This window comes from Kitasatospora sp. NPDC090091 (genome assembly GCF_044747365.1).
Lineage (GTDB): Bacteria > Actinomycetota > Actinomycetes > Streptomycetales > Streptomycetaceae > Kitasatospora.
Window position 1 is genome coordinate 57,672 of the sequence record NZ_JBIVDY010000018.1, and the last position, 57,671, is coordinate 115,342.

The 57,671-nt window shown below is 72.6% G+C and carries 41 protein-coding genes and 1 tRNA gene (2 of these 42 cut by a window edge); 22 read left to right on the plus strand and 20 right to left on the minus strand.

Annotated features, from left to right (window positions below; genetic code table 11):
* Together ACIPSC_RS28185 and ACIPSC_RS28190 are read left to right on the plus strand one after the other, a co-directional pair.
* Nucleotides 1-1,022: the 3' portion of a hypothetical protein gene (locus ACIPSC_RS28185; RefSeq protein ID WP_400829119.1), read on the plus strand. 562 nt of this gene lie to the left of the window's left edge; the window shows 1,022 of its 1,584 coding nt (coding positions 563-1,584); the start codon falls outside the window, past its left edge; its stop codon occupies nt 1,020-1,022.
* 210 nt (nt 1,023-1,232) lie between these two features.
* Nucleotides 1,233-1,562: a hypothetical protein gene (locus ACIPSC_RS28190; protein WP_400829121.1), complete on the plus strand. Its 330-nt coding sequence runs from the start codon at nt 1,233-1,235 to the stop codon at nt 1,560-1,562.
* Nucleotides 1,563-1,589: 27 nt separating this feature from the next.
* On the opposite strand, the gene ACIPSC_RS28195 is transcribed toward ACIPSC_RS28190, so the two are convergent.
* The 5 genes from ACIPSC_RS28195 to ACIPSC_RS28215 form a co-directional block, all read right to left on the minus strand.
* Nucleotides 1,590-2,915 (minus strand): Clp protease N-terminal domain-containing protein, encoded by a 1,326-nt coding sequence (locus ACIPSC_RS28195; protein ID WP_400829123.1) that lies wholly within the window; start codon nt 2,913-2,915, stop codon nt 1,590-1,592.
* Nucleotides 2,905-4,233: a tetratricopeptide repeat protein gene (locus ACIPSC_RS28200; RefSeq protein ID WP_400829125.1), complete on the minus strand. Its 1,329-nt coding sequence runs from the start codon at nt 4,231-4,233 to the stop codon at nt 2,905-2,907. Before ACIPSC_RS28200 ends, ACIPSC_RS28195 begins: the two co-directional genes overlap by 11 nt.
* A 1-nt stretch (nt 4,234) precedes the next feature.
* Complete coding sequence (locus tag ACIPSC_RS28205) at nt 4,235-4,597, minus strand: hypothetical protein (RefSeq protein WP_400829127.1); 363 nt, start codon at nt 4,595-4,597, stop codon at nt 4,235-4,237.
* Nucleotides 4,598-4,795: 198 nt separating this feature from the next.
* Nucleotides 4,796-5,722 carry a diacylglycerol kinase gene (locus ACIPSC_RS28210; RefSeq protein WP_400829129.1) on the minus strand — a complete coding sequence of 309 codons (927 nt, stop codon included), beginning with the start codon at nt 5,720-5,722 and terminating at the stop codon, nt 4,796-4,798.
* Nucleotides 5,719-7,341 (minus strand): FAD-binding oxidoreductase, encoded by a 1,623-nt coding sequence (locus ACIPSC_RS28215; protein ID WP_400829131.1) that lies wholly within the window; start codon nt 7,339-7,341, stop codon nt 5,719-5,721. Before ACIPSC_RS28215 ends, ACIPSC_RS28210 begins: the two co-directional genes overlap by 4 nt.
* Before the next feature lie 20 nt (nt 7,342-7,361).
* Here ACIPSC_RS28215 and ACIPSC_RS28220 point away from each other — a divergent pair, with 20 nt between their 5' ends.
* Nucleotides 7,362-8,006, plus strand: coding sequence for a TetR/AcrR family transcriptional regulator (locus ACIPSC_RS28220; protein ID WP_400829133.1), 645 nt, complete (start codon nt 7,362-7,364; stop codon nt 8,004-8,006).
* Nucleotides 8,007-8,192: 186 nt separating this feature from the next.
* Nucleotides 8,193-9,743, plus strand: a complete 1,551-nt coding sequence (locus tag ACIPSC_RS28225) for a glycerol-3-phosphate dehydrogenase/oxidase (protein WP_400829135.1) — start codon at nt 8,193-8,195, stop codon at nt 9,741-9,743.
* 268 nt (nt 9,744-10,011) lie between these two features.
* Here ACIPSC_RS28225 and ACIPSC_RS28230 read toward each other — a convergent pair whose 3' ends face one another.
* Complete coding sequence (locus ACIPSC_RS28230; protein WP_400829137.1) at nt 10,012-10,305, minus strand: hypothetical protein; 294 nt, start codon at nt 10,303-10,305, stop codon at nt 10,012-10,014.
* A 356-nt stretch (nt 10,306-10,661) separates the two neighbouring features.
* Between ACIPSC_RS28230 and ACIPSC_RS28235 the strand changes: the two genes are divergently transcribed.
* The 3 genes from ACIPSC_RS28235 (at nt 10,662) to ACIPSC_RS28245 (ending at nt 20,261) form a co-directional block, all read left to right on the plus strand.
* Nucleotides 10,662-19,163 carry a ricin-type beta-trefoil lectin domain protein gene (locus ACIPSC_RS28235; protein WP_400829139.1) on the plus strand — a complete coding sequence of 2,834 codons (8,502 nt, stop codon included), beginning with the start codon at nt 10,662-10,664 and terminating at the stop codon, nt 19,161-19,163.
* 3 nt (nt 19,164-19,166) lie between these two features.
* Nucleotides 19,167-19,637: a hypothetical protein gene (locus ACIPSC_RS28240; protein ID WP_400829141.1), complete on the plus strand. Its 471-nt coding sequence runs from the start codon at nt 19,167-19,169 to the stop codon at nt 19,635-19,637.
* Nucleotides 19,638-20,045: 408 nt separating this feature from the next.
* Nucleotides 20,046-20,261, plus strand: coding sequence for a DUF2283 domain-containing protein (locus tag ACIPSC_RS28245; protein ID WP_400829143.1), 216 nt, complete (start codon nt 20,046-20,048; stop codon nt 20,259-20,261).
* Between the two features lie 221 nt (nt 20,262-20,482).
* Here the strand turns inward: ACIPSC_RS28245 and ACIPSC_RS28250 are convergent, their stop codons facing one another.
* Nucleotides 20,483-21,250, minus strand: coding sequence for an SDR family oxidoreductase (locus ACIPSC_RS28250; protein ID WP_400829145.1), 768 nt, complete (start codon nt 21,248-21,250; stop codon nt 20,483-20,485).
* A 72-nt stretch (nt 21,251-21,322) separates the two neighbouring features.
* On the opposite strand from ACIPSC_RS28250, the gene ACIPSC_RS28255 reads away from it, so the two are divergent.
* Nucleotides 21,323-22,237, plus strand: coding sequence for a LysR family transcriptional regulator (locus ACIPSC_RS28255; protein ID WP_400829148.1), 915 nt, complete (start codon nt 21,323-21,325; stop codon nt 22,235-22,237).
* A gap of 149 nt (nt 22,238-22,386) precedes the next feature.
* On the plus strand, nt 22,387-22,962 hold the full coding sequence (locus ACIPSC_RS28260) for a TerD family protein (protein ID WP_313766180.1): 576 nt from the start codon (nt 22,387-22,389) through the stop codon (nt 22,960-22,962).
* Between the two features lie 13 nt (nt 22,963-22,975).
* Here the strand turns inward: ACIPSC_RS28260 and ACIPSC_RS28265 are convergent, their stop codons facing one another.
* The gene (locus ACIPSC_RS28265) at nt 22,976-24,274 is read right to left on the minus strand and encodes an FAD-dependent monooxygenase (RefSeq protein WP_400829151.1); all 1,299 of its coding nucleotides are present in this window, start codon (nt 24,272-24,274) and stop codon (nt 22,976-22,978) included.
* A 305-nt stretch (nt 24,275-24,579) separates the two neighbouring features.
* Here ACIPSC_RS28265 and ACIPSC_RS28270 point away from each other — a divergent pair, with 305 nt between their 5' ends.
* The 4 genes from ACIPSC_RS28270 to ACIPSC_RS28285 all read left to right on the plus strand — a co-directional run bounded on the left by ACIPSC_RS28270 (nt 24,580) and on the right by ACIPSC_RS28285 (nt 29,307).
* Nucleotides 24,580-26,619: an FAD-dependent oxidoreductase gene (locus ACIPSC_RS28270; protein WP_400829153.1), complete on the plus strand. Its 2,040-nt coding sequence runs from the start codon at nt 24,580-24,582 to the stop codon at nt 26,617-26,619.
* A gap of 160 nt (nt 26,620-26,779) precedes the next feature.
* Complete coding sequence (locus tag ACIPSC_RS28275) at nt 26,780-27,328, plus strand: PadR family transcriptional regulator (RefSeq protein WP_400829155.1); 549 nt, start codon at nt 26,780-26,782, stop codon at nt 27,326-27,328.
* A 90-nt stretch (nt 27,329-27,418) separates the two neighbouring features.
* A complete protein-coding gene (locus ACIPSC_RS28280; protein ID WP_400829157.1) occupies nt 27,419-28,186 on the plus strand; it encodes a hypothetical protein in 768 nt (255 codons plus the stop codon).
* Nucleotides 28,187-28,341: 155 nt separating this feature from the next.
* Nucleotides 28,342-29,307: a DUF4331 family protein gene (locus ACIPSC_RS28285; RefSeq protein WP_400829159.1), complete on the plus strand. Its 966-nt coding sequence runs from the start codon at nt 28,342-28,344 to the stop codon at nt 29,305-29,307.
* Between the two features lie 94 nt (nt 29,308-29,401).
* On the opposite strand, the gene ACIPSC_RS28290 is transcribed toward ACIPSC_RS28285, so the two are convergent.
* Nucleotides 29,402-30,625: an HNH endonuclease gene (locus tag ACIPSC_RS28290; RefSeq protein WP_400829161.1), complete on the minus strand. Its 1,224-nt coding sequence runs from the start codon at nt 30,623-30,625 to the stop codon at nt 29,402-29,404.
* 105 nt (nt 30,626-30,730) lie between these two features.
* Nucleotides 30,731-33,916 (minus strand): putative bifunctional diguanylate cyclase/phosphodiesterase, encoded by a 3,186-nt coding sequence (locus ACIPSC_RS28295; RefSeq protein WP_400829163.1) that lies wholly within the window; start codon nt 33,914-33,916, stop codon nt 30,731-30,733.
* 331 nt (nt 33,917-34,247) lie between these two features.
* On the opposite strand from ACIPSC_RS28295, the gene ACIPSC_RS28300 reads away from it, so the two are divergent.
* The 3 genes from ACIPSC_RS28300 to ACIPSC_RS28310 all read left to right on the plus strand — a co-directional run bounded on the left by ACIPSC_RS28300 (nt 34,248) and on the right by ACIPSC_RS28310 (nt 39,687).
* On the plus strand, nt 34,248-37,820 hold the full coding sequence (locus ACIPSC_RS28300; RefSeq protein ID WP_400829165.1) for an amino acid adenylation domain-containing protein: 3,573 nt from the start codon (nt 34,248-34,250) through the stop codon (nt 37,818-37,820).
* Nucleotides 37,817-38,722, plus strand: coding sequence for a leucyl/phenylalanyl-tRNA--protein transferase (locus ACIPSC_RS28305; protein WP_400829167.1), 906 nt, complete (start codon nt 37,817-37,819; stop codon nt 38,720-38,722). Before ACIPSC_RS28300 ends, ACIPSC_RS28305 begins: the two co-directional genes overlap by 4 nt.
* A gap of 167 nt (nt 38,723-38,889) precedes the next feature.
* The gene (locus ACIPSC_RS28310; RefSeq protein WP_400829169.1) at nt 38,890-39,687 is read left to right on the plus strand and encodes a serine hydrolase; all 798 of its coding nucleotides are present in this window, start codon (nt 38,890-38,892) and stop codon (nt 39,685-39,687) included.
* A 122-nt stretch (nt 39,688-39,809) separates the two neighbouring features.
* Here the strand turns inward: ACIPSC_RS28310 and ACIPSC_RS28315 are convergent, their stop codons facing one another.
* From ACIPSC_RS28315 to ACIPSC_RS28330, 4 genes are all read right to left on the minus strand, one after another.
* Nucleotides 39,810-40,457, minus strand: a complete 648-nt coding sequence (locus tag ACIPSC_RS28315; protein WP_400829171.1) for a GTP-binding protein — start codon at nt 40,455-40,457, stop codon at nt 39,810-39,812.
* A gap of 3 nt (nt 40,458-40,460) precedes the next feature.
* Nucleotides 40,461-40,826, minus strand: coding sequence for a DUF742 domain-containing protein (locus tag ACIPSC_RS28320; protein WP_400829332.1), 366 nt, complete (start codon nt 40,824-40,826; stop codon nt 40,461-40,463).
* A 64-nt stretch (nt 40,827-40,890) separates the two neighbouring features.
* Entirely contained in the window at nt 40,891-41,322 is a 432-nt protein-coding gene (locus ACIPSC_RS28325) for a roadblock/LC7 domain-containing protein (RefSeq protein WP_238862283.1), read from the minus strand.
* A complete protein-coding gene (locus ACIPSC_RS28330) occupies nt 41,319-44,411 on the minus strand; it encodes a nitrate- and nitrite sensing domain-containing protein (protein WP_400829174.1) in 3,093 nt (1,030 codons plus the stop codon). Before ACIPSC_RS28330 ends, ACIPSC_RS28325 begins: the two co-directional genes overlap by 4 nt.
* Before the next feature lie 675 nt (nt 44,412-45,086).
* Between ACIPSC_RS28330 and ACIPSC_RS28335 the strand changes: the two genes are divergently transcribed.
* Nucleotides 45,087-46,874, plus strand: coding sequence for a 2-isopropylmalate synthase (locus ACIPSC_RS28335; protein WP_400829176.1), 1,788 nt, complete (start codon nt 45,087-45,089; stop codon nt 46,872-46,874).
* A gap of 61 nt (nt 46,875-46,935) precedes the next feature.
* Here ACIPSC_RS28335 and ACIPSC_RS28340 read toward each other — a convergent pair whose 3' ends face one another.
* From ACIPSC_RS28340 to ACIPSC_RS28350, 3 genes are all read right to left on the minus strand, one after another.
* A complete protein-coding gene (locus ACIPSC_RS28340) occupies nt 46,936-49,953 on the minus strand; it encodes a hypothetical protein (protein ID WP_400829178.1) in 3,018 nt (1,005 codons plus the stop codon).
* Between the two features lie 207 nt (nt 49,954-50,160).
* A complete protein-coding gene (locus tag ACIPSC_RS28345) occupies nt 50,161-53,157 on the minus strand; it encodes a hypothetical protein (protein WP_400829180.1) in 2,997 nt (998 codons plus the stop codon).
* Between the two features lie 230 nt (nt 53,158-53,387).
* A complete protein-coding gene (locus tag ACIPSC_RS28350; protein WP_400829182.1) occupies nt 53,388-53,630 on the minus strand; it encodes a hypothetical protein in 243 nt (80 codons plus the stop codon).
* Nucleotides 53,631-53,706: 76 nt separating this feature from the next.
* On the opposite strand from ACIPSC_RS28350, the gene ACIPSC_RS28355 reads away from it, so the two are divergent.
* Nucleotides 53,707-53,778 (plus strand) — tRNA-Glu (locus ACIPSC_RS28355).
* 149 nt (nt 53,779-53,927) lie between these two features.
* Here ACIPSC_RS28355 and ACIPSC_RS28360 read toward each other — a convergent pair.
* The 3 genes from ACIPSC_RS28360 to ACIPSC_RS28370 form a co-directional block, all read right to left on the minus strand.
* The gene (locus ACIPSC_RS28360; RefSeq protein ID WP_400829184.1) at nt 53,928-54,224 is read right to left on the minus strand and encodes a DUF397 domain-containing protein; all 297 of its coding nucleotides are present in this window, start codon (nt 54,222-54,224) and stop codon (nt 53,928-53,930) included.
* A gap of 94 nt (nt 54,225-54,318) precedes the next feature.
* A complete protein-coding gene (locus ACIPSC_RS28365; RefSeq protein ID WP_400829185.1) occupies nt 54,319-54,561 on the minus strand; it encodes a DUF397 domain-containing protein in 243 nt (80 codons plus the stop codon).
* Nucleotides 54,558-55,439: a Scr1 family TA system antitoxin-like transcriptional regulator gene (locus ACIPSC_RS28370; RefSeq protein WP_400829187.1), complete on the minus strand. Its 882-nt coding sequence runs from the start codon at nt 55,437-55,439 to the stop codon at nt 54,558-54,560. The genes ACIPSC_RS28365 and ACIPSC_RS28370 overlap by 4 nt, the downstream gene beginning before the upstream one ends.
* A 127-nt stretch (nt 55,440-55,566) precedes the next feature.
* On the opposite strand from ACIPSC_RS28370, the gene ACIPSC_RS28375 reads away from it, so the two are divergent.
* From ACIPSC_RS28375 to ACIPSC_RS28390, 4 genes are all read left to right on the plus strand, one after another.
* On the plus strand, nt 55,567-56,052 hold the full coding sequence (locus ACIPSC_RS28375) for an ATP-binding protein (protein WP_400829189.1): 486 nt from the start codon (nt 55,567-55,569) through the stop codon (nt 56,050-56,052).
* Nucleotides 56,042-56,227 (plus strand): hypothetical protein, encoded by a 186-nt coding sequence (locus tag ACIPSC_RS28380; RefSeq protein ID WP_400829191.1) that lies wholly within the window; start codon nt 56,042-56,044, stop codon nt 56,225-56,227. The genes ACIPSC_RS28375 and ACIPSC_RS28380 overlap by 11 nt, the downstream gene beginning before the upstream one ends.
* A 141-nt stretch (nt 56,228-56,368) precedes the next feature.
* Nucleotides 56,369-56,797, plus strand: a complete 429-nt coding sequence (locus tag ACIPSC_RS28385; RefSeq protein WP_238862293.1) for a nuclear transport factor 2 family protein — start codon at nt 56,369-56,371, stop codon at nt 56,795-56,797.
* A gap of 85 nt (nt 56,798-56,882) precedes the next feature.
* Nucleotides 56,883-57,671, plus strand: partial view of a PhzF family phenazine biosynthesis protein gene (locus ACIPSC_RS28390; protein ID WP_400829193.1) — the 5' portion only. The gene runs 129 nt beyond the window's last position; the window shows 789 of its 918 coding nt (coding positions 1-789); it begins with the start codon at nt 56,883-56,885; its stop codon lies beyond the right edge, outside the window.

Below are 57,671 nucleotides of genomic sequence, written 5' to 3' on the forward strand. Positions count from 1 at the left end.
GCCCGCCGACCGAGGCCGCGCCGCAGGGCGCGCTGGTCGCGGTCACCGCGGTGAAGTCGGCGAGCGGCGGGGCCGTCACCCTGTCCACCCGCCCGGCGACCCTCTCCGAGCTGCTGGGCAAGGCCGAGGCCGACGGGCAGGTGCCGGTCGACCCGAACGGCATCAAGGTCACCCCGCTGGTCAAGGACCTCAAGGCGACCGTCGCCCGGGAGAACGGCACCACCACCGCCGACGCCTCCGGCACCCTGGAGGTCGACGTCAAGGCGCCGATCCCGCTGCCCGAGGGCCTGAGCGCCGACGCCTCCGCGTCCGTCCAGCTGCACCCCTCGCTGCACTTCGCGTACCACGGGGCGGGCGTCGGCACCCCGCGGACCGCGTCGATCGGCTTCGACCTGGGCGCCCACGCCCAGTGGAAGGTCAGCGGCGACCTCCGCCGCAGCACCGGCGCCGCCCCGATCCGCCTGCCCTTCGCCAAGCTCCAGGCCAGCCCGGTCGTGACCGTGGCCGGGCTGCCGGTAGTGGTCAACCTCGGGCTCACCTGCTACCTGGAGATCGGCGCCGACGGCCAGGTGCACGTCGAGGCCGAGCAGGAGATCACCGGCACCTGGTCGGTCCGCTCCGACTACACCGGCGGCCGCGGCTGGTCCCCGGTGACGGACGCCGCCGACACCAAGGTCTCCCCGGTCCACGTCCGCGTCACCGGCAAGGCCGCCGTCCGGGCCGCGCTCGGCGCCGAGGTCAGCGTCGGCCTCTACGACACGGTCGGCGTCGAGGCCACCGTCGCCCCCTACCTGCGCGCCCAGGCCGACGGTGAGCTGGCCGTCGACCTGCCCGGCGGCAAGCCCCAGGTCAAGGGCAGTTGGGCGCTCCTCGGCGGCGTCGACCTGAACGGCGCCCTCACCGCCCACCTCAAGATCTTCGGCACCCCGATCATCGAGGGCAAGCTCCCGCTGCCGCCGTTCCACCGCGAGTGGCCGATCCTCGGCGGCTCCCTGCCGAGCCCGGCCGCGTCGAAGTCCTGACCCACCGCGGTCCGTCCGTTCCACCCCCGTTCCACCCCTGTCCAGCGCCCCGGCTCGCCCGCACCGAGCCGGGGCGCTCCGCGTCCGTCGCCGTCGGGGCGGGCAGCCGCCGACCGGGGCGGGTGCAGCACCGTGGGGCCCCGCCCGGTTCACGCACCGTTGCGGAGAGGGCCCATGGACATCCGGACCACCGGCCGGGAGGATCACGGTATGGCATCTGACGGACCGTTGACCGAGTACGAACTCACCGCGATCGAACGGCGCGCGGCCGCGGCCGCGCCGGGCCCGTGGCTGGCCTCGCCGGAGGGGCCGGGGCGCGGCCAGGGCGGGGAGAGCTTCATCCGGATCCAGCCCGATGCGGACACCGACGACGAGCTGTACGTGCGCCGGTACGTCGACAACGAGGAGGTGGCGTCGCGGGATCCGCGGCTCCACGCCGACCTCGAATTCATCGCCGCCGCCCGTCAGGACGTGCCCCGGCTGGTCGCCGAGGTCCGCCGCCTCCAGGCCGTCCTCGACCGCCGCCGCGGCGGCTGGTGACGTCTGGGGCGACCGCCGTTCCCGAGCTCAGCTCATCGCCCAGACCGACGGGTCGTGGGGGGTGGGCGGCGCGAGCCGGGGGCGCTCGACGGGCGGCGCGGCCGGCGTCCAGGCGGCCAGGGCGTCCGCCAGGTCGGAGGCGGTGACCTCGTGCGGGGCCGCGTTCCGCAGCCGGGCCAGCGTGCCGGCCTCGTCGAGCAGGGCGATCGCGGCTCCGGGCAGCGCCCGGTCGGGCAGCAGCTCCCGGGCGAGGAGCAGGGCGTGTTGCAGCGTGAGGTCCGGGATTTCGACCCCGTGGTGCTCGGCCAGCGGTGGTCCGGCCTGCCGCAGGATCTCCACCACCTCGTTCGGGGCGGGCTCGTCCACCGGCAGTACCTGGAGCAGGCGGTCGAGGCCGGCGTCCGGGTCCCGCAGCCGGTACTCGGCGGTGGTGCAGGCGGCGACGACGCGGATGCCCGGGCGGCCGAGGACCGGACGGAAGAACGCCAGGGCCGGAGCCCGTCCCTCCTGGCTGCGCAGCACGGTGAACGCGTTGTCGAGGAAGAGGACGAGCCGCTGGTCGTGTTGGACCTCTTCCAGTAGTGCGGCCGTCAACTCGGCGAACCGGCCGTGGTGGTGCGGGTCGGTGAACAGCGCGCCGAGGTCGAGCGCGCGGACGGTCAGGCCGGCGAAGTCGCCCGGCACGTCCCCCGCGGCGACGGCCCGGGCCAGTGCCGACGCCACGCTCGACTTCCCGACCCCGGGTGCGCCGACGAGCAGCGGGACGTTCTGCTCCCGGCGGGAGAGGACCTGCACGATCCGCCGGACCTCGTGCTGCCGGCCGATCACGGGGGTCGCTCCGGGGGCCGTGGCCTCCCGGCCGAGGTCGCGGGAGAGCTGTTCCAGCAAGGTGGGTGCCGGGGCCTGGGGTGTATCGGAGCCGGCCAGGACCGCCAGGACCCGGGAACGCACACTGTCGAGCTCGAAACCCAGCTCGACCAGCGTCGTGGCCCCGACCCCCTGGCCCTCGCGGACGAGGGCGAGCAGGAGGTGTTCCGGGTCGACCCGGGTGTGGCCGAGCAGCCGACACTCCTGGGCGCTCAGCTCCAACACCTTCTTGCCCCGGGGCGTGAAGGGGATGTGACCGGTCGGGGTCTCCGTGCCCCGGCCGATCTCCGTCTCCACGGCCCTGCGGACGGCGTCGAGGGAGATCCCGAGACTGCCCAGGGCCCGGCCGGCGACGCTCTCGCCGTCGCGGATCAGGCCCAGCAGGACGTGCTCCGTCCCGATGTAGTGGTGGTCGAGCAGTCTGGCCTCCTCCTGGGCCAGGACGACGGTGCGCCGCGCGGAATTCGAGAGGAGCTCAACCACCATGTCCGTCGCCCCCCAGGGCCTCCAGGTCCGCCCTGGTCCGGCGGGTGTGCGGGTGGTCGGCGCCGAGCACCCGGTCCCGCTCGGCCGTCAACTGCCGCAACAGCGCCACCGCCTCCTCCACCGCCCCCGGCAGCCCGGAGTGCGCGAGGTTGCGGGCCAGCACGTGCCGGCTGGACAGCGTGTCCTCGTGCTCGGTGCCGAGGACGCGGCTGCGGTCCGCGAGCAGCACGCGCAGCAGGGCGATCGCCTCCTCCCGGCGGCCGGCCTCACCGAGGCCGACGGCGAGGTACTGGCGGCTGCGCAGGGTGTCCTCGTGGTCGGGGCCGAGCAGCCCGGTCTGCTCGGCCAGGACCGGGCCCAGCGCCTCCGCCGCCCCGGCCGGATCGCCGGCGCCACCGAGGCAGAGTGCGTGGGTCTGCCGGGTGCGCAGGGTGTCCTCGTGGCCGGCGCCGAGCAGCCCGGTCTGCGTGGCGAGGACGCTCTCCAGCTCCTCCACCGCGCCCCGCCAGTCGCCGGCCCGGCCCCGGAGCTCCGCCGCCGCCCGGCGCCGGCGCAGCTCGGGGGCGGCCGTCGCGGTGAAGGCGCGGTTGCCGCCGAGGGCGATCAGGCCGGCCGTCCGGGTGCCCCGGTTGAGGGGGACCGGCAGGCCCTCGGCGGTCATCGTCCTGGTGAGCCGGTGGTAGAGGTCGTCCACGGTGAGGAGCTCGGGCCCGCCCACGACGCCCTCCCGCAGCAGCCGGATCAGCCGTCCGGAGAACGCGGTGTGCGGCTCTCCGGGGATGGACAGCGCCACCTGGTCGCGCTGTGCCGAGGTGAGGACGTAGGTGCCCTCCACCTCCAGGCGGTCGATCCGGTCGCCGGCGCCGCCCGCCATCGAGTCGGTCACGGCGCGGCCGGAGAAGCAGCAGTCCAGCACGATGAGTTTGGCGGCGGCCCGGCTGTCGAGCACGGCGCTGCGCAGCTTGTCGTACTCCAGCGCGTTGAACGCCGGGGCGGCGAACTCGCTGTCCGTCAGGGCGAGGTAGAGGTCGTGGCGGCGGCCGCCGACCAGGCCGTGCCCGGCGAAGTAGACCAGCAGCAGGTCCTCGGCCTCCTGCGCGGCGGCGTGCAGCCGCCGGCCGACCGTGCGCAGGTCGCCGTCGTCCAGCAGGACGGTGCAGTGCTTCGCGGCCACCAGCCCGTGCTCGGCGTCGGTGAACAGGGCCGCGAGGTCGGTGATGGTCCGCGGCACCGTGTCGAGGTCCGGGAGGTGCGGATCGGTGTACGTTCCCGCGCCGATCAGGACGATCCGGGACCGCTCGGGATCCGGCAGGCGCATCTCACCCCTGCCCGGGCTCGTCGCGGTCGAGCACCCGGCGCAGCACGGTCTCCAGCTCGGCCGCGCCGACCCGCTTGGCGTCGATCTCGACCGACTCGCCGCCCGGGCGCCGGATCCGGAGCCGGACGTCGCTGCGCCGGGGCTGGGCGAACCAGGTGCGCAGCGAGGCGGCCAGCACCGAGACGGCGCCCCCGGCCCCGAGGGCGACCGTCAAGGTGTCCAGGACGGAGCCGAGTTCGCCGCGTGCGGGCGGCTGCCCGGTGAGGCCGACGCCCGCGAGCCCGGGCTCGCCGCGCAGCCAGTCCGCGAGCGACTCGGCCTCGGCGGCGGTCTCCTCGCCGGCCACCACGATCTGCACGTCCACGGAGCTCCCCCAGGTGCGGTCCGGAACCCAGCCTGGTCCCGGGGCCGGAAGTGGCCCGGGAGCGGACGGAGTTGAGGCCCGTCAGCATACTGTCACCGGGGGAGGCCCGTGGTGCCGTCGGCGGAATCCGCGGGGGCGTGCGCGCCGGTGCCCCTCGGGCGGGTCGCATCGGCGGGGTGAACTCGGGCCGGATGCCCCTCAGACCGGAGCACCGGCCGGGGTGAGCAGGTGCAGCGCGCCCGGCACGGCCGCCACGTCCACCGGCAGGGCCGCCATGAACTCGCCGTCCGCGTAGGCCGTGATGCCCGGCGACTCGATCCGCAGCGACGTGGTGCGGTGCGTGGTGACCTCCCGGTGTTCGACGTGGGTGCCCTTGAAGATGGTGGGGAAGAAGCGGGCGATCCGCCGCCGCGCCATGGAGTCGACCAGGGTGACGTCGAGCAGGCCGTCCGCCGGGTCGGCGGTCGGGCAGATCAGCATCCCGCCGCCGTAGCTGCTGGTGTTGCCGACCGCGGCGAGCGTGAGGTCGCGCTCGACGACCGTGCCGTCGGCGAGGGTGATCCGGAACGGCAGCGGGCGGAGGTTGGCGAACTCGACCAGGATGGCGAGGTTGTAGCGCATCCGGCCGCGCGGCCAGCGCAGCCGGTTGGTGCGGTCGCTGACCAGCGAGTCGAAGCCGCTGGCGAGCACCGAGCCGAACCAGTGCGCCGTGCCGTCGGGGCCGGTCACCCGCCCGAGGTCGACCGTCCGGGTGTGCCCGGCGGCGATCACCTCGGCCGCCGCCTCCGGCTCGTCGCGGGGCAGGCCGTACGCGCGGGCGTGGTCGTTGCCGGTGCCGGCCGGGACGACGCCGAGCGGCAGGTCCGTGCCGGCCGCCGCCTGGATGCCGAGGTTGATCATGCCGTCGCCGCCGACGACGACCAGCGCGTCGTACCCGCCCTGGGTGACCGCCGTGCGGGCGAGGTCCAGCGATTCCTCGGCCGAGCCGCCCGCCCGGGCGTCGACCTCGACGCCCAGGGCGCGCAGCCGGGCCTCGGCGCGGCGGGCCGCCGGCTCGGAGTGGCCGGCGGCCGCAGCCGGATTGGTGAGGAGAACGACGCGGGCGATGGTTCTCCGGCCGCTCACGGGATCAGCTTGCCCGGGTTGAGGATGCCCGCCGGGTCCAGCTCGGCCTTGACCGCGCGCAGGATCCGCACGCCCACCTCGCCCACCTCGTCGGTCATCCACGGCTTGTGGTCGGCGCCGACGGCGTGGTGGTGGGTGATGGTGCCGCCCTGGGCCGCGATCGCGTCGCACGCGGCGCGCTTGGCGCCGGCCCACTGGGCCAGCGGGTCCGACCCGAGTGCGGCGACCACGGTGAAGTAGAGCGAGGCGCCGGTCGGGTAGACGTGCGAGATGTGGCAGAGGACGAGCGCGCCGGGCAGCGCCTCGGTCAGCGCCGCCGTGACGGCGAACCGCAGGTCGGGGAGCCGGCGCCAGTCGGTGGCCGTCTCCAGCGTCTCGCACAGCGCGCCGGCGCTGAGCAGCGAGTCCCGCAGGTACGGCGCGTTGAACCGGCCGTGCTCCCAGGCCCGGGCCGGCGCCTCGCCGAGCGAGGTGCCGCTGGCGGCCAGCATCGCCGCCCGGGTCAGCTCGTGGCGGGTGGCCACCTGCTCGGCGGTGCCCTCGAACACGGTGACCGCGAGGCAGCCGGTGACGGCCGGCTCGCCGCCGATCTTCTCCGTCATGGCCAGGTTGACCATGGTCTCGGCCTCGTCGGAGAGCCGGATCACGGTCGGCCCGGTGCCCTGCTGCTCGACGGCGCGCAGGGCGGCGGTGCCGGTCGCGAAGTCCGGGAAGGACCAGGCCTCGTAGGCCTTCGTGGCCGGGACGGGGTGGATCCGCACCCGCACCGCGGTGATGATCCCCAGCGTGCCCTCGGAGCCGAGGAACAGCTCGCGCAGGTCGGGGCCGGCGGCGGAGGCGGGGGCGCGGCCGAGGTCCAGCACGCCCACCGGGGTGACGACGCGCAGGCCGCGCACCATCTCGTCGAACCGCCCGTACCCGGCGGAGTCCTGGCCGGAGGAGCGGGTGGCCGCGAAGCCGCCGATGGTGGCGAAGCGGAAGCTCTGCGGGTAGTGGCCGAGTTCGAAGCCGCGCCCGGCCAGCAGGGCCTCCGCCGCCGGGCCGGTGAGGCCGGCGCCCAGGACGGCCTCGCCGGAGGTCTCGTCCAGGTCGAGCAGGGCGTCGAAACGGCGCAGGTCGAGCGAGACGACGGCGGCGAGCCCGCCGCGCTCGGGGTCGAGGCCGCCGACCACGCTGGTGCCGCCGCCGAACGGCACGACGGCGATCCGGCGCTCGGCGCAGAGGGCGAGCAGGGCGGCGATCTCGTCCTCGCTGCCGGGCAGCACGACGGCGTCCGGCGCGTCCTGCGGCTCGCGGCTGCGGCGGCGCAGCAGGTCGGGGGTGGACTTGCCGCCGGCGCGGGGGAGGCGGTCGGCGTCGGCGGCGCTGACGTGCGCCTCGCCGACCACGGCGGCCAGGGCCTTGAGGTCCTCGGCGGTCAGCCGCGAGGGGTGCAGCAGGACCTCGTCGGCGCTCGGTCCGGGCGCGGCGTCTCCGGTGACGCCGAGGGCGGCGGCCAGCAGCGCCTTGACGTCGGCGGACAGCTCCTTGGCGAGGGCCGGGTCGCCCCAGGCGTCCCACTTCATCGGGGGGAGCGGCAACGCGGCGCCGGCCGGTCCCGCTTGCGTCTCGGATTCCATGCGTTACAGTTTCACACATCATGTCAAGTAGTAACGACGAACACGACGACCACGAGGGCTCGCCGCAGCCGCAGCCGCAGCCGCAGCCGCAGCCGCAGCCGCAGCCCCGCAGCACCGACGACGCGATCCTCGACGCCGCCGCCGAGCTGATCGTCCACCTCGGCGTGCGCCGGACCCAGCTCTCCGAGATCGCCCGCCGCGCCGGGGTCAGCCGTCCGACCGTCTACCGGCGCTGGCCCGACGTCCGGGCGGTGATCGGGGCCCTGCTGACCCGCGAGATCGGCGCCACCCAGGCCACCGTCCGGCTGGCCGGCGAGGACCGGGCCGCCTTCGTCGACGGCGTGGTCGAGGTGGCCGTCCGGCTGCGCGACCACCCGGTGCTCGGCGCGCTGCTGCGCTCGGCCGACTCCGACACGCTCTTCGAGTACGTGGTGGAGCGGCTCGGCGCCAGCCAGCGCGGGCTGCTGGAGGCGCTGCAGGCCGGGATCGAGCAGGGGCAGGCCCACGGCTCGATCAGGGGAGGGGAGCCGGTCGAGCTCGCCGCGATGGTGCTGCTGATCGCCCAGTCCACCGTCCAGTCGCACCGGATGGTCGCCGCCCTGCTGCCGGAGGCGGCCTGGCGGCGCGAACTGGCCCGCGCCCTGGACGGCTACCTCGCCCCCTGACCGGACCGGGCCCGCGAGGCCCGAAGGGCCCGCTCCCGCGGCGCCTGCCTCCGGCGCGGCCCTGAAGGCCGGAACCGGAGCCCCACCCGCCACCGCACCCGTCGCATCCGCCACCGCACCCGTCGCATCCGCCACCGAATCCGTCGTACCCCACCGCATCCGCCGAACGAACGGACACCTCGCGCCATGACGACCACCGCCGGGCCCTACGCCGGAACCACCCGACTCGACGCCCGCCGGAGGGCGTTGGAGCTGGACGCCCTCGCCGACGCGCCCGCCGTCGACCTGCTGGTGATCGGCGGCGGCGTGACCGGCGCCGGAGCCGCCCTGGACGCGGCCGCCCGCGGGCTGCGCACCGTCCTGGTCGAGGCGCGCGACCTCGCGTTCGGAACGAGCCGCTGGAGCTCCAAGCTGGTCCACGGCGGCCTGCGCTACCTCGCCTCCGGCCGGGTCGGGGTGGCCCGGGAGAGCGCCGTCGAGCGCGGCGTGCTGATGACCCGTACGGCCCCGCACCTGGTCCGCCCGATGCCCCAACTGGTGCCGCTGATCAACGGGTTGATGCGGCCCGGGCAGGCCTCGCTGGTCCGGGCCGGCTTCGTCGCCGGCGACGCGCTGCGGCTGAGCGCGGGGACGCCCGGCGCGCTGCTGCCGCGGGTGCGCCGCGTCGACGCCGGGCGGGCCCGCCAGTTGGTGCCCGGCCTCCGCACCGACGGACTGTCCGGCGGCCTGGTCGCCCACGACGGCCAACTGGTCGATGACGCCCGGCTGGTGGTGGCCCTCGCCCGGACCGCCGCGCAGTACGGCGCCACCGTGCTGACCCGGGTGCGGGCGGAGCAGGTCACCGGCACCTCGGCCCGGCTGACCGACGGCCTCACCGGGCAGTCGCTCACCCTCACCGCCCGCGCGGTGGTCAACGCCAGCGGCGTCTGGGCGGGCGAGGTGGACCCGTCGATCCGGCTGCGGCCCAGCCGCGGCACCCACCTGGTGGTCGACGCGGCCGCCCTCGGCCACCCGGCCGCCGCCCTCACCGTCCCGGTGCCCGGCTCCACCAGCCGCTTCGTCTTCGCCCTGCCCCAGCAGCTCGGCCGGGTGGCGATCGGCCTCACCGACGAGGACGCTCCCGGCCCGATCCCGGACGAGCCGCAGCCGACCGACGGCGAGATCACCTTCCTCCTCGACACCGTCAACGCCGCCCTGCGGACGGTACTGACCCGCGCCGACGTGCGCGGCGCCTACGCCGGCCTGCGGCCGCTGATCGACACCGGCGACGGCGCCACGGCCGACCTCTCCCGCCAGCACGCCGTCCTGGAGTCCCCGGACGGCGTGATCACCGTGGTCGGCGGCAAGCTGACCACCTATCGGCGGATGGCCGAGGACGCGGTGGACACCGCCGTCCGGCTGCGCGGCCTGTCCGCCCGCGCCTGCTGGACGTCCCGGCTGCCCCTGGTCGGGGCGCCCGCCCACCGCGACAGCCGCCCCGTCCCGGCCGGCGCCCCGGGCTCCCTGCTCGCCCGCCACGGCGGCGCGGCCCACGAGGTCCTCGCGGCGGGCGACCTGGCGCCGATCGCCCCGGACCTGGACGTGACCCGCGCCGAGATCGCCTACGCGGTGACCCACGAGGGCGCCCTGGACACCGACGACGTGCTGCACCGGCGGACCCGCATCGGCCTGGTGGCCGAGGACGCCGACCGGGCCCGCCCGGCGGTGGCGGAGCTCGTGGCGGCTGCCGCGCGGTAATTCCGTACGGCGGGGCGGGATTTGCCGGCGCGGACCGTTGTTCGGCGACGGAACAATCCCGGCGGGCGTGATTTCGGCAGGGGTGGGGCGGCCTGGGTTTCTCCACGCCGCAGGCGCTGAATCTTCGCAATTCCGGGGGCTTCGGTAAAGCGGTACGGGGTGGATTCCCCGGCCGCCCGGAAAGCGTCGGAAGTGGCCGCCGGAATGGCATGCCCGCGCCATTCATCGGGGCGCCGGGGTATTGCGGGTGCGGCGGCCGGCCGCTGGATCAGCGGACGGTCATCTCCGGCATCGGCTGGACGGCACCGTCCACGTCCAGGACGCAGACGAGCGGGTGCTCCGGCGCCCCGGTCCGCTCCAGCCGTACCGACAGCGGCACCGGCGGGTCCCCCGCCAGCTGGGCCGAGAGGGTGAGCGGGTAGGCGCCGTGCCCGTGGATCCGGTGGAAGGCGAGCTCCTTGCCGTCCACCAGCAGTTCCGTCTCGGTGATCCAGCCCGAGCGGACGTTCACCGTGACCGAGTGATTGCCCCGGTCGAGGTGGAAGCTGTGCCGCTGGCGCATGAGGGGCCTCCCGGAGGCTGCCGCACGGAGGGCGAAGGCGGGGGTGGATGCGGCGCACCGTCGCAGTCCGGTCAGTCTACGTCGGGTCGTGGCGGATTGCCGCGAATGCCGGCCTATCGCCGTAAATTGCGCAGATGATTCTAATTCCGGCAAACGGCACCCGGCGGCCGCATGTGTGCAATCCGTTACGGAATTGTCATCCTGATTGGTAATTGAGTGCCAGCTGGGAGTGAGAGGTTGTCAGTTGCTTCGGCCACGTCATTTCGAAGCACTGGAAACCTCTTGAGAGAGTCTTGATGTCACGACGCCCCTCGGCCTCGTCCGGTTCCTCCGGCGGGGCCTTTTCTTCGCGCTGGATGCGCCGAATATCGGCGGTCCTGACACTCGGTCTGCTCGTTCAGACCGGTGTCGCGCTCGACGCCATGACGGCGCCGGCGGCGCAGGCGGCACCGAAGCCGCAGACGCCGCCCACCACCCCCTCGACCGAGGCGCCTGACGAGGCGTCCGCACTGCTCGCGGCCCGCCTCCAGGGCCACCGGATCGAGGTCACCAACGCCCGGACCGAGTTCTCCACCCTGTGGGCGAACCCGAACGGGACGCTGACCTCGGACCGGTCCACCGGCCCGATCCGGATGAAGGTCGGCGAGGCGTGGGTGCCGGTCGACACCACCCTGGTGCAGACGCCGGACGGCAAGGTCGCCCCGAAGGCCCACCCCGAGGGCCTCGTCTTCGAGGGCGGCGACGCCGGCGTGACGGTGGGCGACAGCCTGCCGGGCGCCCCGACGGCCCCGGCCGCCACGCCGTCGTTCGCCGCGCCGAGCCCGAGCGCGTCGTCGGCCGCGGCGTCCCTGGCCGCCGCGCCGAGCGCGAGCGCCGCGGCGACCCCGAGCGGGACGGCAACGCCGAGTGCGAGCCGGAGCGTGACCCCGGCGCCCACCGCGACGCCGTCCGCCTCGGCGGGCGCCCCGGCCTCGCCGGGCGCCACCGCCGGTGCCACCGAGCGCGCGTCCCGGGCTGGCGCCCGCGCCGCCGCTCCGGCCGCCGACCAGCCGAAGCCCACCCAGCCGGCCCAGCCCGCTCCCGCCGAGCGCCAACTGGTCAAGATCGGCTCCGGTGACCAGCAGATCAGGTTCGGCTGGCTGGGCAAGCTGCCGAAGCCGAAGCTGGAGGGCAACAAGGCGACGTACGTCAACGCCCGCCCGGGCGTCGACCTCGTCCTGCAGGCCACCCGCACCGGCTTCGAGCAGTTCCTGATCGTCAAGGACCGCTCGGCCGTCTCCCAGGCCGGCACCCTCACGCTGCCGCTCGACACCACCGGTCTCACCGTGGCGCCGCAGCAGGACGGATCGATCCAGCTGCTGGACAAGGCGACCGGCAAGCCGGCCGTCAAGATCCCGGCCCCGGTCATGTGGGACGCGGCGGTCGACCCGGCCTCCGGCGAGCACCTCAACCGAGCCCCGGTGACCATGCAGGTGCGCGGCGAGGGCGCGGACACCGAGCTGGTGTTCACCCCGGACGCGGCCTTCCTCGCCGACCACCGGACGCAGTACCCGGTGACCATCGACCCGGTGGTGGATGTCGACCCGGTCTACGACACCTACGTCCAGACCAACGAGAACACCGACAACTCCGCGTCCGACCAGCTCAAGCTCGGCAGCTACGACGGCTCGGTGAAGGCCCGTTCGTTCGTCACCGTCCCGGGTGGTGCGTTCAACGGCAAGCAGATCCTCGGCGCGACGCTCAACCTGTACAACTTCCACTCCTCGTCCTGCACGGCGAAGCAGTGGGAGGTCTGGAACGCGGGCGGCGCCAACTGGTGGACGCGCTGGAACGACCAGCCCGCCTGGGGCCAGAAGTGGGCCACGTCGAACGACACCTTCGACAACGACGGCGGTGACACCCACACCTGCACCGCCGGCGACGGCTCGGTCTGGGCGAAGGCCGACGTCACCGAGATGGTGCGCTACTTCGCCGGCTTCGGCTACGACAGCTACGGCTTCGGGCTGAAGGCCGCGGACGAGAACAGCGCCCTGTCCTGGAAGAAGTTCGACTCCGCGCAGGGCGACAACCCGCCGTACATCTCGGTCACCTACAACACCGTCCCGGCGACCCCGGCCGGTGTCGAGGTGCAGCCGTCCCAGCCCGGCAACCCGCGCTACACCTCGGACGCCAACCCGCGCTTCCAGGTGCAGGCCGCCGACGTGGACGGCGACGCGCTCAAGGTCTACATGGACCTGTGGCGCGGCGGCACCTTCCTCGGCAGCATCGCCCGCGACGTGCCCAACGGCGCCATTGCGACCGTCCGCCCGTCCGACTACGGCATCGCCAAGCTCGATGAGGGCGTGCAGTACTCGATCTGGGCCATGCTCGACGACGGCAAGTCCCGCTCCAACTGGGTCGGCACCAACGTCGTCGCGGACACCACGAAGCCCGGCGCGCCGTTCGTCACCTCGGCCGATTACCCGGCCGACGGCCTGTGGCACGGCGCCGCCAACCAGCCCGGCTCGTTCACGTTCTCGCCCCCGTCGGGGACCGACGACCTGGTGGGCTTCGTCTACACCCTCGACGGCGGCACGCCGGTGACGGTCGCCGCGACCGCGGCGCTGACCACCAGCATCACGCCGACCACCGAGGGCCGGCGTGTCCTGAGCGTGCAGTCCAAGGACCGTGCGGGCAACCTGTCCCCGCCGGCCACGCACACCTTCCAGGTGGGCCAGGCGGGCATGAGCTCGCCGGTCAACGGCACCCAGGCCGCGAAGCGCGTCAAGCTCTCCGTCGACGCGCAGTCCCAGTTCAAGCGGGTGGTCTACCAGTACCGCCGCGGTCCGGGCGCGACCGAGTACAACGTGCCGCGCACCAACCTCACCAAGGCCGACAACACGCCGGTCGCCGAGGACAAGCCGCGCCTGGCCGACCTCGGCACGCACGCCAACTGGAACGTGCTCGACACCCTCGGAAACATCGGCGGTGTCGTCCAGGTCCGGGCCCTGCTCTTCCCCGAGGACGGCTCCGGCAACGGCTACGCCACGGTGTGGAACACCATGACGGTGGACCGCAACGCCGACGGCGCGGCGGGCAGTTCCGTCGGTCCCGGTTCGGTCAACCTGCTGACCGGTGACTACTCCACCGATGTGACGGACGCCAACGAGTTCGGCATGTCGGTGGCCCGCGCCACCTCCTCGCGCGACCTCGGCCGCGGCTGGCAGCCGCAGGGCGAGCGCCTGACGGTCAACCAGCGCCAGATCGGCACCGACCTGACCGGCTTCACCCCCGGCCAGGCGACGCTCTCGCGCTCGACCACCCGCGGTCACGACAGCTCCACCGACTCGCTGCTGGTGGTTCCCGGCGACTCCGGCACCTGGGACTCCTTCGCCGCGCTCGGCCCGGAGTACACCATGGGCAACGGCATGAAGCCCGGGCGCACCTACCGGCTGACCGGCTGGATCTACGTCCCCGGCGCCACCGGTCTGGACAACCCGCTGCCCAACCGCGGCCTGCGCCTGCTCGGGGTCTACCGGACGGGTGCCGGCTACGGCGAGACGGCCTCCCCGAAGGCGGCGTTCACCGACGGCTGGCAGCAGCTGACGCTGGACATGGTCGTCCCGAAGGACGCCACCGAGGCGTGGTTCCGCCTCTACAACGGCAACGCGGGCGGCAGCGGCAAGGAGGTCTACTTCGACGACCTGTCGCTGAAGGAGATCGTCGCCCCGTTCGGCCCGCAGTGGGCCGGTGGCCCGGACGCCGGCGCCGGCTCCGACTACCGCTCGCTGTCGTTCCCGCAGTCCGACCTGGTCGAGATCAAGGGCAACGACGACACCTCGCTCACCTTCGCCAAGGGCACCGACGGCACCTTCTTCCCCGAGCCGGGCGCCGAGTCGCTCTCCCTGAAGGCCGTTCCGGCCTCGGCGGGTGCGCTCGTCAACTCCTCGGGCCAGTGCCTGGAGGTCCCGGGCGGCGCGGCCGGCAACGGCGCCCTGCTGCAGGGCGCGCCCTGCACCGGCGCGGCGAACCAGCAGTGGACGCGCGGGGACGACCTGACGCTGCGACTGCTGGGCTACTGCCTGGACAGCCCGTGGGGCACCACCGCCGACAACACCCGGATGACGCTCTGGGGCTGCAACGGCGGCGACAACCAGCAGTGGGAGGTCCGCACCGACGGCACGGTGGCCAACCGCCACAACGGCAAGTGCCTGGACGCCTACAACGGTGCGACGATCTGGACCTGCTGGGCCGGTCCGAACCAGATCTGGGACGTGCAGACCGCCGGGACGACCTACGTCCTGTCGGAGCTGGACGGTTCCACGACGGTGTTCGCCCGCCAGGCCGGTTCGAGCATCTACCAGGTGGTGAGCGACTCCGGCCCGGAGGCCGCGTCGACCACTCGCTACCAGTACGACACGACCGACGGCCGCTCGCTGGTCAAGCGCGTCATCCCGGCCGTCGAGCCGGGTGTCGACGACGTCAACCACTGCTCGGTCGACCCGCTGCCGCGCGGCTGCGAGGTCATGGAGTACGACTACGCCAAGGCCACCACGGCGACCGCCTCGGTGCCGGGCGACTACCTGGACCGGGTCCGCTCGGTGAAGGTGTGGTCGTGGAACCCGACGACCTCCAAGCAGGAGGCCGTCGAGGTCACGCACTACGCGTACGACGACAAGGGCCGCCTGGCGCAGGTCTGGGACCCGCGGCTGGCACAGCCCCTGAAGACCACGTACACCTACGACGCGGACGGCCGGGTCACCGGCATCGGTGCCGCGGGTGAGCTGCCGTGGAGCTTCGACTACGGCAAGGCGGCTACGGACCAGGATCCGGGCCGGCTGCTGAAGGTCCGTCGCGGCACGCTGGCGCCGGGCAGCAAGGACCAGGTCAACGGCGAGATCGCGACGTCCGTCGTGTACGAGGTGCCGCTGACCCGCGGCGCGGGTGGTCCGTACGACCTGGCCGGTGCGGACGTGGCCAAGTGGGCGCAGACCGATGCGCCGACGGATGCCACCGCCGTGTTCGGGCCGGAGGACGACCCGGGTGCCAACACCGCCACGGCGGTCAAGCCCGGTCCGGACGGCTACAAGCCGGCCACCGTCCACTACCTGAACGCCTCCGGCAACGAGGTCAACACCGCTGCGCCGTCGGTCACCCCCGGCGGTGACATCGACACCACCGAGTACGACCGCTACGGTCACGCCGTCCGGACCCTGGAGGCGACGAACCGTTCGATCGCGCTGGGGACCCACCCGGACGCGGACAGGTTCTCGGCCGAGCTGAACCTGCCCTCGGACTCCGCGTCCCGGGCGCGTCTGCTCGACTCGCGGACGACGTACTCGGCGGACGGCCTGGACGTCCTGGAGACCCTGGCCCCGGCCTACCGGGCCAGCCTCGCCGAGGAGGTCGCCGGGCAGACCGCGCAGGTCACGGTCACGGAGGAGGCGGAGAAGCTCCCGCAGCTCGGCTCCTCCAACGCGCCGGTGCAGACCGACAACAACTGCTGCGGTCTGATCTGGTCCGGCGGCGCCCAGTTGGGCATCCGCGGCACCCAGATCGGTGCGTTCGACACCATGCGGGTGAGCGTCCCCGAAGAGGGCAAGTACGTCCTCTCCGGTCAGCTCACCAAGTTCAACGACCACGGCATCGTCCAGTGGGCGATCGACGGGCAGAACGTCGGCCAGCCGATCGACGCCTATGCCGCCGATGGGGTGATCGCGCCGTTCACGACCGGAGAGGCCGTCCTCCTGACCCGCGGTGACCACGAGCTCAAGCTCACCGTCACGGGCACCAACACCGCCTCCACCGGCGAGCGGTTCCACGCGGGCATCGACACGGTCACCCTGACCAAGGCGACGCTCAACCCGACCCTGCCGGCGGGCACGTCAGTGGTGGCGCGGGACCACAACACCAGCACCTACGACGAGGGCAAGCCGGACGGCCAGGCCTACCACCTGGTCACCACCGCGACCGACGGCGCCCGGATCGAGGGCTACGCCGACGACGTGGAGAAGCGGGTCACCAAGACCGGCTACGGTACGCCGATCGGCGGCACCTCCGGGTGGACGCTGAAGACGGCGACGTCGGTCACCACCGACGCCGCCACCGGTGGCGCCAACCTGACCTCGTACGTGAAGTACGACGCGTCGGGCCACGCGCTGGAGTCCCGCAAGCCGGGCTCCAACGGCGCGGACGCGGGCACGGTCAAGTCGGTGTTCTACACCGCGGGTGCCAACGCCGACGACGCGGCGTGCGCCAACCGTCCGGAGTGGGCGGGCCTGCCGTGTGTCACCGGTCCGGGTGGCGACATCACCGGGGCGGACGCCTCGCGGATGCCGACCACGCTCCCGGTCAAGCGGGTCACCCGCTACTCGCCGTTCGGCGAGGCGGAGGAGACCACCGAGACCAACGCCGGCAAGAGCCGCAAGACCGTCACCACCTACGACGGCGCGGACCGGATCACCTCGACCGAGATCACCTCGGACGAGGGCCTGGCGCTGCCGAAGGTCACCACCGAGTACGACCCGGCCACGGGTGACATCGTCCGGACGAACGCCGGCGGCAAGTCGCTGGTGCGCGTGCTCGACGTCCTGGGCCGGCTGATCTCCTACACGGACGCCGACGGTGGCACCACCACCACGGAGTTCGACAAGTACGGCAAGCCGGTGAAGGTGAGCGACCCGACCGGGTCCACCACCTATGCCTATGACCGGGTGAAGGAGCCGCGCGGCCTGGTCACCTCGGTGACCGACAGCGTGGCGGGCGAGTTCACCGCCGCGTACGGGCCGGACGGGCAGCTGGTTGAGCAGACCTACCCGGGTGGCATCGTCCGCAAGGACACCACCAACGCGGTGGGCGAGGCGACCAGCCGCACCTACACCCGCACGTCCGACAACAAGGTGATCTGGGCCCAGACCGCCGACATCTCCACCCAGGGCCAGGTGGCCAAGGACACCAGCTCCACCGCCACCCGCTCCTACCAGTACGACCGGCTCGGCCGGCTGGTGAAGGCCGAGCAGTCCACGGTCGCCACCGGCTGCGTCACCCGGCAGTACGCGTTCGACGCGCACTCCAACCGCCTGTCCAAGCAGACCTCCCCGCACGGGGCGGCCGGCGAGTGCAGCACCGGCGGGGCCACCGCGGAGAACCACACCTACGACAGCGCCGACCGGCTCACCGACAACGGCTTCACCTACGACGCCTTCGGGCGCACGGCGAAGACCGCGACCGGCGCCACCAACACCTACTGGGCGAACGACCGCGTCGCCGCCCAGGAGAAGGGGGACACCAAGCAGGAGTGGGCCGTCGACGCCGCCCACCGCCTGACCGCGTTCACCACCAGCAAGAAGCAGGCCGACGGCTCCTGGGCCAACGCCACCTCGAAGCTGAACCACTACGGTGACGACTCCGACGAGGTCCGCTGGACCATCGAGGACACCACCCAGGGCACGCTGACCCGCAACGTCTCGGGCCCGGACGCGGACCTGGTCGCCACCACCAGCAAGACCGGTGACGTCCAGCTCCAGCTCACCAACCTGTTCGGCTCGGTCGTCATCACCACCGACACCGCGCTGACCAAGCCGGTCGTGCTCGACTTCGACGAGTTCGGCATCCCGCAGGACGGCCAGGCCAACGTCCGCTACGGCTGGCTCGGCGGCAAGCAGCGCTCCGCCGAGGCCCAGGACGGCGACATCCTCATGGGTGCCCGCCTCTACAGCCCGGCCCTGGGCAGATTCCTGCAGATCGACCCGATGCCCGGCGGCAACGCCAGCGCATACGACTACTGCACCGGCGACCCGGTCAACTGCACCGACCTCGACGGCAACTGGGGCATGCCCAAGTGGCTGAAGAAGACGGTCGAGGTCGTCGCCAAGGTCGCCGAAGTCGCGTCCTACATCCCCGGCCCCATCGGCGCAGTGGCAGCAGCGGTCTCGTCGGTCTCCTACGCCGCCACCGGCAACTGGGAGAAGGCCGCTGAAATGGCGGTGACGGCGGTGGCCGGTTTGGTCGGCGCCAACACTGCTGTCAAGGCAACCTTCACCGCGGTCAAGACGACGCGTGCGGCTGTCCGGGTCGAACGTGCGGCGTCCAAGGCTAAGACCGTTTACCGGGCTGTGGCCTCCAAGGCGAAGTCGCTCACCAAGAAGTGCAGCTGTGGCTGTCCTCGGAGGAACTCCTTCGATCCGGGGACGGTCGTACTCATGGCTGACGGAAGTTACCGCCGGCTCGATGAAATCGAGATCGGGGAGTCCGTCGCCGCGACCGATCCCACCACTGGGGAGACGTCGGCACAGCCGGTAATCGATGTGATCGTCGGTTATGGGACCAGACACATGGTCGAGATCGACACGGACCTCGACCCCGGGACTGAGCCTCTTGAGGCTACCGCCAACCACCCGTTCTGGGTCGTGAGCCGAGGTTGGGTCGATGCGGCCGACGTCACCGTGGGCGAGGAGCTGCTGACTTCCGAAGGTGACACGGTCGAGGTCACCTACACACGTGACCTCGGCGACGCGGCCGGGGAACTGGTCTACAACCTGAGCGTCGGCAATGTGCACACGTTCGTCGTTGTCACCGCCGGTGGCGACGAGGTTCTGACGCACAATGACAACGCAGAGCTTCCTCAGGCCTGCAAGATTGGGAACAAGCTCAGCGAGGGGGACGCTCGGAAGATGGCGACCAAGATGGGTTTCACCGAGGTCGGTGGCCGTTCCCATGGTGCGAACGTCTACCACAAGGACGGCTTCTACATCTCACGGGACCAGGACAAGCACTCGGGTGGGGGCTGGAAGGGGGCGACATCGGTCAAGAACCTGGGAACGAAGAAGACCAGGTCCGGGACCTACTGTAAGCATCTGTGCCACCGGATCGGGGCATAGCGGATGATCCACTACCGGATTACGAAGCACTCGCCGGAACAGCAGGTGGGGACGACACCGTCGTGGACGAGCTTCTCCGATATCGGTGAGTCATTCGGTGGCGAGGTACTCACGGTAGCAGCGTATACGGAGACTGAGGAACGCTACCTCTCGGCGATTCGCCAGTTCTCAGCAGCGCAGGGTGTTACGGCTCTCGAGGTTGATGGGCTGGAAATGTACCCGGAGAGCTCATGGTGGCAGCGTGTCAGTGAGGGCGACTGGCTGTCGCTTGACGAAGCCATCGAGCTGTCGAGATCGGTCCTCCGCGAGGACTTCGTGTGGTGCAGACTGCACTGCGGCAGCGAGTTCTTCGTGCACTTCGGGTATGACTACTACATGTATGTCGGAGTGTCTGGCTCGTTTCAGGAGACCGTTGCGTCAATTCGGCGATCCGGTCTCTACGTCGATGAGTTCGAGTCGCCGTACATGACCTAGCCGAATCCATTCGCCGGGCGAATCGTCGTCCGACGGCAACCCAGAAGCGCCGAGGGCGCCCTTCGAGAAGGGCGCCCTCGGTCGTTGTATAGGGAAATGCGGTCGCACTGTCGTTGCGGTGCCTCCCGCCTGCCGTCATCGGTGCCAGGAATTTCCGTTGTGGTCACGCGGGCAACCCGGAGATCAGATCGATCTTCTCTGGCGCTTCGTCCGTTCTCTCCCGCTGGCCCGGTTGGAATGAGGAATGGAGAACGGTACTCATGACGAAGGAGATGGTCACGGCGAAGCGGGTGGAGTGGACCAGGGCGTCGAGGTTGTCAGTGCAGCGGCCGGGGTTGCGGTCGGGGATTGAGCGGAGGGAGGGATCTTTGCCAGCGCCCAGGAAGCCCGTGTGATAGGAGGTGGCGTGTGCGAATCAGCTATGACCCGGATGTGGATGCGGCGATGATCTACCTCATGGATTCCGTCAAGTCCGGCGAGGCTGTAGAGCAGGTGGTTGTGGACGTGCCCGGGCCGGGAGAGCTCGTTCTCGACTTCGATTCGAGCGGGAGGATTCTCGCCATCGAGGTGATCGGCGCCTCGAGGCTTCTGCCTGAAAGGCTGGTGGCAGAGTCGGAGGGGTGACGCCGTCTGCCCCCAGGTGCCTGGTCGGCGTTCTGCCGGCCAGGCACCGTTCGTTGTGGCGTCATTCGGGCAAGGTGGAGAGGCGGCCGATCTCCCCCTTTCGTCCCAGGCCCTCATGGTCCCGAGGTGTGGCCGCACAGGGAGAGGTAGTCGGGGCGGTGTCTCCCACAGGCCTGCTGAGCAGGGCGGCGAGAGAGCTCACCCGCGCTACTGGGAGGAAGTCACACCAGCCGCCCGCCCCCGTCCACGTGGACGACGGTTCCGGTGACGTAGGGGCTGGTCATGGCGAAGTGGGTGGCGTGGACGAGGTCGTCCGTGGTGCCGATCCTTCGGGTCGGGTTGCGGGTGGCGGTCGACTGGAGGAAGGGGGCCTTGTCGGCGCCGAGGCGGTCCCAGGAGCCGCTGTCGACGATGCCGGGGGAGACGGCGTTGACGCGGACCGGGGCGATCTCGACGGCGAGGGCCTGGACCAGGAACGCCAGGGCGCCGTTGGTGGTGGCCATCACCGTGCGGGCCGGGGTCGGGCGCCAGGCGGCCACGCCGGAGAAGAAGGTGAAGGACGCGCCCTCGGGGGTGTCGGTCGCGGCCTGGGCGGCGAGGTGCTTGGCGAGCAGCAGCGGGCCGTAGACCTTGGCGGCGAACGCGCGGTGGACGTCGGCGAGTTCGAGCTCGGCGAGCGGGCCGTTGGCGGGCATGGCGGCGGTGGAGACCAGGTGGTGGAAGCGGCCGGTGGCGGTGGCGAGGGCGGCGATCGACGTCTCGTCGGCGAGGTCCACCGGTACGACCTCGGCCGGGCCGGACAGCTCGCCGGCCGTCCACTCCAGCTTGCGCGGGTCGGGCCCCGCGAGGACCAGTTCGGCGCCGGCCTCGGACGCGGCGCGGGCGAGGGCGCGGCCGGTGTTCGAGCCGGCGCCGACGACGACGATGCGGCGGCCGTCGAGGGAGCGGGGGAGGGGGGAGGACTGGGGCGTGGGGAGTGCAGTGGTCATGGGGACAACCCTCCGCCGACCAGCAGTGATGCGTCCAAGGCTTGTTTTCACCCCGAGCCATAAACTCTCTGCATGCCAACGCTCCGACAGCTCGAATACCTGGTGGCCGTCGTCGACACCGGCTCGTTCACCCGCGCCGCCGAGCTGCTGCACGTCACCCAGCCCGCGCTCTCGCACCAGGTCCGTGCGCTGGAGAAGGCCGTCGGCGGCACGCTGCTGGAGCGCCTGCCGCGCGCTGTCCGGCTGACACCGATGGGGCGTTCCGTGCTCCCGCACGCCCGGGCCGCGCTCGCCGATGCCGAGCGGCTGCAGGCCGCCGCCCGCCTGACGGCCGGGTTGGACGGCGGTGAGCTGGAGCTCGCCACGGTGTACTCGGTCGGGCTCGGCATCCTGCCGCCGGTTCTGCGGGCGTGGCGCCGGGACCACCCGGGGGTGCGGATCCGGTTGCGCGAGTTCGCGCACAACGACGAGCTGCGCGCGGCGATGACGGCCGGTCAGGCTGATCTCGCCATCGGCACGCCGCCGCCGGACTGGGAGGGGCCGATCCGGGAGCTGGGGGTCGAGGAGTTCGTGCTCGCGCTGCCGGCGGAGAGCGGAGCGGGCGAACGGGGCTCCGTCGCCCTCGCCGACCTCGCGGACCGTGACTGGGTGCACTACGCTCCCGGCAACGGCCTCGCCGATCTGGTGGACGAGGCCTGCGCGGAGGCGGGGTTCCGGCCGCGCGCCGCCGTGCGGACCGAGCAGACGGCCGCCGCGCCGCTGCTCGCGGCCGCGGGGCTCGGGCCGGCGCTGGTGCCGGCCAACATCGTGCCGCTGGGGTTCGACGGGGTGGTTCGGCGCCCCGAGCCGCCGGTGCGGCGCCCGCTGGTGGCGTACACCCGCACCCGGCCGGATCCGCTGTCGGCGGCCTTCGTCGAGCTGTTGGCCCGGCAGGCGTGTCTGCTGCCGCCGCACGTCGCGGAGTTGATCGCGGCCGACGCTCAGTGAGCTACGCGCACCGAGTGGCCGGCGCGCGGTGGATGGGGTGCGCGCCCGCCGACCGAGTCGGGTGCGCCCGGGAACCGGGTCGGGCGGATTCTCGTGATCTCTACAGTGTTGTAGATTCTCCGGCAGGGAGAGCGACAGAGGAGGGCATCGTGGGAGTTTCGCTGGCCAAGGGTGGGAACGTCTCGCTGACCAAGGAGGCGCCGGGGCTGACCGCCGTCATCGTCGGGCTCGGCTGGGACGTGCGCACCACCACGGGTGCCGACTACGACCTCGACGCGAGCGCGCTGCTCTGCACCGCGCTCGGCAAGGTGATGTCGGACCAGCACTTCGTCTTCTTCAACAACCTGCGCAGCCCCGAGGGTTCGGTCGAGCACAGCGGCGACAACCTCACGGGTGGCGGCGACGGTGACGACGAGCAGATCAAGGTCGACCTCGCCGCCGTGCCGGCCGAGGTCGCGAAGGTGGTATTCCCGGTGTCGATCTACGATGCCGACGCCCGGCTGCAGAACTTCGGCCAGGTCCGCAACGCCTTCATCCGGGTCGTCAACCAGGCCAACGGCCAGGAGATCGCCCGGTACGACCTCACCGAGGACGCCTCGACCGAGACCGCGATGGTCTTCGGCGAGCTCTACCGCAACGGCGCCGAGTGGAAGTTCCGCGCCATCGGCCAGGGCTACGCCTCCGGCCTGCGCGGGATCGCCACCGACTACGGCGTGAACGTCTGAGATCCGGTCCGGCTCACCGGGCCTGACGCCCGTTCGGCGGCTGCGCGAGAGCGTGGCCGCCGAACACGCCTTTGCCGCCGAGCTGTCGGCGCCACCAGTCGACCATCGCGGGCCCGTCCATCACCGACCAGTCCGGCGCCTCGGTGACCTGTGCCCGGCCGAGCCGCCGGCCCAGCTCGACCGTCTCCCGCCCGACCGGGCCGCGGTCCCGCTCGTACGCGGAGAGCAGTTCCGTCCAGGAGCCGGCCGACCGCCAGGCCTCCTCGAAGGCCCAGGCATCCTGCAGCGCCTTGACCACGCCGCTGGTGTTGTGCGGGCGGACGACGCTGGCCGCGTCCCCGGCCAGCAGCAGGCGGCCGGCGGTGCGGCGCGGGACGTCCAGGTCGTAGACCGGCTGGATGAAGGTCCGCTCGCGCGGGGTGAGGTCGGCGACCACCGCGGCCCAGTAGGGCGGCAGCTGCCGCTCCGCCAGGGCGGCCAGCTCCGCGAACTGTGCGCCGGTGAGGGCGCCGGCCGGCACGCTGGTCGGGCCGTCCAGCGGCAGCCAGGCGGGGGTGGGGGCGTAGAAGACCCAGTTGACCTGCGTGGAGCCGGGCTCCAGGCCCGGGATGCGGTAGAGCACCACCTGGCCGCCGGGGTAGCAGGCGGTGATGATCTCGTCCTCCGGCCAGAGCGCGGCGCCGCCGGGCAGGCCGTCCAGCAGTCGGGCGTCGAAGCTGCCGCGCCAGCAGACGTAGCCGGCGTACGCGGGCCGGGCCGCCGGGTCGGCGGCCTCCGGGCAGAGCGCCTCGCGCACCAGGGAGCGGTAGCCGTCCGCGCCGACCACCAGGTCGTACGGCTCGCGCCCGCCGGTCGTCGTCCGCACGCGGGCCGGCCCGTCGCCGCCGTCCACCGCCCCGGCGTCGACGGCGGTGACCGCCTCGCCGAGCCGGAACTCCACACCCTCGGGCGCGCGTTCGCGCAGCGCCTGCCAGAGCACGCCCCAGTGGTAGGAGCGGAAGGCGAGGTCCTGGACCCAGAGCACCCGCCCGCGCGGGTCGGCGGTGCCGAGCCCGTCGGCGGGAGCCGTCTCGCGGGTGAGCCAGCGGCGCAGGACGAGGCGGTGGTGGCGGATGCCGTCGTCCAGGTGGCCGGCCCGGACCAGCTCCTCGTAGCGGGGGGCCAGGACGCAGAGCCCGACACCGCGGTCCTCCAGCCGGCCGGGGCTGCGCTCCAGCACCACGACCTGCTCCGCACCTCCGCGGGCGGCCGCCCGCGCGAACGCGCACCCGGCGATGCTGCCGCCGACCACGGCTATGGACCCACCTCGCACGGCTGCCCCTTCCGCGACGTTCCCGGGGCCGCTCTGCCCCGCTGCCACCTCCGACCATAACGAAAAGTGAGTGAGCGACTCCATGGTGTCGACAAGATTCGGCCACGAAGCGGTCCGGTTGTGGCGGGTGGAGGTCTGCGGGGGGTATGGGGGGAGGCTCCCCTTGTGCAACTGGTTGCATATGCGGCGGCGCGTCCCCTACCGTTGGGTAACCACGCCTGTCACCTGCCACCCGCCACCCGCCGCCGGCGGACGGCCCGCGCCCGCGGACCGCCCGCGTCCAGCCGGACACCCAGGAGAAGCCGATGCCCAGCGCCCCGCCGCCGCCCTATCCCCACCTGCTGAGCCCGCTCGACCTCGGCTTCACCACCCTCCCCAACCGGGTGATCATGGGCTCGATGCACGTCGGTCTGGAGGAGGCTCCCGACGGCTTCGAGCGGATGGCCGCCTTCTACGCCGAGCGCGCCCGCGGCGGCGTCGGCCTGATCGTCACCGGCGGCATCGCCCCTAACGAGGCGGGCCGGCCCTGGGGCGGCGGCGCCATGCTCACCACCGAGGCCGAGGCCGACCGGCACCGCCTCGTCACCGACGCCGTCCACGCCGAGGGCGGCCGGATCGCGCTGCAGATCCTGCACTTCGGCCGTTACGCCTACCACCCGGAGCTGGTCGCCCCCAGTGCCCTCCAGGCCCCGATCAGCCCGTTCGTGCCGAACGAGCTCACCGCCGAGCAGGTCGAGCAGACCGTCGACGACTTCGCCCGCTGCGCCGCTCTCGCCCAGCGTGCGGGCTACGACGGCGTCGAGATCATGGGCTCCGAGGGCTACCTGATCAACGAGTTCACCGCCGCCGCCACCAACCGGCGCGAGGACGAGTGGGGCGGCTCGTACGAGAACCGGATGCGCTTCCCGGTCGAGATCGTCCGGCGGGTCCGCGAGCGGGTCGGGCCCGACTTCATCCTGATCTACCGCCTCTCCATGCTCGACCTCGTCCCCGGCGGCTCCACGCTCGCCGAGGTCGTGGAACTGGCGCAGGCCGTCGAGGCGGCCGGGGCGACGATCATCAACACCGGTATCGGCTGGCACGAGGCCCGCATCCCCACCATCGCCACCTCCGTCCCGCGCGGCGCCTACGCCTGGGTCACCAAGAAGGTGATGGGCTCGGTCGGCGTCCCGCTGGTCGCCGTCAACCGCATCAACACCCCCGAGATCGCCGAGCAGCTGCTCGCCGACGGCTGCGCGGACCTGGTCTCGCTGGCCCGGCCGCTGCTCGCCGACGCGGACTTCGTCGCCAAGGCGGGCGCCGGCCGCGCCGACGCCATCAACACCTGCATCGGCTGCAACCAGGCCTGCCTGGACCACACCTTCAGCGGGCAGATCACCTCCTGCCTGGTCAACCCGCGCGCCTGCCACGAGACCGAACTCGTCCTCGCGCCGACCAGGCTGCGCAAGCGGATCGGCGTCGTCGGCGCCGGCCCGGCCGGCCTCGCCTTCGCCGTCTCGGCCGCCGAGCGCGGCCACGCCGTCACACTGTTCGACGCCGCCGACACCATCGGCGGGCAGCTGAACGTCGCCCGGCGCATCCCCGGCAAGGAGGAGTTCGACGAGACCCTCCGCTACTTCCGCACCCGGCTCGCCGAGTCGGACGTCGAGCAGCGGCTCGGCGCGCCGGTGGACGCCGAGCAGCTCGCCGCCGAGGGCTTCGACGAGATCGTCCTCGCCACCGGCGTCACCCCGCGGACCCCGGCCGACATCCCCGGCATCGACCACCCCAAGGTCGTCGGCTACCTGGACGTGCTGCGCGACGGCGCGCCGGTCGGCGAGCGGGTGGCCGTCCTCGGCGCGGGCGGCATCGGCTTCGACGTCGCCGAGTACCTCACCGACCAGGGCGATGCCGCCAGCCTCAACCCGCCGGTCTTCCAGGCCAAGTGGGGCATCGACCCGGAGTACCGCGAGCGCGGCGGCCTCACCCGCCCGGTCGCGCCCAAGCCCCCGCGCAGCGTCCACCTGCTCCAGCGCAAGACCGGCAAGATCGGGGCCGGGCTCGGCAAGACCACCGGCTGGATCCACCGCACCGAGCTCAAGCACCGCGGTGTGGTGATGGTCCCCGGCGTGACGTACGACCTGATCGACGACGCCGGCCTGCACATCACCGTCGACGGCGAGCGGCAGCTCCTGCCCGTCGACACGGTCGTCCTCTGCACCGGGCAGGAGCCGCGGCGCGACCTCGACGCCGCCCTGCGCGAGCGCGGCCTCACGCCGCACCTGATCGGCGGTGCCGACGTGGCGGCGGAGCTGGACGCCAAGCGGGCGATCAAGCAGGGGACGGAGCTGGCTGCGGCGCTCTGACGTCGGGGCGGGGTGGCGGGGCGGCCGCCCCCGGCCGGCCGCCCCCACTCCGACGAGTCCCGCCCGGCGCGTCCTGCACCGCCCCGCGCCGGGCGACGTGCGCCGGCGCGCAGCGGGGCGCGGGCCGGGGCGCGGGCCAGGCACAGCCTAGGATCGTGGCATGTCGCTGCCGCACGCCATCCTCACCGCCCTGTTGGAGAAGCCGTCCTCGGGGCTGGAGCTGACCCGGCGGTTCGACAAGTCGATCGGCTTCTTCTGGTCCGCCAGCCACCAGCAGATCTACCGCGAGCTGGGCCGCCTGGAGACCTCCGGCCTGATCCGGGCCCTCCCGCAGACCGGCCCGGTGCGCGGCCAGAAGAAGGAGTACGAAGTCCTGCCCGCCGGCCGCGCCGAACTCGAACGGTGGACCGCCGGCGGGGACGAGCCCCGGGCCATGCGCGAACCGCTGTTGCTGCGCCTGCGTGCGGCCGCCGTGGTCGGCACGGCCGGCCTCGATGCCGAACTGTCCCGCCATCTCGCCCTGCACCGGGCGCAGTTGGCCGACTACGAGGAGATCGAGCGGCGCGACTTCCCGCCCGAGCGGGCGGACACCGAGAACCGGCTGCAGCACGCCGTGCTGCGCGCCGGGATCGGGTTGGAGGCCTTCTGGGTGCAGTGGCTCGCCGAGACCCTGGACACGCTCCCACCCGCCCCCGGAGACCCTGCCTGACCTGCGGCTCCGCCCCTCGGGCGGGCGAGCGGGCGGGCCCGGTGGGACACTGGACGCCTGTCCGTGCCCGACTCCTGATCGGGGGCCCGCATGTCCCACTCGCGGCCTCTCCTCGCCCTCACCGCGGCGGCCGTCGTCACCGTGGCGACCCTCGGCACCGCGGACCTCGCCGCCGGCTCGCCCCGCCCGCCGGCCGTCACCGTCCAGGCCGCCGCCGTTCGGGCGGCGCAGGCGGCGCCGGCCGGGCAGCTGCCCACGGACGCCCAGTTGAGGACGGCGCTGCTCACGGCGGCCGAACTCGGGCCCGAGTTCACCGAGGTCCCGCCCAGCACCGGCTCCTCGCCGAGCGGCGGTGCCTCCCCGGTCTCCGGCTGCGACGCCCTGCGTGCCCTGCTCGCCCGGCAGGGCGCCGAGCCGGCGCCGCAACAGCCGCACCAGGAGGTCGAGTTCGAGGGGCCGGGTGGCAGCCCGCTGGTCACCGAGTCACTCACCGCCGAGGACTCCGCCAAGCTCACCGGCGACTTCGCCACCGTCACCGAGGCGTTCGCGAACTGCCACAGCCTCACCTTCGACGACGGCACCGGCACCTCAGTGACCTTCACGGTCACCCCGATCACCCTCGGCGAGCGCCCCGACGCCCCCGCCGTCCGCCTCGACGGCATCCTCTCCGGCGTCCAACTCAACGGCTACATCGGCATCGAGCGCTTCGGACCGGCCGCCCTCTCCTACGGCTTCTTCCAGCGCGACTCCGGCTCCTCGCAACTCGCCTCGCTGTACTACCGGGCCGCGGTCGCCAAGGCCGAACGCACCCTCAACGTCCCGGCCGGCAGCGAGACCGCCACGACCGCGACGGTCTGACCGCGAGCCCGGCAGCCCGAAAGCCCGCCGGCCGCCCGTACGGGGCCGGCGGGCGGACGATCAAGCGCGCCTCCCCCTCCCGGACCGGCCGCGCTGGTACCACAGTGCGTGCCGGCACACCCAGGGGGGCCACAGAGACGAGGTAGCGCAGCGCCATGTCCCACCACCTCAGCGGTCCGAACCTCCGCTCGCCGCGGGGCGACGCCCGGCTCGACCTCACCGACCTGTTCGCCTTCCCCGCCGCCGACGCCCCCGGCCGGACCGTCCTCATCATGGACGTGAACCCCTACGCCCCCACCCAGGCCGCCGAGTTCCACCCGGACGCCGTCTACCGCATCAACATCGACAGCGACGGCGACAACCGCGCGGACGTCGCCTACTCCTTCACCTTCGCCGGCTCCCGTACCGGCGGACAGACCGTCACCGTCCACCGCGCGACCGGCACCGCCGCGCAGAAGCACGAGGCGACCGGCGAGGTGGTCTTCGCGGACGTGCCGGTGGCCTTCGGCGACGCGCCCGACGTCGTGGACGCGGACGACCGCAGGCTCTCCGTCGGCCTGCGCAGCGACCCCTTCTTCGCCGACCTCGAAGGGATCGTCAACAACTTCACCTGGACCGGCAAGGACGCGATGGCCGAGGCCAACGTCTTCGGCATCGCCCTCGAAGTCCCGGACGCCGATCTCGGCCCCGACCCGGTGATCGGCGTCTGGGCCCGCGTCAGCCTGCACCAGGACGGCCAGCTGGTCTCCGTCGACCGCGGCGCCCACCCCTCCCTGACGGCCTACTTCAACGCCGAGGAGGTCAAGGACGCCTACAACGCCGGCGAGCCGGCCGACGACTGGGACACCTACCGCGAGCCCTGGACGGCCGTCCTCCAGCACACCGGCGACTACACCACCGCGGCCGCCACCGAGACCCTCAAGCTCGTCCTGCCCGACATCCTCCGCTACGACCGCTCCCGCCCCGCCGCCTACCCCAACGGCCGCACCCTCAGCGACGACGTGACCTCGGCCCGCCTCGCCATGGTCTCCGGCGGCAAGATCACCTCTGACCACATCCCCCCGCACACCGACCTCCTCCCCACCTTCCCCCACCTCGGCCACCCCCACCCGGCCCCGTGACGTCATGGTTGGTTGGTGGGCGCCGGGCACCGGGCGTCTGATCGCTTTCGACTGCCGATCAGAGGCCCGATGCGCGGCCCACCTGGCAGGACGGTCAGGCGACGGCGACGGCGACGGCGACGGCGATGGCGGGCGGGACCGCGTCGGTCGCGGTCATCTTGTTCGCCTTCAGCCACTTCGCGTAGCGCCACTCCAAGGCCTCCTTGTGGGGCAGCTTGGGCAGCGTCAGCTGCGGCTCGATGATCCCGAGCTCGGCCAGGCTGGGGCCCTGAGGCCGGACCATCACCTGGAGGGTGTCCGGGTGGATGGCGAACAGCTGAGCGTCGAAGGCCCGATGAAGTGCTGCATTCATGGGGAGGCCGTTGCGGGAGTCGGAACTCCCGTTCTCCGCGTCGGGGCGCAGATGGGCCGCTTCGATCATTTCGGGCACCGCGATGCCCGAGAACGGGCAGCGCGAGCCGTAGCGATGGATGACCTCGACCTTGAACTTCGCCTGATCGGGTCGGCTCGTGATCGTTCCCGAGCGCGTCCGGCGCCGATTCCCCTCCAACTGGAAAGGGTGATCGTCGGAACGGTCGCGGTCGAGGAGCTGCTGCGGAGGCGTGGCATCGAAGCTGACGTAGAACTGGCCGCTGGTGTCCTCCCAGCCGGCGACCCAACCGAGGCGGACCTCGCGCCGCGTGCCCCGCTCGGAGATCAGGAACACCGGCAGCGAACGCTGGGAAGCCGTTTTCGTGGCGTCGATCTCGGCCCTGTCCTGACCCCGGCGGTTGGTGTCGGGGTAGCGGTAGAGCGCTCCGCTGTCGTTGATCTCATCGGGGTAGTCGACGCCGGTGTGCTTGAGGCCGACTGCCAACCCCTGCGGGTCGAGGCGCCGCGTCCGCTTCTTGTCGACCCAGATGCCCTGCTGCCCGCCGTAGGCCCGGACCGCCCGGACCTCGCCTGCGGTCAACAGGCCGTCGGCGTCCTGGCGGGCCTGCAGATTACGCCACATGGTGAGCCGCCAGGCCAGCTCCTCCTCAAGCGTGGCGGGCTGCCCGTCCACCACGGTGAAGCCCAACTGCTGCAGGGCCACGGTCGCCGGTGCGGGGTCGCCGTGGAACTCGTGCTCGGTCAACGGCCCGTGCTCCGGGTGCTGGTAGCCGTGGGCCGCCCCGGCGATGGCCTCGGCGTCATAGAGGCGATCGCCGTGCTGGACGAAGTACTGGGCCGATTCCGTGTAGTCGTAGCGCTTGAGGAAGGCCTCCTGACCGAGGCTGTCGAACTCCTTGAGTGCGGTCTGAACGGCGTCCGCGTCAGTCAGGTCGTCGATGCTCACACGTCTCCTCGGTCTAGGACTCCGTCTGAGCATAGGTGTCCGCACTGACAACGGAGTTGGACCGAAGGTGACGGGTGGCTACCGTCCCGCAGCTACCGGGACGGATCAGGTGTGGTGGGGGGCGGGGGTGGTGAGGGGGGAGTGGTCGGTGATGAGGCGGCGGGCCTGGTCGGGGGTGAGGGGGTGGGCGAAGAGGTAGCCCTGGCCCAGGGGGCAGCCCATGGCGGCGAGGAGGTCGCGCTGCTCGGTGTTCTCGATGCCCTCGGCGATGACCTGGACGCCGAGGGTGTCGGCGATCCGGGTGATGCCCTCGACCAGGGCGTACTGCTGCTGGGAGAGGCCCAGGCCGTCGATGAAGGACTTGTCGATCTTCAGGATGGAGATCGGGAACTCGCGCAGGTAGGAGAGCGAGGAGTAGCCGGTGCCGAAGTCGTCGATGGCGATGCCGACGCCGAGCTCGCTCAGGGTGCGCATGTCGGTGTGGACGCGTTCGTCGCGGCGCATCAGGACCGACTCGGTCAGCTCAAGGACGAGCACGTCGGGGGTGATGCCGGAGGTGCGGACGGCGCCGCGGACCACGTCGACGAAGCCGGCGTCGCGGAACTGCCGGGCCGAGACGTTGACGTTGACCCGCAGCGGGGGCAGGCCCTGGGCGAGCCGGGGCTCGGCGCTCAGGCGGTGCCATGCGGCCGCCTCCTGGGCCGCGCGTTCCAGCACCCAGGCGCCGAGCGGGACGATCTGGCCGCTCTCCTCGGCGAGCGCGATGAACTCGTCCGGCAGGACCATGCCGCGGCGGTCGTGCGGCCAGCGGACCAGGGCCTCGAAGGCGACCAGGGCGCCGCTCGCCAGGTCGACGATCGGCTGGTAGTACAGCTTGAACGCGGATTCGGCGATCGCGGTGTCCAGGTTCTCGTTCAGCTCGTGCCGTTCGACCAGGCCGGCCTGGAGCGCGGGCTGGTAGTGGCACCACTGGCGCTTCCCGGCGGCCTTGGCGGAGTAGAGCGCGAGGTCGGCGTGGCTGAGCAGCTCGGTCGCGTCCACGCTGTCCTCGGTGGTGGCGACGCCGATGCTCGCGCCGACCCGGACGGCGCCCGCGCTCAGCTTGAACGGCTCGGCGAAGGCGGCCAGCACGCTGTCCGCGATCGCCCCGACGTCCGCCGGGCGCATCGCGTCCTCGACCAGGACGGCGAACTCGTCGCCGCCGAGCCGGGCCGCGGTGTCGGAGGTGCGCAGCGCGGTGGAGACCCGCAGCGAGACGGCGACCAGCAGCTCGTCGCCGACCGCGTGGCCCTGGGTGTCGTTGACGACCTTGAAGTCGTCCAGGTCGATGAAGAGCACGCCGGTGACGGCGCCGCTGCGCTCGCTGCGGGAGAGGGCGTGGCCGACGCGGTCCTGGAAGAGGACGCGGTTGGCGAGCCCGGTGAGCGAGTCGTGGAAGGCGCGGTGGGTGAGCTCGCGCTCCATCTGGCGCTGCTCGGTCACGTCGCGCAGGGTGAGCACGAGGGCGCCGACGGTCGGATCGCCGCGCAGGTCGTTGCAGCGCACCTCGGCCTCGATCGGGGTGCGGTCGTGGCGCAGCAGCCGCCAGTGTTCGCGCTGCTGCTCGCGGCCGTCGGTGACGCCGTCCAGGCCGCGCATCCGGGCGAGCGCGCTGCCGACGGCCCGGCTGTCCTCGGGCGGGACGAGGTCGGTGATCAGGACGCCGTCGAGGTCGGGGTAGCCGAGGACGCGCTCGGCGGACGAGGAGGCGTACCGGACGCCGTCGTCCGCGTTGAGGATCAGGATGACGTCGCTGGCGCTCTGCACCAGGGTGCGGAAGTAGAGCTCGCTGTTGCGGCGGTTGACCTCCTGGCTCAGCATGACGCGCTCGACGGCCAGCGCGGCCTGGGCGGCGAGGATCTCCAGCGAGCCCCAGAGGTTGGTGAGCTCCTGCTCGGTCCCGGTGACGATGAGCGCGCCGATCAGCGGGTCGCCGGAGGGCCGCTCGGCCAGGGTGAGCGGGCAGAGCAGGGCCGAGGGCATGCCGTCGAAGCGGACGGCGAGGTCGCTGCCGATCTCCTCGACGGGCAGTAAACGGGTCTCGCGGACGGCGGCGAGCGCGAGCACCTCGTCGGAGTCCGAGGCGGAGCCCGTGCCGGGGCCGTTGCCGAGGGTGTGCTGGGTGGGGCCGCGCTCGGCGTGCCGGACGTGCAGGACGCCGGCCTCGCTGACCGCGAGCAGGGCGACGTGGCCGGGCTCGGTGGGCATCAGGGTGGAGGCGGCGGCCTGGACGGCGTCGGCGACCTCCTCGACGGTGACGGCCGCGGTCAGTGAGGCGCCGGCCTCGCGCAGTACCCGTTCACGGGCGACGGCCTGCCGGCGGGCGACCACCACGACGGCGAGCCGGGCCAGCACCAGCAGGTAGATCAGGGCGGAGAAGGCGCCGATCACGCCGGCGTTGCTGGTGTTGCCGTTGATCGACTCGATGATCAGGATCGTCGGCGCGATCAGCGAGGCGAGGGTGAGCAGGGCGAGCCGGCCGGGGGTGATGTCGACCTGCTGACTGGGCACGGGTCTGGTCAGTTCGACCATCGACGGATGGAGGGCGGCCGCACCCCAGGCGGTGTAGAAGGCGGCCCAGCCGAGGTCGACCGGGGTGCCGATGTGCCAGTTGCCGTGCAGCAGGATCAGCCCGTACAGGATGTCGGAGATCAGCAGGCCGACCGTGCCGACGGCGAGCAGCTGCAGGGCGCGGCCGCCGCCGCCGCGTGGCACCAGCAGGCGCAGCAGCAGGGCGAGCACGACCACGTCGCCGAGCGGGTAGGCGATCGAGACGGCCTTCTGGAACCAGGTGAGGTCGGGGTTCCGGGCGTACGGGAGGATCAGGTAGATCCAGGCCAGCAGTGCCAGGCCCATGGTGAGGATGAGCGCGTCGAGCACTCCGGCCCGGTCCTGATGTGCCGTTCGCCAGCGGATGAAGGCCAACACGCCCGCCGCGTACAGCAGGTACTCGGCCAGGTAGAAGCCGTCGGCCACGGATGGGAAGGGACTGCCCAGGTGCAGGAACTGCATCTGGATGACCTGGACGACCTCGCCCGCCGTGAAGCTGAGGTTGGCGAGGGCGAGCAGGTACCAGGGCAGTGCGTGCGCCGGGCGGTTGAGGTGCACACCGACCACGATGGCCGCGACGCTGCCGAGGCCGATGCCGGTCCACCAGATGATCCGCTGGGTCGGGTTGATGTAGTAGATGCAGGTGAACAGCACCATCCACGACAGGTAACAGACCATCAGGCGTTGTCGCCGACGTGTCAACGAGGCTACCTCCTCCGCGACACCACTCCGCCGGTCCTCGGACCACCCGCCCGGTCGGACGGGTCGGGAAGCGGAGCGGAGCTCCCCTCACCCGGTGCGGTGCCCGTCAGGTGCGGTCGCTGCCGGGTGCGGTGGCCGCCAGGCGGTTGCCTGTCGGACCCCGGACCGGTCAGCTCCCGTGCCTGCCGGGCGCGGTGCGTGACCGGGCTTCGGGCAGCGGCCCTGTCCGTCCGGTGGCTTTCGGCCGGGCGATCGAAACGGGCCATGAGTGCGTATAGTCGGAAATGTCGCACCTCCCAGCATTCTGCCGCCACAGCACGAGGTCAAGCCGGTGGATGATGCAGTCGACAGCGCACACGGCGCACGCGGGGACACGAGTTCCGGTCGTCACGCCGTGGTGCGAAACGAAGACGGTCAGTATGCGATCTGGTCCGGTGACTCCACCGTGCCGGGCGGCTGGGTCACGGTTTTCGGCCCGGCCGGGCACGCGGAGTGCCTCGGGTACGTGGAGCGCGAGTGGCGCTGGGGCGGGCTCGGGTTCTCCGGGCCGGCCGGGCCCGTCCGCGGGCCTGCGCGCGCGGGCTTCGCGGACACCGTGCACGGGCTGTTCCGGGCGCGTGCCGCGCACGACCCGGACGCGGTCGCGATCCTGGCCGAGGACGGCGGGCTGTCCTACCGCGAGCTGGACGTCCGCAGCGACCGGCTGGCCGGGGCGCTGCGGGCGCACGGGGTCGGGCCGGAGCAGGTGGTGCCGGTCTGCCTGGAGCGCGGGCCGGACCTGGTGACGGCCTGGCTGGCCGTGCTCAAGGCCGGTGGCGCCTTCCTGCCGCTGGACCCGGCGCACCCGCAGCGGCGGCTGGCCCAGCTGGTCGAGGACTGCCGGGCCCGGGTGGCGGTGGGCGGCCGCGGGCAGAGCTATCCGGGTGTCGTGGTGCTCGGCCCGGACGCGGGCGCCCCGGACGCGGGCACCCCCGACGCGGGCGCCCCGGACGCGGGCACCCCGGATGCACGTGGCCCGAATGCGGGCGGCCCGGACGTGGGCGTTGATGTTGACGGGGAGGACGGACTGCCGGACGCCGCCGCCCCGGACGACCTCGCCTACCTGATCTACACCTCCGGCACCACCGGCACCCCCAAGGGCGTGCCGGTCACCCACCGCTCCCTGGTCTTCACCCTGGACCGGGTGGTCCGCGCCTACGGCCTCACCTCGCGGGACCGGGTGCTGCAGATGGCCGCGCTCGGCTTCGACACCTCGCTGGAACAGGTCTTCGCGGCCCTGGTCAGCGGCGCCACCCTCGTCCTCGGCGGAGCCCGCACCTGGGCGCCGACCGAGCTGGTGCACCGGATGGGGGAGCTGCGCCTGACCGTCGCCGACCTCACGCCCGCGTACTGGCACCACGTGCTCGCCCTGCTCCCCGAGGGCGGTCCGCCGCCGCCCGGACTGCGGCTGGTCGTGGTCGGCGGTGACACCGTGCACACGGACGACTGCCGGACCTGCCTGACCCGGCTGCCCGGGGTCCGGCTGGTCAACGCCTACGGGGTGACCGAGGCGGCCGTGACGTCCACGCTCTGCGAGGTCACCCCGGCGGTGCTGGACGCGGCCGCCGGGGCCGGCGTCGGCGCGGCGCCGGTGCCGATCGGGCGGCCGCTGCCGGGGGTGCGGGTGCACCTGCTGGACGCCCGGCTCAGCCCGGTGCGTCCGGGCGAGCGCGGCGAGATCTACCTCGGCGGGCCGGGCCTCGCCCGCGGCTACTGGCGGGAGCCGGGGCTCACCGCGGAACGCTTCCTGCCCGACCCGTACGCGGCCTCGCCCGGCGAGCGGATGTATCGCACGGGTGACGCCGGCCGCTGGCGGGCCGACGGCAACCTGGAGATCCTGGGCCGCTTCGACGACCAGGTGAAGGTCCGCGGCTACCGGGTCGACCCGGCCGAGGTCGAGTCCGTGCTGGCCGGCCACCCGGCCGTCCGGCAGGCCCGCGTCGCCGCCGACGGCAGCGACGACGGGGCCCACGTCCTCACCGCGTACTACACGCTCACCGGGCGCGGCGGCTCGGGCGCCCACGCGCGGCGCTCGCACATCCGCGAGTACCTGGCCGCGCGGCTGCCGGACTTCATGGTCCCGGCCGACTTCGTGCTGCTCGACACCATGCCGCTCACCCCGGCCGGCAAGATCGACCGGCGCCGGCTGCCCCACGCCACCCCGCGGCTCCAGCGCCGTGCGCCCGGCTCTGAGGACACCTGGGCCGCGGACGCCACCGGCGCCGGCGGTGCCGCCCGTGGTGCCCGCGGCGACACCGGAGAGCGTGCCCCGGACGGAGAGCGCGCCGACGCGGACCGCGCCCTCGACGGCGACCGCACGCTCGACGGGGATCGCGCCGCCGACGGCACCCGGGCCCGCCCGTACGGGGGCGGCAGCGCCATCGAGCCCGCCGTCGCCCACCTCTGGTCGGAACTGCTCGGCGTCGAGGACGTCCACCCCGCCGACGACTTCTTCGTGCTCGGCGGCAACTCGTTACTGGCCATGGAGATGCTCGCGCGGGCCCGGATCATGTTCGGCATCGACGTCACCCGGATCCGCTTCCTCACCCGCTCGCTGCTGCGGGACTCCACCCTGCGCGCCTTCGCCGCCGCCACCCAGGCGGCCCGGGCCGGCGCGGCCGGGCGCAACGGCCTCGGCGAGGCCGCCGTCGACTGGGCCGCCGAGGCCGAACTCGGCACCCCCGTACGCCAGTCCTGGAGCCCGGCCCCCTCGCGGGCCGAACCGGCCGAGATCCTGCTCACCGGTGCCACCGGCTACTGCGGCGCCCACCTGCTGAACGAGCTGCTCCACACCACCGGGGCGCGCATCCACTGCCTGGTCCGCGCGCCCGACGAAGAGCACGCCCTGGAGCGGATCCGCGCCGCGCAGCAGCGCTACCTGCGGCACGACCTCGCCGACACCCGGGTCGTCCCGCTCGTCGGCGACCTCGCCGAGCCGCTGCTCGGCCTCGGCCAGCACCGCTTCGAGGCGCTCGCCGAGAGCCTGGACGCCATTCACCACCTGGGCGGCCAGGTCAATTTCATCTACCCGTACCACCAGCTGCGCGGGCCCAACGTCGGCGGCACCCGCGAGGTGGTCCGGCTGGCCGGGCACAGCCGCGGCATCCCGGTGCACTACCTCTCCACCCTCGCCGTGCTGGCCGGCTTCGGCCCCGCGGGCGTCGCCGAGGTGACCGAGCGGACGCCGCTCGCCTACCCGGAGAAGCTCGCCGTCGGCTACGTGGAGAGCAAGTGGGTGGCCGAGCAACTGCTGCACCACGCGGCCGCGGCCGGACTGCCGGTCACCGTGCTGCGCACCAACGACGTCACCGGCGATCTGACCACCGGCGTGATGAACACCGGGACGGAGATCTGCGCGCTGATCAAGTACATGGTGGACAGCGGGAGTTGCCCGGAAGTCCGGCTGCTGCTCGACTTCGTGCCGGCCGACCGGTTCAGCCGGGCGGTCGCCCACATCGCCGCCCACGCCCCGGCGATCGGCGAGGTCTACCACATCACCTCGCCGCGCCCGGCCGTCCTCGCCGACCTCGCCGAGCGGCTGCGGGCGCGCGGCCACCCGGTGGACGAAGTCCCGTACGACGCCTGGGTCCAGGACCTGGTCCGGTTCGCGGCCCGGCACCCCACCCACCCGATGACCCCGTTCGTACCGCTGTTCGTCGACCGCAGCCCGGGGACGGACCTCTCCATCAGCGAGATGTACTTCCGCCCGACCTTCCCGCTGTTCGACCGGGCCAACACCGAACGGGCGCTGACGGGAAGCGGGATCGCCCTGCCGGCGGTCGACGACGCGCTGCTCGACCACTACCTGGACCAGTTGACGGCGGAGGGCTTCCTGGCCCCGCCGGTCGGGATGGTGCAGCGGTGAGCGGGGCACCCGGGGCGCTCGGGGCCTCCGACGGGGCGGCGCACGGCCCGGGCGACGGCCGGGCGTTCGCCGGACTCGACCTGGCGCGGGCACCCGGGGACGCTCCGGTGGCCTTCGGGGGAGCCCTCGGCCCCGACGTGCTGCTGGCCGCCTACCGGCGCGGGCTCTTCCCGATGCCCGCCGCCGACGAACTGGCGAGCGCCTTCAACGAGGCCCGGTTCGAGGAGGCCGTGGCCTCGGGTGAGGTGGCGTTGCTGCCCGGCACCGCCTCCCCGGAGGACGACCCGTACGCGCTGGCCTGGTGGTCCCCCGACCCGCGCCCGGTGATCGCCCCGGACGGCGTGCGCATCGGCAGCCGGCTGTCCCGGCGGCTGCGCAACGGCCTGGCCTGGTGGACCAGCGCCGACCGCGCCTTCGAGCGTGTCGTCGCGGCCTGTGCGGACGGTCGCGAGCCGGTCTGGCTCACCCCCGAGCTGCGCGATGCGCTGCGCCGGTTGCACGACTGCGGCGCGGCGCACAGTGCGGAGGTCTGGGAGGGGGAGGAGCTGATCGGCGGGGTCTTCGGCGTCCGCGCGGGGCCGGTGCTGAGCCTGGACTCGATGTTCAACCGCCGCCCCGACGCGGCCCGGGTCGCGGTCGCGGACCTCGCGAACCGCTTCGGTGCGGCCGGCGGCCGCCTGCTCGACGCCCAGTGGGACACGCCCCACGTCCGCGCCCTGGGCGCCGTCCCGATCGAACGCCGGCGCTACCTCGCCGAGCTGGCCGCCCCGGCGGACGACGTCCGCCCGCCGGCCCCGGACGCCCTCCCCGCCGCCCGCCTGGGCACGTCGGGCGGCAGGTCGAGGAGCCGCGCGGGCGGCGGGCCGGGTGGCGGCGCGGGGCGCAGGCGGCGCAGGCGGTGACGGCGTCCGCGCCTCTCCCCGGGGCGCGGCCACCACTTTGCCGCGCCGCCACCACTCTGCCCGGCAGCGCCGCTGCCAAGTGGCACCGGGGCGAGGGAGGGCACTGCCGAGCCCGGTCGGTTTGCGTGGTGTGCCGCCCGGGAACGGGGGCGGGCATGGTTTCTGTGGTGGTGGCACCTTGGGGCGGCGAGCCGGTGTTCGTTCGGGCCGGGGACGAGCTGCACGACGCGGCGAGCACGATGAAGGTGGCCGTCCTGGCGGCGCTCCACCGCAGCGGGGCGGACCTCGACGCCGAGATCCCCGTCGTGAACCGCTTCGCCTCCGCCGTCGGCGGCGAGTTCGCCAACGACCCGGACTGGGACAGCGACCCGGTGCCCTGGGGCCTGCTCGGCCGGTCGGCGCCGCTGCGCACCCTCGCCGAGCGGATGATCACGCACTCGTCCAACCTCGCCACCAACCTCTGCCTCGCCCGGGTCGGGCCCGAGGCCGTCGCCGAGGTCTGGCGCCGGGCCGGGGCGAGCGGCAGCGCCAGCCCGCGCGGCATCGAGGACTACGCGGCGCGCGACGCCGGCGTGCAGAACCGGGTGAGCGCGCGCGACCTGGTCCGTCTGCTGCAGTCCGTCGCCGACGAGCCGGAGCTGCTCGGGCTGCTGGAGCGCAACGCCTTCCGGGTGGACCTGGCGGCGGGCCTGCCGCCGGGGACGCGGATCGCCTTCAAGAACGGCTGGATCCCCGGGGCGCGGCACAGCGTCGGCCTGGTCCACCCGCCCGACTGCCCGCCGTACCTGCTCGCGGTCTGCTACACCGGGCCGCTGGCCTCCGGGGAGGACGAGGACGACCCGGCTGCCCGGTTGCTGGCCCGGATCTCGGCCGCGGTCTGGGAGCGCCGGCACGCGATCGCCACGGCGCAGCCGCTGCCTCCGCCCCCTTCGAGCCGTCCGGCTCCGCCGCGTCGAACAGGCTGATTCCCACGGAGCCCCACGGAGCCCCACTGAGCCCCACCCCGGCCCTGCGCGGGCATCGACCCCGCGCAGGACCGGAGCGGGCGACGGCCCGGGCGACGGCCCGGGCCGGGAGCCCCGGCCGTTCAGCCGAGCGGCTCGGCCCGGACGGCGGCGAGGTCCATCAGGTGGTCCACCAGGGCCAGCAGCAGGTCCCGCCCGAAGGCGCGCTCGCGCACGTCGCCGAGCAGCATCGGCACCTGGGAGTCCAGGTCGAGCGCGCCCCGGATCTCGTCCGAGGTGCGGGTGTTCTGCCCGTGGAAGCAGTTGATCGCCACCACGAACGGGATGCCCCGGCTCTCGAAGAAGTCGATCGAGGCGAAGCTGGTCTCCAGCCGGCGGGTGTCGGCGATGACGATCCCGCCGAGCGCGCCGTTCACCAGGTCGTTCCACATGAACCAGAAGCGTTCCTGGCCGGGCGTGCCGAACAGGTAGACCACCAGGTCGGGGTTGACGGTGATCCGGCCGAAGTCCAGCGCGACGGTGGTGGTGTCCTTGGTGTCCACGCCGGACAGGTCGTCCACGCCCACGCTCGCGCGGGTCAGGTACTCCTCGGTGCGCAGCGGGGCGACCTCGCTGACCGAGCCGACCAGGGTGGTCTTGCCGACGCCGAAGCCGCCGGCGATGAGGATCTTGACGGCCGCCGGTGCGCTGGGGGTGCCGGACGCGCTGGAGGGCAGCGGCGCGGTCGAGGGGAGGGGTGAGGTCGGGGAGAGGGGTGCGGTCGGTGCCATGGTTCAGAGCCTCCGGAGTCCTTCGCGTACGGCCGTCAGCAGGCCGAGGTCGACGCCCCCGCCGGCCCGGGCCACCGCGAGGGGGGCCCGGGCCAGCAGCAGGCCGTGGGAGACCAGGTCGCCGAGGAGGATCTTGGTGACCGAGATCGGCAGGTCCAGCCCGGCCGCCACCTCGGCGACGGCGGCCGGGCGGCGGCAGCGGTCCAGGATCAGCCGGTGCTCGGGCTGCAGCCCGCGCGACCCGGGGCGGGAGCCCCGGGCCAGGGCCGCGCGGGCCTGGTCCTCGACGGTGGTCAGCACCGTGATCAGGGTGAGGTCGTCGCGTTCGGGGGTGGTCCGGCCGCGGGTGATGGTGTACGGGCGCACCATCGACTCCGCGCCGTCGTCCTCGTCCTCGTCGACCGCCTCGCTCCAGTGCGGGATCACCGGGTCATCAACCCCGGTTCCTGGCCGCGAAGGCGTCGAACTCGCCGCGGACCGGGGTGGTCAGCTTCTGGCCGACCTGCTGCACCAGGGTGTGCATGGCCACCGACATCACCTCGGCGTCGACCTCCTGGGAGGCGACGACGGCCAGGTGGGTGCCCTGGGCGGCCGCGATCACGAACAGCCAGACCTCGGACAGCTCGACGATGACCTGGTGCACCGGCCCGCCGTCGAACAGCTGGCCCACGCCCCGGGCCAGGCTCTGCTGGCCGGTGGCGACGGCCGCCAGGCGCTCGGCGTCGGCCCGGTCGATGGTGCGGGAGTGGCTGACGACCAGGCCGTCGTCGGAGAGCAGGACGGCGCTTCTGGTCCCGGCCACCGAGTCGACGAGCCCGTCCAGCAGCCAGTCCAGGTCCTGGTGGGTGGCGATCGTGCGGTTCATGATTGGTCATCCGTCCTGGTGGTTCGGGGATCCGCGGCGGGCAGGGCCCAGGGCGAGGGGCCCGGCGCGGAGGTCGGGGGGTCGATGGGCGCCGGCAGGGACCGGCGGCCGGAGCCGGCGGTGGCCGGGAGGTGGACCTCGCCGGGCTCCTGGACGCGGGCCGCGCGGGACTGGCGCTGGAAGGCGCCGATCGCCGCACCGGAGCGCGTCGGGCGGGGGCGCCCGGACGGGCCTGCCGCGTCGCCGGACGAACCGGCCGTGCCGGGCAGCGCACCGTGCACGCCGCCGTGGCCGGCGGCGGGCGTGTCGACCCTGGCCGGCGGCGGCACGCGCAGCTCGGCCGCCAGGCTGGCCTGGCGGATCCGCTGCGGCAGCGGCGGCTGGCCGTCGGCCGGTGCGCTGTACGGGACCGACGGGGCGTACTCGCGCCGCTCGGCGAGGCGGTAGTGCTCGGCCGGCCGGTACTGCTCGTCGGCGTACGGGGCCTCGGCGGCGGTCACCTTGGCGTAGGCGATGTCCGGGTAGGCCGGCGCGTCGTACGCGTGCGCGCCCGGGGTGGGCGGGGCGCCGTGGACCGGTGCGCCGTGCTCGGGGCTGTCGTGGACCGGGGTGACGTGGTCGGTGCCGTCGTACCCGGGCAGCCCGGACTGAACGGACTGAACGGACTGAACGGACTGAACGGACTGATCGGGCTGGACGGACTGATCGGATTCCACGGGCCGGCCCGGCTCGACGGACTGCCCGGCCGTCCCGCCGTAGCCGGCGAGGCCGTCGGACGGGGTGTCGTGCCCGGCCTGGGCCGGGACGGGGGCGCGCTTGGCGGCGAACACCGAGTCGTACCCGTCGCCGTCGAATCCGTCAACGGCGAACCCGTTGCCCCCGAATCCGTCGCCACCGAACCTGTCGCCGCCGAACGCGTCCACCCGGTCGTACCCTCCGTGCAGGCCCACGCCCTGGTCGTCCGCCGGGGACCGGTGCTCGACCGGCTCGGAGTTGAGCGGCTGGATGTACTCGACGTGGGCGAAGGCCTCCACCGGCGCCACCGCGGCGGCCGACGGGCCCAGCACGGTCTCCGGCGGCTCGACCGCGGACTCGGACAGCTGCCCGTCGCCCGGTCCGCCCAGCAGTCCGTGAGCGGGGTCGGCACCGGGGCCCGCCGTGTCGGCAGACGCCGCAGCGGGAACACCCGCCGCACCGCCGTCCGTCGGCGCGGGCGACGCCGCCGTCAGCGCGGCGAGCGCCGCCTTGCGCGTGCGCCGGGCGAGCGGGATCGGCTCCACCGGCGTGGCGTCCGGCAGGCCCGCGTCACCGTCGATGACCAGCTCGGCGGGGACCAGCACGACCACCCGGGTGCCGCCGAAGGCCGACGGCCGGAACTCGATCTTCAGCCCGGTGTTGGCCGCCAGCCGGGAGACCACGTAGAAGCCGAGCCGGATGTCGTTCGCCCGGGCCAGCACGTCCATCCGAGGCGGACGGCTCATCAGTTCGTTGGCCGCGTCGTACTGTTCGGGGTCCATGCCGAGCCCGCGGTCCTCGATCTCCACGGCGAGGCCGCGGCCGACCATGGCGGCCCGCACCTCGACCGGGGTCGGAGGCTTGGAGAAGGTCGCCGCGTTCTCCATCAGCTCGGCGATCACGTGTGCGACCGGGCCGACCGCCCGCTCCGAGATCCACGGGTGGCCCTCGACGTCGACCATGATCCGGCGGTAGTCCTGCACCTCGCCCTGCGCGGCGCGCAGCACGTCCAGCAGCGGGACGGGCTTGCGCCACTTCCGCTGCGGCTGGCCGCCGGCCATGATGACGAGGTTCTCCTCGTAGCGGCGCAGGCGTGAGGTGAGGTGGTCGAGGTCGAACAGGCCCTCCAGCACCTCCGGGTCGTCGTGCTTGCGCTCCAACTCGTCCAGCTTGCGCAGCTGCTGACCGATCAGCAGCTGGGTGCGGCGGGCGATGCGCTGGAGCAGCCGCTCGAAGCCGCGGTGCTGCTCGGCCTGCCGGACGGAGGTCGCCAGTGCCGAGGTGCGGGCCAGGTTGAGCGCCTGGCCGAGGCGGGCCAGCTCGTCGGTGCCCTTGCCGTGCTCCCCGGCCGTGATGGCGCGGGTCTCGGCCTCGACGTCGACCTGCTCTCCCCTGGAGAGCCGTTCGACGACCTCGGGCAGCGTGAGTTCCAGTTCCTGGGCCTGGCCCTGGAGGTCCTTGATCCGGCGGCGCATCGAGCGGGTCAGCCGCCAGCTGGTGACGACCACGACGATGACGGCGATCAGGCCGGCGATGGTGGTCTGCACGAAGCGGGAGAGCAGGGAGAGGAAGGAGCTCCTGCTGACCTCGACCACGTCGTCGGTGCGGGTGTCGATCACGATCACCAGCTGCGGGTTGATCTGGTCGACGGCCTGGCGCCACTGGTCCAGGGTGGCCGGCAGCTTGACCGAGCCACCGGCGTCGGGGGAGACCGGGCGGAGCAGCGCCTGCTCGACGGCGATCTTGTTGCGCCAGACCGGACTGTTCATCACTTCGTGCCAGGCGTTGACCTCTTGGGCCGGCACGAACGGGACGATCTGCAGGTTGAACAGGTAGTCCTGGGTGCTGATGGCCTGCTGCACCTGCTGATAGTCCGCGATGGCGAGCTTGCCGGAGGGCCAGCCGCGGGCCAGGAGCGCGTCCTCGCGGGAGAGCATCTCCTTGGCCCAGAGGGAGCTGACCAGTGCCCTGGAGGTCCAGGTGACCTCGCCGTTGTCGATGCGGCTGAGCTCGGTGAAGAGTCGCAGGTCGACGGCGATCAGGTCGGTGAAGTACGTGTAGACGGCCTGCTGGTCGACGGCGGCGCGGTCGACCGCCGCCCGCTGGTCGGCCATCTTGTCCATCGCCTGCCGCGCCTCGGCGGCGGCGGTGCGGATCTCGGCGGGCGCGGTGTCGGCGGTCTCGTCGGAGATCCGACGGAACTCTCGTACCGCGTCGTCGGTGAGTTGGCGCTGGCGGCGTAACGCGTCGGTGACGCTGCCGGGCCGGGCTAGCGCCTCGGTGGTGAGTCGGCGTTCCTCCTGGAGGTTGTAGTAGACGTTGTTGGACGGCTTGCCGATCTTCTTGGCCAGCATGCCCTGGTCCGCCTGCCTCCGGAAGTCCAGGAAGGTGTGGCCGCTGGTGGCCGCCCAGATGGCGGTGAGGGCGAGGCTGGGGACGATGGCCAGAACGAGCAGAGCCGTCCGCAGTGACAGGCGTGGACGCCTGCGGGGGGCCTTCGGTGTCCTGGGACGCCGATTCGCACGCGCGCGCAGAGCAGACTCCTAGGGGCTGGCGGCCGGCCTGGTGGGGCCGGGCCGTCCGGGCACGGGCTATATGACGAGGCGATACTAGTCATACCGTGTGATAGGAGTGAAAGCCTGTTCGGTCTCTGGGGGGCATGCACACACTTCCTTGACAGAATGTCATGCTCCGGTTAATCGTCTGCTGTCGAAGCATCCCTGTGGTGTCTTGTAGCGCGTCGAAAGCCCATACGGGGGCCCGGTATCGGTCGGCTCGAAAGTGACGGGGCGTGACGAGGCTCGATCGAGGTGATCACGTGCAGACGGTGTGGCTGTCCTCGCCGGAGGGTGTGTCCACTCCGTGGAAGCCGGTACGAGCGTTGACAGGCCCGGGGTACGTTACGCCCATGCAGACGTGGCGTCTCCTCCTTGGTGGCCGCAGCGGGGTCTGACCGGATCGGCGCCCCGCTGCGGGGCGCCGTGCTGCCGGTCCGTCCTCGGTACCACCTCGTACGAAGGACCCCACCGATGCGATTCCCCACCCTGCGCACGCCCGCCGGCCCCGTCCCGGCCGCCGCGCCCGCCTGGAACCCGCAGCGCGGCAGCGCCATGCCGAGCCACCGCTACCGACCCGCCCACGAGCGCGTCCCCCTGCCGTCCGGAGCGGACCGGCAGTGGCCCTCCCGCCGGATCGAGCAGGCCCCGCTCTGGGTGCCCGTCGACCTGCGGGACGGCAACCAGGCGCTGGCCGAGCCGATGGACCCGGAGCGCAAGCAGCGCATGTTCGACCTCTTCCTGGCCATGGGCTTCAAGGAGATCGAGGTCGGCTACCCCTCCGCCAGCCGCACCGACTTCGACTTCGTCCGCCGGCTGGCCACCACCCCCGGGGCCGTCCCCGAGGACGTCACCCTCGTGGTCTTCACCGCTGCCCGGGCGGACCTGATCGACCGCACCTTCGAGTCCGTCGAGGGCCTGCCCAGGGTTGTCGTCCACCTCTACACCGCCACCGCCCCGGCCTGGCGCGACGTCGTGCTCGGCCGTGACCGCGCCGAGGTGCGCGCGCTGGTCACCGAGGCCGCCGAGCACATCGCCCGGCATGCCGAGCACCGCCCCGGCGTGCGCTTCGAGTTCTCGCCCGAGGTGTTCAACCTGACCGAGCCGGACTACGTCCTGGAGGTGTGCAACACCGTCACCGCCCTCTGGGACGCGAGCCCCGACCGGCCGGTCATCCACAACCTGCCCGCCACGGTGGAGATCGCCACGCCGAACGTCTACGCCGACCAGATCGAGTACATGCACCGCCACCTGGACCGGCGCGGCTCGGTGATCCTCTCCGTCCACCCCCACAACGACCGCGGCACCGGCGTCGCCTGCGCCGAACTCGCCGTGCTGGCAGGCGCGCAGCGGGTCGAGGGCTGCCTCTTCGGCAACGGCGAGCGGACCGGCAACGTCGACCTGGTGACGCTCGCCCTCAACCTGCACACCCAGGGCGTCGACCCGATGATCGACTTTTCCGACATCGACGAGATCCGCCGCACCGTCGAGCACTGCAACCGCCTGCCGGTGCCCGAGCGCCACCCCTACGTCGGCGACCTCGTCCACACCGCCTTCTCCGGCACCCACCAGGACGCCATCAAGAAGGGCTTCGCCCACCACGCCAAGCGCGCCGCGGACCTCGGCGTCCCGGCCGACCGGGCCCCGTGGGACGTCCCCTACCTGCCGATCGACCCGGCCGACCTGGGCCGCGGCTACGAGGCGGTGATCCGGGTCAACAGCCAGTCCGGCAAGGGCGGCATCGCCTACCTGCTGCAGAGCGGGCACGGCCTGGAGCTGCCCCGGCGGCTGCAGATCGAGTTCTCCCGGGTGGTCCAGGAGTCGACCGACGACAGCGGGCGCGAGGTCGGCGCGGACGAGCTGTACGCGCTGTTCCGCGCGGCCTACCTGGACGCGGCGCCGCCCGCCGTCTGGCGCACCGGGGAGGACGGGACCGGCCGGCACTGGGCGGAGCTGTCCGTGGCAGGCGGCCCGGTCCACCGGGGCGGGGGCAACGGTCCGCTGGACGCCGTCACGGCGGCCCTGGCCGCGGCCGGGACGCCCGTCGACATCCTGCGCTTCACCGAGCACGCCGTCCGCACCGGCCCGGACGCCGACGCCGTCGCCTATGTGGAGGCCCGGATCGGCGGGGCCGGTGGTGTCGGTGGCGAGGTGGTCTGGGGCGCCGGCCGCGACTCCTCCGTCCTCGCGGCCGGGGTGCGGGCGGTGCTGAGCGCCGTCGGGCGCGCCGGCGCCGTGGGCCGGGTGGCCGCGTCCGAATAGCCGGAAGGCGCCCTCCCGGCCGCCGCGAGGCGGTCGGGAGGGCGCCCGGTCGGGCAGGGCGTCAGCCCCAGTTGCCCACCAGCGGGCGGTCGCCCGGATTGCCGAACTTCTTGCTGTAGATCACCAGGTTGCTGTTCTCGGCGGCGCCGTAGAAGGTCTGGTCACCGGGCCGGTAGACGCCGATGGTCTCCTTGCCGGTGCCGTCCCAGTCGCCCTTGACCGGGACGTCGCCCGGGTTGCCGAACCTGATCGCGGGCCGCACGTGCTCCGTCCGGTTGGAGTCGTTCAGGTAGAAGTTCTGGGTCGCCGGGTCGTAGACGGCGACGGTGGTGGTGCCGTTGCCGTCCCAGTCGCCGACCAGCGGCTGCCAGCCCGCATTGCCCAGCTGGATCCGGTACGTGACGGACGCGTTGTCGTCGGAGAGGTAGAAGGTCTGGTCGCCGGGGCGGTAGACGCCGACGGTGGTGCGGCCCCGGCCGCTCCAGTCGCCGACCAGCGGGACGTCACCCGGGACCCCGAACGGGAAGGTGGCGGCGACCGTGGCGTTGTCGTTCGACAGCTGGAAGGTCGCCGTGTCGGGGTGGTAGACGCCGACGGTGTCGGTGCCCGGCCCGTTCCAGTGGCCCGTCAGCGGGACGGCGTCGCCACCGCCCCCGAACACCGTCCGGCCGGTGAACCAGCCGTTGTGGGCGGCCTCGCCGAAGCTGCCGTCCGAGGGCCGGTAGACGCCGACCGAGGCCGGCGCCGGGGTGGGCGTGGCGTTGACGACGGCCTTGCCGATCCGCTGCTGCTCCGCGACGGTCAGCGGCACCTTGGTCGGCTGGTCGGGGCCGAGCCAGCGGAAGTTCTGCAGGTAGACGACGCGCGGGTCCTGTGCGGCGATCGCGCGGTACTCGGCGTTGAACGCGGCGACGTCCGCGTCGGTCTTGCCCCCGTAGCAGCCGTCCGCGACACCCTGCTGGTTGGTGGACTCGGGGAAGAGCATCAGGTGCTGGTCGGGGGAGGACAGGAAGGTCTTCAGATTGGCCAGCCGCGGCTGGATCTCGCCCCGGCCCACGCAGTAGTAGTCGAACCCGACGATGTCGACGGACGCGGGGATCGGCGCCGTCTGCTCGACGTTCCAGTGGTCGAGGCTCATGACCAGCAGCTTGTCCGGGAAGGCGGCCTTGATCTGGTCCGCCTGCGTCTGGACCTCGGCGGGGGTCAGACCGTGCGAGTACGGCTCGTCAGTCACGTTGACGGCCGAGATCTTGTCCATGTTCGAGCCGATGCGCTGCACCAGGCCGGCGAGGTTCTGCGCGGCGTTCGGGTTCGGCTTGAAGTTCCAGGTGTCCGTCGCCGGGTTCCGCGGGAGGACGGTCTCCTGGTTGAGGTCGATCACGCAGGAGGCCGGTCGGCACTGGTCCAGGAACTCCAGCCGCGGGTCGGTGCCGCGGTTGAAGGTGTTGAAGTTGGTGAACGACGCCACCTCGGGCGCATGGTTGGCACCGTAGTTCGGCCAGTCGGGGTCCCGGATGTCGAAGAACCCGTAGTAGCCGAGCCCACCCAGCGTGGAGATCCGCAGGTCGTCGGCGGTGGTGACCTGGCCGGCCGCCGAGTGGTGGGCGCCGAGGCTGACGTAGCCGTCGCGGGGCAGCTGGGCGGCGGTGCGGCCGGCGAAGACCGTGGAGCCGTTGACCCTGACGGTCGCCTGCTGCTTGTCGCCCGTCGCCAGCGCGACGGTGACCTCGTACGATCCCGCGGCCGGGACGGCCGGAAGTGCGGTCGGCGCACCGCCCTGGAAGAGCGTCAGCCCGCCGTCGGCCTGGACGCGCAGGCCGAGCGCGATGTCCTCGGCGTCGACGGCGCCGGTGGCGCCGGAGGCGTTGCTGACGGCGAGGGAGGCCCAGTCCTGGCCGGTGGTGCTGCCGACCACGGGGGTCAGGACGGCGTGCACCGTGTAGGCGCCGGTCGGGACGTCCGAGGTGGCCGGCTTGTTCAGGCGCACGGCCGAGGTGCCCTTGGGGAAGGAGAGCACGTTGGGGTGGGCCGGGCTGTTGACCTGCACGGAACCGGCCGGAGGGTTGAGGGCCAGGCCCTTGACGCCCGAGACGGCGGTGTAGTTGGCGGAGATCAGGCTCGACTGTCGGGCGCTGAGGTCCTGGTTGAGCCCGAAGTCGGCGGTGGCGTTGGGTGCGCCGTCGAAGGTGTCGACGAGCGGCTTGGCGCTGCGGGTGGCACCGGTGTCGACCCTGCTGACGTTCAGTCCGTGGCCGGCGCCGTCGCCGAAGGTGGTGACGCGGTCGTCGGCGGAGAGGTAGGCGCCGAGGTAGAGGAACGAGCTGCTCGGCCAGCGGGTGACCCCGGCCGGCGCAGAGACGGTGAAAGGAGTGCCGTTCACGGTGAGGGTGACGGCGCGGTCGGCTCCGGTGGAGACGGTGAGCGAGACGGCGTACTGGGCGGTGGGTGTCACGGTGCCGGTCCAGAAGGGGGTTTCGCCGCCCTCGCCGTGGAAGAGGGCGAGCTTGCCGGCCGAGGTGACGGTGAGGCCGAGGTCGACGTCGGCGCCGGTGACGTAGCCGTTGCTGCGGTGGCTGCGGCTCAGGACCAGCGAGCCCCAGTCGGCGCTGCCGGTGTCGCCCACGACCGGGTCGATCACGGTCGAGACGGTGTAGTGGCCGGTGGCGTCGGCGACGGCCGGCGCGCCGAGCATGACCGCGGAGACGCCCTTGGCGAAGAGCAGCCTGTTGGGGTGGTTCGGGTGGCTGGTCTGGACGAACCACTGGTCGGGCGGGGCCGCGGTGTCCCAGCGGCCGGAGACCCGGGTGTAGGAGATCCCGTGCTGCCCGGCCGGCGGCGCCTGACGGGCGTCGAGGCCGACGTTCAGCCCGTACAGGGGGTCGGTGTCCAGGGACGGGTCCAGCTGGAAGGTGTCCGAGAAGGCGCGCGTGGTGTTGAGGTCCAGCGGCGTCGGCCCGGACCCGTCGCCGGCCGGTGAGGCGGCCGCCGTGGTGGGTGCGAGGCCCGCGGGCAGCAGCGCCAGCGCGAGCGCCGAGGCGCCGGCCAGCAGCCCGCGGCCCAGGCGTTGGGTGAGTATCACCGAGTCTTCGTCTCCCGGTCGTCGAAATCGGCGGCGCGGGTGTGCGGCCGCCGAAGGGAGTGGACACGGCGGTGTCGCACCAGCTCAGCGGCCTTCCCCCCGGGGCGGGATCATAGAGGGTGGATACGAACGGCCGCGCCGGGGATTCCGACGCGGCCGCCCGTCTTCGTTCGGGGATTGGGCGAGGTGGGGTGGGATGCGCGGGCGTCAGCCCCAGTTGCCCACCAGCGGGCGGTCGCCCCAGTTGCCGAACTTCGCGCTGTAGATCACCAGGTTGCTGTTCTCGGCGGCGCCGTAGAAGCTGCCGTCGCTCGGCCGGTAGACGCCGATGGTCTCCTTGCCGGTGCCGTCCCAGTCGCCCTTGATCGGGACGTCGTCCGGGTTGCCGAACCTGATCGCGGGCCGCACGTGCTCCGTCTGGTTGGAGTCGTTCAGGTAGAAGTTCTGGGTCGCCGGGTCGTAGACGGCGACGGTGGTGGTGCCGTTGCCGTCCCAGTCGCCGACCAGCGGCTTCCAGCCCGGATTGCCCAGCTTGATCCGGTACTTGGGGTTGACGTTGTCGTCCGACAGGTAGAAGGTCTGGTCGCTCGGCCGGTAGACGCCGATGGTGGTCCGGCCCTGCCCGCTCCAGTCGCCGACCAGCGGGACGTCACCGGTGTCGCCGAACTGGTAGGTGGCGGTGGTGGTGCCGTTGCCGTTGAAGAGCTCGAAGGTCCGGGTGCCGGGGTGGTAGACGCCGGGGGTGTCGGTGCCCGGCCCGTTCCAGTGGCCGGCCAGGGGGACGTCGTCGGCCTGGTGGGTGCCGGGGAGGACGGCCGAGCCGGTGAACACGCCGTTGTGGGCGGCCTGGCTGAAGCTGCCGTCCGAGGGCCGGTAGACGCCGACCGAGGCGGGCCGCGGCGTGGGCGTGGCGTTGACGACGGCCGTGCCGATCGCCCGCTCGGTGGCGACGGTCTTGGGGTACTGGTTCGGCTGGTCCGGGCCGAGCCAGCGGAAGTTCTGCAGGTAGACGATGCGCGGGTCCTGCGCGGCGATCCTGCGGTACTCGGCGTTGGTCGCCGCGATGTCCGCATCCGTCTTGCAGGAGGTGTAGACCTGGATGGACTCCGGGAAGAGCATCAGATGCTGGTCCGCAGAGGACAGGCGGTGCTTCAACTCGTCCAGCTCGTCATGGATCCGGCCACGGCCGACGCAGTAGTCGTCGAGCCCGACGATGTCGACCTCCGGCGGCGCGGGATGCCCCGGCGAGATGTCCGTCCAGGCATAGCTGAGGATCAGCATCTTGCCGGGGAAGGCCTTCTTGATCTGCGTCGCCTGCGTCTGCACCTGGGTGGCGTTCAGACCACGCCAGTAGGCCTCGTCGGTGAGATCGACGGCGGCGATCTTGTCCATGTTCGAGCCGATGCGCTTGACCAGTGCGTCGAGGTTCTTCTCGGCGTCCGGGTTCGGGTTGAACCTGTCGTGGTCGTCGGCACGCTGGATCACGACCTCGTTGTTGACGTCGATGGTGCACGACGCCGGGAGGCAGCTGTCCAGGAAGTCGACCCGGGGGTCATTGCCGCGGATGTAGCCGTTGAAGTTGGTCCACGGCGCCACCTCGGGCGCGTGGTTGACGCCGTTGTTGTCGTTCGGGTCGGGGTCGCGGATGTCGTAGTACCCGTAGTAGCCGAGGCCGCCCAGCATGGAGATCCGCAGGTCGTCGGCGGTGGTGACCTGACCGGCCGCCGAGTGGTGGGCGCCGAGGCTGACGTAGCCGTCGCGGGGCAGCTGGGCGGTGGTGCGGCCGGCGAAGACCGTGGAGCCGTTGACCTTGACGGTGGCCTGCTGCCTGTCGCCGCTCGCGAGGGTGATCGACACGTCGTACGTGCCGGTGGCCGGGCTGACCGGCGGCAGCGCCGTGGCCGAGCCACCCTGGTAGAGGGCGAGCCCGCCGTCGGCCTGGACGCGCAGGCCGAGTGCGACGTCCTCGGCGTCGACGGCGCCGGTGCCGCCGGAGGCGTTGCTGACGGCGAGGGAAGCCCAGTCCTGGCCGGTGGTGCTGCCGACCACCGGGGTCAGCACGGTGTGCACCGTGTACTGGCCGGAGAGGTCGGAGGTGGCCGGCTTGTTGAGCCGGACGGCCGAGGTGCCCTTGGGGAAGGAGAGCACGTTCGGGTGGGCCGGGCTGTTGACCTGCACCGAGCCGGGGGCCGGGTCGGCGGCCAGGCCCTTCACGCCCGAGACGGCGGAGTAGTTGGCGGAGATCAGGCTGGGCTGGCGGGCGCTGAGGTCCTGGTTGAGCCCGAAGTCGGCGGTGGCGTTGGGCGCGCCGTCGAAGGTGTCGACGAGCGGCTTGGCGCTGGTGTTGGAGCTGGTGTCGACCCTGCTGACGTCCAGGCCGTGGCCCGCGCCGTCGCCGAAGGTGGTCACCTGGCTGGAGTTGGACAGGTAGGCGCCGAGGTAGAGGAACGAGCTGCTCGGCCACCGGTTGACGGTGCCGGGCGCGGAGACGGTGAAGGAGGTGCCGTTTACGGTCAGGGTGACGGCGCGGTCGGCTCCGGTGGAGACGGTGAGCGAGACGGCGTACTGGGCGGTGGGTGTCACGGTGCCGGTCCAGAAGGGGGTTTCACCGCCCCCGCCGTGGAAGAGGGCGAGCTTGCCGGCCGAGGTGACGGTGAGGCCGAGGTCGACGTCGGCGCCGGTGACGTAGCCGTTGCTGCGGTGGCTGCGGCTCAGGACCAGCGAGCCCCAGTCGGCGCTGCCGGTGTCGCCCACGACCGGGTCGATCACGGTCGAGACGGTGTAGTGGCCGGTGGCGTCGGCGACGGCCGGCGCGCCGAGCATGACGCCGGAGATGCCGCTGGTGAAGAGCAGCTTGTTCGGGTGGTCCGGGTGGCTGGTCTGGACGAACCACGGGGCCGGCGGCGCCACGGTGTCCCAGCGGCCGGAGACCCGGGTGTAGGAGATTCCCTGCTTGCCGCTCGGCTGCGACTGGCGGGTGTCGAGGCCGACGTTCAGTCCGTAGAGCGGGTCGGTGTTGAGGGACGGGTCCTGCTGGAAGCTGTCCGAGAAGGCGCGCGTGGTGTTGAGGTCCAGCGGGGTGGGCGGAACACCGTCCGCGGCGGCGGCCGGTGCGGCCCCGAGGCCGGCGGGCAGCGCCGCGGCAAGCGCGAAGGCCGAGGCTGCGGCCAGCAGTCTCCGGCCCAGGCGTTGAGTGAGTATCACCGAGTCTTCGTCTCCCGGTCGTCGGACCGGCGGGCGCAGGGTGCGCCGCCGGGTGCGGGGGAGCGGGCATGGCGACACAGCGGTAACACGGCGGCCTTGCGGCCTCCCCCCGGGCCGTGATCATAGAGCGCCGGGCGGACACGAACGGCCGCGCCGGGGAGAGCGGCGCGGCCGTTCGGTGGGGGCGTGCGGGGCCCGGGTCTCAGGGGCGGCGGCTCGGGGACGTCAGCTCAGGGCTGCATCAGACGCTGGAAGAGGCCGCCGATCTGGTTCTTGTCCGCCATCATCGGCAGCGAGTCGAAGAAGAGCCCCCAGGTGCCGTCCGGACCGATCCGCTCGACGATCCCGAACGGGATCCCGGTGCCCTCGGGCGTGTGGCGGTACCTCGTTCGTCTGCGCTGGTCAGGGGGCCCGGGCCGGTGGGCCGCGGGCGGTGGGCGGGTCGGGGGAGCCCGGTCGGGTCCCGATTTCACCTTCTGATCTTCTGTTGGTAGGTTCTTCCTCGTCGGCGGGACGAGATCGCGAAAGTGATCGAGGACCGGCGGTCAGGCGTCGGTGGTGCAGCGGTAGCACGCCCACTTTCAGTGGGAGGGGTTCGTTCAATTCGGGCCCGGCGCTCCAACGAGCAGGGGCGGGAGTCGGTGACGACTTCCGCCCCTGTTGTCGTTCCCGGGCGTGATGGCGGCTGGACGCGGGGGTGACCGGTCCGGCTGTCGACCCGTACAGAAGGGGGATGTACGGGTGGACGGCGGGCCGTTTGGGGGTGGTGCTCAGACCTCGGTGGTCGCGGCGTAGGTGAGGAAGGCCTGCCAGGCGGTGGGGTCGAAGGTGAGGTGCGGGCCGCTCTTGTCCTTGGAGTCACGGACGAGGACAGCGGTGGTGGTCTCGGCGACCTCGACACACTGGCCGCCCTCGTTGCTGCTGTGGGTGCTCTTGCGCCAGGCGATCTCGACGCAGTCGCCGCCCTCATTGCTGCTGTAGCTGCTCTTGCGCCAGGCGACTTCGATGCACGCGCCGCCCTCACTACCGCTGTAGCTGCTCTTGAACCAGTCCAGTTCGGGGCTCATGGCTCTCCCTGCTTGGGGACAACGCTTTGGCGATTCGACGGTACGCCAACGGCCCGTCGCTGCACAGCGGCGGGCCGTTTGGGGGGGGTGGTGCTCAGACCTCGGCGGTGGCGGCGTAGGTGAGGAAGGCCTGCCAGGCGGTGGGGTCGAAGGTGAGGTGCGGGCCGCTCTTGTCCTTGGAGTCACGGACGAGGACAGCGGTGGTGGTCTCGGCGACCTCGATGCACGCGCCGCCCTCGTTTCCACTGTGGGTGCTCTTGCGCCAGGCGATCTCGACGCACGCGCCGCCCTCGTTGCTGCTGTAGCTGCTCTTGAACCATGCCAATTCCGTGCTCATCGTTCTCCCAGCATCTTCTCGATCAAGGTTAGGGACTCCTGTGGAGTATGCGCCTGTGCCCTGAGCGTGCCGTACCGTGCGTTCAGGATTCGAACCTCGTCCTGATCCGTGATCAGCCTACTGCTCGTCTGGACTTCGATGTACCCGTTCTGGGGCCGCCCTTTGGGTGTGATCAGGATGAATGGACCGCCCATACCGGCGTGCTCGATTCTGTCCAAAGGCAGTACCTGGATCACCATTCCGCGAGTCTGTCCGACCTCCAGCAGCCGGCGAAGCTGTGCCGCATGGACACTCCAGCCGCCCAGGGGTCTGCGTAGCACGCTCTCATCAATCACCCAGCTGAAGATGGCCCGGGGCCACCGGGTGAGGATCTCCTGACGGGCCATTCGGGCCGCCACCCGCATCTCGATCACCTCCTCCGAAAGCAGTGGTTGCCGCATCTCGTAGAGTGCCCGAGCGTGGGCCTCGGTCTGCAACAAGCCAGGGATCAGAAGCGTGCTGAAGTCATGGAGCTCGATCGCCTCCTCCTCCAACCCCGCGTAGTCCCGGAACCAGGCCGGGTGCCGCACGCGGGCTTTGGCCTTCGCTGCCTGGACGTCGTCCTTCGCGATGCTCAACAGCCCACCCGCGCCAAGGAGTTTGTCCGCCGCGTCCAGCAGCTCCGGCTGCGGCGTCCGCTTCCCCCGCTCCACCGCGCCGATCAGGGCCTCGGTGTAGCCGACGTGGCCGGCCAACTCCTTCTGCGTCATCCCCGCGCGCTCGCGCAGGAGTTTGATTTGCTTGCCCAGGGCGCGGAAGAAGTCCGACACCTCCGTGAGGTCCTCCGCCAATTCCGGTCGGGCCTCGCCGCTCGCCCCGCCACGCCGTACGTCACCCATTGCGACCACCCCTGAATTCAGGTCACGCCCAACGGCCCGAACAGGCCACCTTCTGCACCCGGACAGATACTGTGCGTACTCGCCGAATGCCTGGTCAGCCTACGTCCGTCCCACCACGCTTTGGCTCATGAAGTCCGAAATTGCCCTCGACACACCGGTGCCGCGCTCCCTCGTCGCGCTCCTCCCCGCTACCCCCAAGGGGGCCGCTCTCTGTCGGCGCGCCGCCGGGCGCCAACTCGCGGACTGGGGGCTCGACTCCGCAACCCCCGAGCCGTTCCACTCCGCCCAGCTCGTCGTCGCCGAGCTGGCTGCCAACGCGATCACCCACGGCCGCGTTCCCGGTCGCATGTTCGAGCTCGGTCTCGCCCTCACCCTCTCCACCGCGGGTGGCGCCGTGCTGCGGATCGAGGTCTCGGACTGCCGGGGCGACCGCTACCCCGCCCCTCCCGCCGTCACCACCGCCAACTCCCAGTCCGGGCGCGGCCTCATGCTCATCGACGCCCTCGCCGACCGGTGGGGCGCCTCCCCGCGCGATCCGGGCGGCAAGACCGTCTGGGCCGAGATCGACCTCCCCGCCGTCACCGCCGTCACCGCCGCCGCCCATGCCGTCTGAGGACGACCACCGCGACACCACCAGGGCCGCTGCTCTCACCCTCCTCCCGCTCGCCCTCCTCCTCGCCCTGATCGCCTGGGCTCTTCCGCCCGGCACCCGGTCCCACCGGCAGCCGCCCGCGGCCGCCACCACCTCGACCACCACCCCGACCCCACCCCCAACTCCCTCCCGCTGAACGCGACACAGGAAGTCGGCCCCTCCGACTTCCTGCACGCTCCCGCATCTCAAAGTTCGGATCATTGATGGGCTTTGCGACCCCGAACGTGCTTTCATGGGCTCGTCACACGATGCTCAACAATCACGGGGGGAACGGGAAATGAGCACCAAGGACCCGAAAGCCGAGGTCATCGAACGGTTCTTCGCCGCCTACGCGGCCGGAGACGTCGAGGCCATGAGCGCGGTCCTCGCCGAGGACATCGCGTGGACCATTCCGGGCCGCCACCCGCTCTCCGGCACCAAGCACGGGATCGCCGAGGTCCGCAGCTTCTTCGACCAGCTCGGCAAGGCCGGCTTCCAGGCCGAGCCGGTGTTCTTCGGCACCAACGACGAGTACGTCGTCGACGTCCACCGGGGCTACAGCACGCAGGGCGTCGGCAAGGTCGACACCCTCTGGGCCCTGGTGTGGCACTTCAACGCCGAGGGCAAGATCGACCGCGTGATCAACCTCAGCGGGGACCAGCACCAGATGGACAACTTCATCTGGGACAACTTCACGCTCGCCCCGCTCCCCGACCGCCTGGGCTGACCCAGGCACGAGGCGGCGGGTGCGGCTCACCCGCCGCCTCAACTCGGGCTCCCCGCAACGGGCATATGCGGCCTAGGATTGCCGCGTGTTCGATGCCACCGTCGCCGCGGACGTGAGCGGCCTGCCCGTCACCCTCGTGCACGCGTGCCAGCGCGCAGGCCGGGGCGGCAGCCCCACGGCCGTCGTCGACGAGTCGTCCCTCGGGGGTCTCCGCGGCCTCGGCTCCCTCAGCGACGCGCAGCGCCGTACCGTCCCCGGGCTCACGGGAGCCTCGCACGCCGTCTTCGTCTCGGCCGGCGCCGACGTCTCGCTCCGCTTCTTCACCGCCACCGGGGAGCTCCCGGGCTGCGGCCACGGGACCGTCGCGGCCCTGGCGTTCCTCGCCGCCCGTGCCGGCCGGTCCGACTACCGGACCACCCTCCGCACGAGGGGCGGCTCCTTCGCCGGCCGGGTCACCCGTGCGCACGGTGAGTACGACGCCGCGTTCGAACCGGGACCGGTCATCCTGCGGGAGCCCGTTCCCGGCGAACTGGACGCCGTGCTCGACGCGTTGGGCGTCGCCGCGGACGCGATCACGCCAGGCAGTCGGATCGCCACCCTCGGGCGGCCGCGGCTCCTCCTCCCGGTGGCCAGGCCGTCCGTCCTCGCCGCGCTGGCACCGGACTTCGACCGGCTCCGAGCCGCCTGCGACCGGCTGGGCCTGCTCGGCTGCTACGTCCACTGCGAGTCGGGCGCGTCCGGCGCTTCCGATGCAGCCAGTGCGCCCGAAGGCCGGTTCGCCGCGCGGATGTTCGCGCCCTCCATCGGCGTCCCCGAGGACGTGGCCAACGCCAACAGCACCGCGTGCCTGGCCGCCCACCTCGACCGGGAGGGC

Coding starts and splice junctions, on each gene's coding strand:
- ACIPSC_RS28190 (WP_400829121.1), top strand. CDS start 1,233: ATGGCATCTGACGGACCGTTGACCGAGTACGAACTCACCGCGATCGAA.
- ACIPSC_RS28195 (WP_400829123.1), bottom strand. CDS start 2,915: ATGGTGGTTGAGCTCCTCTCGAATTCCGCGCGGCGCACCGTCGTCCTG.
- ACIPSC_RS28200 (WP_400829125.1), bottom strand. CDS start 4,233: ATGCGCCTGCCGGATCCCGAGCGGTCCCGGATCGTCCTGATCGGCGCG.
- ACIPSC_RS28215 (WP_400829131.1), bottom strand. CDS start 7,341: ATGGAATCCGAGACGCAAGCGGGACCGGCCGGCGCCGCGTTGCCGCTC.
- ACIPSC_RS28220 (WP_400829133.1), top strand. CDS start 7,362: ATGTCAAGTAGTAACGACGAACACGACGACCACGAGGGCTCGCCGCAG.
- ACIPSC_RS28225 (WP_400829135.1), top strand. CDS start 8,193: ATGACGACCACCGCCGGGCCCTACGCCGGAACCACCCGACTCGACGCC.
- ACIPSC_RS28230 (WP_400829137.1), bottom strand. CDS start 10,305: ATGCGCCAGCGGCACAGCTTCCACCTCGACCGGGGCAATCACTCGGTC.
- ACIPSC_RS28235 (WP_400829139.1), top strand. CDS start 10,662: ATGCGCCGAATATCGGCGGTCCTGACACTCGGTCTGCTCGTTCAGACC.
- ACIPSC_RS28240 (WP_400829141.1), top strand. CDS start 19,167: ATGATCCACTACCGGATTACGAAGCACTCGCCGGAACAGCAGGTGGGG.
- ACIPSC_RS28250 (WP_400829145.1), bottom strand. CDS start 21,250: ATGACCACTGCACTCCCCACGCCCCAGTCCTCCCCCCTCCCCCGCTCC.
- ACIPSC_RS28255 (WP_400829148.1), top strand. CDS start 21,323: ATGCCAACGCTCCGACAGCTCGAATACCTGGTGGCCGTCGTCGACACC.
- ACIPSC_RS28270 (WP_400829153.1), top strand. CDS start 24,580: ATGCCCAGCGCCCCGCCGCCGCCCTATCCCCACCTGCTGAGCCCGCTC.
- ACIPSC_RS28275 (WP_400829155.1), top strand. CDS start 26,780: ATGTCGCTGCCGCACGCCATCCTCACCGCCCTGTTGGAGAAGCCGTCC.
- ACIPSC_RS28280 (WP_400829157.1), top strand. CDS start 27,419: ATGTCCCACTCGCGGCCTCTCCTCGCCCTCACCGCGGCGGCCGTCGTC.
- ACIPSC_RS28285 (WP_400829159.1), top strand. CDS start 28,342: ATGTCCCACCACCTCAGCGGTCCGAACCTCCGCTCGCCGCGGGGCGAC.
- ACIPSC_RS28315 (WP_400829171.1), bottom strand. CDS start 40,457: ATGGCACCGACCGCACCCCTCTCCCCGACCTCACCCCTCCCCTCGACC.
- ACIPSC_RS28320 (WP_400829332.1), bottom strand. CDS start 40,826: ATGGTGCGCCCGTACACCATCACCCGCGGCCGGACCACCCCCGAACGC.
- ACIPSC_RS28325 (WP_238862283.1), bottom strand. CDS start 41,322: ATGAACCGCACGATCGCCACCCACCAGGACCTGGACTGGCTGCTGGAC.
- ACIPSC_RS28330 (WP_400829174.1), bottom strand. CDS start 44,411: ATGCTGGCCAAGAAGATCGGCAAGCCGTCCAACAACGTCTACTACAAC.
- ACIPSC_RS28335 (WP_400829176.1), top strand. CDS start 45,087: ATGCGATTCCCCACCCTGCGCACGCCCGCCGGCCCCGTCCCGGCCGCC.
- ACIPSC_RS28360 (WP_400829184.1), bottom strand. CDS start 54,224: ATGAGCCCCGAACTGGACTGGTTCAAGAGCAGCTACAGCGGTAGTGAG.
- ACIPSC_RS28365 (WP_400829185.1), bottom strand. CDS start 54,561: ATGAGCACGGAATTGGCATGGTTCAAGAGCAGCTACAGCAGCAACGAG.
- ACIPSC_RS28370 (WP_400829187.1), bottom strand. CDS start 55,439: ATGGGTGACGTACGGCGTGGCGGGGCGAGCGGCGAGGCCCGACCGGAA.
- ACIPSC_RS28375 (WP_400829189.1), top strand. CDS start 55,567: ATGAAGTCCGAAATTGCCCTCGACACACCGGTGCCGCGCTCCCTCGTC.
- ACIPSC_RS28380 (WP_400829191.1), top strand. CDS start 56,042: ATGCCGTCTGAGGACGACCACCGCGACACCACCAGGGCCGCTGCTCTC.
- ACIPSC_RS28385 (WP_238862293.1), top strand. CDS start 56,369: ATGAGCACCAAGGACCCGAAAGCCGAGGTCATCGAACGGTTCTTCGCC.